The following is a 40513-nucleotide window of genomic DNA, read 5'->3' on the forward strand; positions in this document are numbered from 1 at the left end:
CGGGCATTTATCCAACCAGGCACCTAACCCGACCAAGCCGAAAACCCCATGCCGCCCTCGCGCGCACCGACCGGCGCCGGCGTTCAGCAAACATCTGGCAGCAAACTTGCGATTGTTGCATTCAGGTCTCGCCGGTCGCGGTATCGCAACGCCGGGATTGCAAACAGTTATCTGATCGTGTTTCAAATGTGACAAAACTACCCTAACGTTATCAAAGTGAAATCTGCGCTCCATGTGCATGGAGTGCTGACGGAGGGGAGCTCTACATGACCGCGAGCAAGTCGGCCGACGTTCCACGCCGGTCAAGGACGAAACCAGATACCGGGCGGACCACGTGGGACACCGTCGAGATCGTGGCGACGTCGATTGTGCGCCCGGTCGTCGTTACCGCGGCGGTCTTTGGTGCGGTCTTGGGGGCGATTCCCGCCGCGCATGCCGACTCTGTCAATGACGCGATGGGGCCGGTTCTCAATGGCGTGGGTATCGGTAACAACGGACCGGTGAGCGGCGCCATCGCCCAGATGGGTCAGTCGATCTGTCCGATGCTGGTCAAACCCGGCGGCAGCCTGGCCAGCAGCGCGGCCGAGATCGGCGGGCCCGGTGGCCTGGCCCCGCCGATGGTCGGCTTCCTGGCCAGCATGGCGATCCAGACGCAATGCCCGGGATTCATGACATCGGTCGCCAACGGCAACATGCCGTTCCCGCTCCCGGGCGCCGGCGGCCCGGGACTCCCGCTCGGCCTACCCGGGGCGCCGGGACCGCAGTCCTTGCTGCCGGGCATCAACCCAGTTGGTGGGCAGCCGCTGCCGCTTCCCGGGTTCTAGGGGTCGGTGGTCAGTCGAAAAGCGGCAACGTCGGGGAGGAACGTCTCCTCTCCAGGGCGAGCAGCGTTCGTTTGCGATCCAGGCCGCCGCCATACCCGGTGAGGCTGCCGCTGGTACCGATCACCCGGTGGCACGGGACAATGATGGCGATTGGGTTGTGGCCGTTGGCAAGTCCAACGGCACGGGCCGCCCCCGGGGTGCCGATCTGTTCCGCAATTTCGCCATAAGACCGGGTCTCACCGAACGGGATCGTCAGCAATGCCTGCCACACCCGCCGCTGAAACTCGCTGCCGCGTAGATCGAGCTCCAGGGCGAAATCGGTGAGCTCGCCGGCGAAATACGCGTTGAGTTGGTCGACAGCGTCGCTGAATGCGACGGGATTGCTTGACCAGCCGGCGCGGTTCGGTTCATGGCTTTGGTCGACCATTCGCAGGTTGGTCAGCGTTTGGTCATGGCCGGCCAGGGTCAGCAACCCGATCGGCGAGTCGATGGTCCGGTAGTAGGTCATGCGGTCTCCTTGACTGGCCAATGGTTCACCGAGTGCTCCAGCGTGGTCCATAAATGCTGGGTCGCATATGACCGCCAGGGACGCCATCGTTGGCTCCGCGCGGTCAGCTCGCGGTGATCCGTCGGCAAAGCCAATTGCTCTGCGGCCAAACGCAATCCGAGGTCGCTGGCGGGGAAGGCGTCCGGGTCACCCAGACCACGCATCGCGATGACCTCTGCGGTCCACGGGCCGATTCCGGGTAGCGCCAGCAGTTGACTACGGGCTTGATCCCAGTCGCAGCCGGCGTTCAGCAGCACGCTGCCGTCCGCGAGAGCGGCGATCAGGTTGGCGACGGTTCGCCGTCGACTTGCCGGAACGGCCAACTGGGCCGGATCGATCTCGCTGAGTTGCTCAGTCGACGGAAACGTATGCGTCAGTGCGCCGTTCGCGTCATGAATCGGATGGCCATATGCCGTGACCAGTCTGCCGACATGGGTCCGCGCCGCCTTCGTGGGCACTTGCTGACCCAGCACTACGCGCACTGCGAGTTCGGCCTCGTCGACGGTCCGCGGGATGCGTTGTCCGGGTGCCTTCGCAACCACCGTGGCCAGCGCGACGTCGGAGCCCAGCACATCGATCACCGCATCCGGGTCGGCGTCGAGGTCGAGCAGTCGTCGGCAGCGCGAGATCGCCGAGGTCAGGTCGCGGAAGTCGTCGAGCACCAGGACGCATCGGACGTGGTCGGGCGCCGGTGTCAGGCCGGCGATTCCGTTGCCGAACGGCAGCCGTAATGCGCGCCGATAGGTGCCGTCGCGCACTTCTTCGCATCCGGGTACCACGCTGGCGGCCAGCTGGCCGAACACTCCTGCATGGGCGAACGGCATCCGCACCGGCAGGCGCAGCGTCACCGTGCCCGGCGTGGGCGCTGCGTGAAGTTCACCACGAGTGGTTGCGCGTCGGCGCAATTCCGTTGGGGTGCAGTCGAATACCGATCGCACCGTCTCGTTGAACTGTCGGATGCTGGAAAAGCCTGCGGCGAAGGCGATGTCGCCGAAAGGCAGATCCGTGGTTTCGACGAGTATTCGCGCGGTTTGGGTGCGCTGCGCGAGAGCGAGGGCAAGCGGGCCCGCGCCGGTCTCTTCCTGCAGCAGTCGCTGAAGCTGCCGCGTGGTGTAGCCGAGACGGGCGGCCAGGCCGGTGACGCCCTCGCGGTCAACGGCGCCATCGGCGATCAGGCGCATGGCCCGGGCGACCAGGTCGTCGCGCATGTTCCATTCCGGCGAGCCAGGCGAGGCGTCCGGCCGACAACGTTTGCACGCACGAAAGCCGGCGCGTTGTGCGGCCGCCGCGGTCGGGTAGAAGCAGACGTTGCGGGCGAACGGTGGATGGACTGGACAGCTGGGGCGGCAATAAATCCCGGTGGTACGCACGGCGGTGACGAACCAGCCGTCGAACCGGGTGTCCTTGGATTGGACGGCCCGGTAGCAGCGGTCGAAGTCTTCGTGCACGATTCGACTGTTGCACCCGGGTGCCGACATTTCTAGCGGGAAAGCGACATGGCCGTCGTAAGCAGAACGGCCCCCTGCGCCGCCGGTGCGGGGGGCCTCCCTACTTGTATGCCCTACTTCGGTGGCATCCGGATGCCACCGTCGACTCTGACCACCTCGGCGTTCATGTACGAGTTGGTGAGAAGTTCGACGACCATGGAAGCCAGTTCGTCGGGCTTGCCCAGGCGGTGCGGGAACAGCACCGACTCGCCGAGCTTGGCCTTGAATGCCTCCGAGGCCTCGCCCTCGCCGTAGATCGGGGTGTCGATCAAGCCGGGGGCGACGGTGTTGACACGGATACCCACGGCTGACAGGTCGCGGGCAACCGGCAGAGTCAGGCCCACGATGCCGCCCTTGGACGACGAGTAGGCGGCCTGGCCGATCTGGCCGTCGAAGGCCGCCACGCTGGTCATGTTGACGATCGCGCCGCGCTCACCGGTCTCGGTGAACTCGTTCTTGCCCATCTGGGTGGCCGCGATCCGGATGCAGTCGAAGGTCCCGACGAGGTTGATGTCCAGGACCTTCTTGTAGGCGCCGAGGTCATGCGCCGACGAGAACTCGCCGTCCTTGCCGATGGTGCGCTGGGCCCAGCCGATGCCGGCCGAGTTGACCAGCGCGCGCAGCGGGCCGAGGTCCGCTGCGGTCTTGACCGCGTCGATGATCTGGTCGGTGTTGGTGACGTCGACGGTGACGAAGACACCGCCGATCTCGTTGGCAACTGCTTCGCCCTTGTCGGCCTGCAGGTCGGCTACGACGACCCGGGCACCCTTGGCGGCCAACTGACGGGCAGTCGCCGCACCGATTCCTGACGCGCCGCCGGTGACGACAGCGCTAGCTCCATTAATATCCACGTCGATATCCTAAGCACTACGTAATTGCAGCATTACAGCAACGCATCTCTGTTCAGCGCCGTAGTCGAAATACTCTATAGGAGAATATAATTCAGCGTCCTGGTGCCGCCAGCGGCTCAACTTCCGGCGCATTGCCGCCAAGTGGCCCGGGACGGACGAAGGTGACGCAGTGGCGGTTCCGCAGGGTTCGGCCGGTAAATCGTCCATGACCAGGTGATCCCGTTCGCTGCCATCCGGCGACACCGCCGCAAACGGGCCACCAGGCTCGGCCACCAGATGCTCCGCATGCCGCAAGATGCCGAGTAGCGTCAAATATCGTGCGTTCGGTGGACACTCCCCGTCGCGATCGGCTGCTCGACGTCGGGCTGGAGCTTTTTGCAGCGCGGTGTTGTTGGCCGCGTTGAACTACCTGCCGGTCATGGAAGTTCGGCTCGGCCGCGCCGTGTTCACCCACTGGGTGCCCACTGACGGAGCTAGGCGAGCGTCGCCAATCGGGTGGGTTGATCGTGACCGCGCAGCGTGACGGTTTCGCCCAATGACCAGCGCGCCTGCTCGTCGTCGCTGGACGCGTTGACGGTGTCTGAGGACACCAGCAGCCGGTGCGGCGCACGCTTGGCCAGCTCGCACAGCCGCGCCGCTTCGTTGACCGGTTCGCCGATCACCGTGTACTCGAATCTTTCCTTGGCACCGACATTTCCGGCGACGGCGTTGCCGGCCGCAACCCCGATGCCGGCCTTGATCTCGGGTACCTCGCCGTCGAGACGACGGGCGATGGCGCGGGCCGCGCCGAGCGCCTGCTCTTCGGGTCGGTCGAGATGATTGGGCGCGCCGAACACCGCCAGCACCGCGTCGCCCTCGAATTTGTTGACCAGCCCGTGGTGACGGTCGACCTCCTCGACGATCACTGCGAAAAACCGGTTGAGCAGTTGGACGACTTCAGCGGCTGGCCGGCCGGTAACCAACTGCGTCGAGCCGATGACATCGATGAAAACCACTGCGACATGGCGATCTTCGCCTCCGAGCTGGGGCATGTCACGCTCGGCGGCGGCGGCGACTTCGCGCCCGACGTGACGACCGAACAGGTCGCGCACCCGTTCACGCTCGCGCAGACCGTCGACCATCGCGTTGAATCCGCGCTGCAACTCGCCGAGCTCGGTGCCGTCGAACACCACCAGATCGCCGCGCAGATCGCCGTCTTCGACGCGCTTGAGCGCAGCACGCACCACCCGTACCGGCGTCGCGGTCAGCCAGGCCAGGATCCACATCAGCACAAAGCCGAAAATTATTGTGGCAGTGGCTATCATCGAGATGGCGACCGCCAGCTGGGTCTTGCTCAGATTGTCCAGCAGCACACCGCCCAGCAGCGCGGTGACGATGATGCCGAGCACTGGAACACCGGAACCCAGCAGCCACACCGTCAGCGTCCGGCCCATGATCCCCGGGGCCAACCGCCGCGGCGCCCGGCCTGCCTCCAGCGCCTGAGCGGCCACCGGTCGCAGCGCGAACTCGGTGAACAGGTAGCAGGCGGTCGACACCAGAATTCCGCAGACACTGACGCAGAAGCCGACGATCGGGATGAACATGCTGTCGGCTAACCCGTAGAGCGTCGTCAGCAACGCTGTTCCGATGACCCACAACACCAGCACACCGAGTGCCAGCCAGAACGGCGCGGTAAACGTGGCGTGCTCGTCGGCCGGGGTGGGATCCTGTTCCTCGATCGACCAGCGCAGGACGGCGATGGTCCGGTGCGTGATCAACCACGTACCGAGTCCCAGCGCGATGGCGCAATACGCCGGGATGACGCCGAAAGTGATCCACAGCGGTGCGTCGCCGAAGATGCTCGGAGTCGGGAACGCGACGGTCAACAGCAGCGCCGCGACGCCGATTCCGATCACATTCGCCCCGACGATGAACACCGTCAGGATGAGCTGAATGCGCACCCGTCGACGGGCCTGGCTCTCCGACACCTTCCCGAGTAGCCAGGAGCCGTAGGCCGGGGTATCCGGCAGTCGACCACTCTGCTGAGTCACCCGCTCCAGCACCCGCCCCAGTCGCTGTGCGGTCGATCGCTTAGCCATCATGGTGGCGACAGCCTAATTGCGTTGCCACAGCTTGCGCTTAAGGTGTGTTGCGTGCGCCTCGTCATTGCCCGTTGCACCGTGGATTACGTCGGACGCCTCACCGCTCACCTGCCTTCGGCACGCCGGCTATTGCTGTTCAAGGCCGACGGTTCGGTGAGTGTGCACGCCGATGACCGTGCCTACAAGCCGCTGAACTGGATGAGCCCGCCGTGCTGGTTCTCCGAAGAAAACGCGGGCGACGCGCCGGTGTGGGTGGTGCAGAACAAGGCCGGCGAGCAACTGCGCATCGCGATAGAGGACATCGAGCACGACTCCAGCCATCAGCTCGGGGTCGATCCGGGGCTGGTCAAGGACGGCGTCGAAGCCCACCTGCAGGTGCTACTCGCCGAGCACGTCGAGCTGCTCGGGGCCGGCTACACGTTGGTACGTCGGGAGTACATGACGCCGATCGGGCCGGTCGACTTGTTGTGCCGCGACGAACAGGGCCACTCGGTCGCGGTGGAGATCAAGCGCCGCGGCGAAATCGACGGGGTCGAGCAGCTCACCCGATACCTGGAGCTGCTCAACCGGGACAGCCTGTTGGCGCCCGTGAGCGGGGTTTTCGCGGCACAACAGATCAAGCCGCAGGCGAAAACTTTAGCGACCGATCGCGGAATCCGTTGCTTGACATTGGATTACGACAAGATGCGAGGCATGGATTCCGACGAGTTCCGCTTGTTCTGAGCTGGCTCACTAGACTGCGGGCATGGCCCGACGCCACAGCTCACCGCGTCCGCGGCCGTCGTTTGGGCCGCTGCCCGCTGCGCGTCGGGTGCAGACCGGGCCGGACGGACACGACTACGAGGTGCGGCCGGTCGCCGCTGCCCGCGCCTTGAAAACCTATCGCTGCCCGGGCTGCGATCACGAAATACGCATCCGCACAGCCCATGTGGTGGTGTGGCTGGCCGATTCCGGCGAGGCGGCCGTCGATGACCGACGGCATTGGCATACGCCGTGCTGGGCCAACCGGGCGACGCGCTCGCCCACTAGAAAGTGGTCCTGAAAAACCTAGTCGGCGTCGTCGGCCGGTTCGACCAACTCGATCAGCACACCACCGGCGTCCTTGGGGTGGATGAAGTTGATCCGTGAGTTCGCGGTCCCGCGCCGGGGCGCGTCGTAGAGCAACCGGATCCCCTGGTCGACCAGGCGCTCGCTGAGGGCGTCCAGATCGCTGACCCGGTAGGCCAACTGCTGGATGCCCGGGCCACGCTTGTCGAGGAACTTCGCGATCGCCGACGAGTCGTCGACCGGGGCCATCAATTGAACCTGCGCGCTGCCCACCGCGGCGCCGCGCACCGACAGCATCGCCTCGCGAATGCCCTGGTCGTCGTTGACTTCCTCGTGCAGCACGATCATGCCGAGATGGTCGTGGTACCACGCGATCGCCGCGTCGAGGTCGGGGACCGCGATGCCGACATGGTCGACTGCCGTCACCAGGGCGGTGCTGAGCACTCGACGGGTGTCAACTTGATCGGTGGTCACTACGTAACGGTAACCTGATCGATGAGAATCCGTCTCCCGATCTTGGTGATCGGCCCCCGGACCCCGCTGTGGAGGTAATCATGACGACATCGGTGATCGTTGCTGGCGCACGGACGCCGATTGGCAAGCTGATGGGCTCGCTGAAGGACTTCAGCGCCAGCGATCTGGGCGCCATCGCGATCAAGGGCGCACTGGAGAAGGCCAACGTTGCGGCGTCGCTCGTCGAGTACGTGATTATGGGCCAGGTGCTCACCGCGGGGGCGGGCCAGATGCCGGCGCGGCAGTCGGCCGTCGACGCCGGCATCGGCTGGGACGTGCCGGCGCTGACCATCAACAAGATGTGCCTGTCCGGCATCGACGCCATCGCTCTGGCTGACCAGCTCATTCGGGCCGGCGAGTTCGACGTGGTGGTGGCCGGCGGGCAGGAGTCCATGACCAAGGCGCCGCACCTGCTGATCGACAGCCGCTCGGGGTACAAGTACGGCGACGTCACGGTGCGTGACCACACGGCCTACGACGGCCTGCACGACGTGTTCACCGACCAGCCGATGGGCGCGCTCACCGAGCAGCGCAACGACGTCGACAAATTCACCCGGCTGCAGCAGGACGAGTTCGCGGCGCGCTCGCACCAGAAGGCCGCCGCGGCGTGGAAAGACGGCGTTTTCGCCGACGAGGTGGTGCCGGTGAGCATCCCGCAGCGCAAGGGCGACCCGCTGCAGTTCAGCGAGGACGAGGGCATCCGGGCCAACACCACCGCCGAGTCGCTGGGCGGGCTCAAGCCGGCCTTCCGCACGGACGGCACCATCACCGCCGGGTCGGCGTCGCAGATTTCCGACGGCGCCGCGGCTGTCGTCGTGATGAACAAGGACAAGGCCATCGAGCTGGGCCTGAGCTGGTTGGTCGAGATCGGTGCGCACGGCGTGGTCGCCGGCCCGGACTCGACGCTGCAGTCGCAGCCGGCCAACGCGATCAAGAAGGCGATCGAGCGCGAAGGCATTGCCATCGACCAGCTCGACGTCATCGAGATCAACGAGGCATTCTCGGCGGTGGCGCTGGCCTCGATGCAAGAGCTGGGAGTTAACCCCGAGATCGTCAACGTCAATGGCGGCGCCATCGCGATCGGGCATCCGATCGGCATGTCGGGCGCCCGAATCGCCCTGCATGTGGCGCTCGAATTGGCCCGCCGCGGCTCTGGCTATGGCGTTGCTGCTTTGTGCGGCGCAGGTGGTCAGGGCGACGCGCTGATTCTGCGGGCCAGCTAGTTACCGGCTAGTACGGTTGTTGGCCGGTGTGGCTGGACAAGCGCCCGGAAGTTTGCTGGAGCGATGTCGCAGGCGGTGCGCCAACGATAGGTGTGATGTTGCTCATACGGCCGTCTGAACCGGATGAAACGCGGCTGAGGCCGCCGTGCCAAACTTGACCATGTGAGCCGTCCACGCCCTCCGATCGGGCCTGCGTTGTCCGGCGCGGTCGATCTGTCCGCCCTCAAGCAACCCCCTCCCGCCAGCGGCGACGGCGGCGGGGCTGGGTTGACCTCAGCCGCCGCGGGCGTCGAGGTCAACGAGACCAACTTCGAAGACGAAGTCCTGCTGCGCTCCAACCAGATGCCGGTGGTCGTGCTGTTGTGGTCGCCACGCAGCGAAGTCTGCCTGCAGTTGGCCGACGTCTTATCCGGCCTGGCCGCCGCCGACACCGGGAAGTGGGCGCTGGCCAGCGTCAACGTCGACGTGTCTCCGCGGGTGGCACAGATCTTCGGCGTCGAGGTGGTCCCCACTGTCGTGGCGTTGGCCGCTGGGCAGCCGCTCTCCAGCTTCCAGGGAGCTCAGCCGCCGGAGCAGTTACGCCGCTGGATCGACTCGCTGCTGTCGGCGACCGCCGGAAAGCTTAGCGGTGCGGCCGAATCCGGCGAGCCCGAGGACGTTGATCCCGCGCTCGAGCAGGCGCGTCAGCAACTCGAGGACAACGACCTCGGTGCGGCCCTGGACTCGTATCGGGCGATCCTGGATGACGACCCGAACCATGTCGAGGCCAACGCTGCGGTGCGCCAGATCGGGTTTCTGATGCGAGCCACCGCTCATGGCCCGGAGGCCATTGCGGTCGCCGACGCGGCGCCGACCGACATCGAGGCGGCGTTCGCCGCGGCCGATGTTCAGCTGCTCAGCCAGGACGTGACCGGCGCCTTCGATCGTCTGGTTGTGTTGGTGCGACGGACGTCCGGCGACGAGCGGACGTCGGTGCGCACGCGGCTGATCGAGCTGTTCGACTTGTTCGATCCCGCCGACCCGGACGTCATCGCGGGGCGGCGCAATCTCGCTAACGCGTTGTACTAGCCGGCTACTAAGCCGCGCGAGCAGACGCAAAATCGCCCAAAACGCGCGCTTAAGGCGCGAGTTTGCGTCTGCTCGCGATACTTGGTGATCGCCTACTCGGGTTCCAGCCACAGCGCTGACATCGGCGGCAGCACCAGCACCGCCGAGGCCGGACGGCCGTGCCAGGGGGCGTTGGTCGCGTCGACGCCACCCAGGTTGCCGATCCCGGTTCCGTTGTAGACGGTGGCGTCGGTGTTGAGCACTTCACGCCACCGCCCGGCGCTGGGCAAACCGAGGCGGTAATCGCTGTGCTCGGCGCCGGCGAAGTTGAACACGCACGCCATCACCGAGCCGTCGCTGCCGTAGCGCAGGAAGCTCAACACGTTGTTGGCGGAGTCGTTGGCGTCGATCCAGGAATACCCCTCCGCCTTGATGTCTTGACTCCACAGCGCCGGCGACGTGCGGTAGACCGCGTTGAGATCGTGCACCATTCGCGAGATTCCGCCTGAGAAGCTGTGCTCGTCGAGCTGGAACCAGTCCAGGCCGCGTACCTCGGACCATTCGGCCCGCTGACCGAATTCCTGGCCCATGAACAGCAACTGCTTGCCCGGGTGTGCCCACTGGTAGGCCAGCAGGCTGCGCAGTCCGGCCGCCTTCGCGTGGTCGTCGCCGGGCATCCGCCCCCACAGCGTGCCCTTGCCGTGCACGACCTCGTCGTGGCTGATCGGCAGTACGAAATTCTCGCTGAACGCGTACAGCATCGAGAACGTGATCGCATGGTGGTGGTAAGTACGGTAGATCGGATCGCGGCCGACATAGTCGAGCGTGTCGTGCATCCAGCCCATGTTCCACTTCATCGAGAAGCCCAGGCCGCCAACGGTAGTCGGTCGTGTGACGCCCGGCCAGGACGTTGACTCCTCGGCGATGGTGACGATGCCGGGCGCCGCTTTGTGCGCGGTGGCGTTCATCTCCTGCAGGAACTGCACGGCTTCCAGGTTCTCCCGGCCGCCATGGATGTTCGGCGTCCAACCACCTTCCGGGCGGGAGTAGTCCAGGTAGAGCATCGACGCGACGGCGTCCACCCTCAGGCCGTCGACGTGGTACTGCTCCAACCAGTACAGCGCGTTGGCGACCAGGAAGTTGCGGACCTCGGCGCGGCCGAAGTCGAAGACGTATGTGCCCCAGTCGAGTTGCTCGCCGCGGCGCGGATCGGAGTGTTCGTAGAGCGGTGTGCCGTCGAAGCGGCCCAGTGCCCACGCGTCCTTGGGAAAGTGGGCAGGCACCCAGTCCACGATGACGCCGATGCCGGCCTGGTGCAGCGCGTCGATCAGCCCGCGCAATTCGTCGGGCGTGCCGAATCGCGATGAGGGCGCGTAGTACGAGGTGACCTGATACCCCCAGGAGCCGCCGAACGGATGCTCGGCGACGGGGAGCAACTCCACGTGAGTAAAACCTTGCGCCAGAACATAATCCGTTAATTCCCGGGCGAGGTCGCGATACGACAGGCCGGGACGCCATGAGCCCAGGTGCACCTCGTAGGTGCTCATCGGCTCGAACACCGCGTTGCGCTTGGCGCGGGCCGTCATCCACGTCTCGTCGCCCCAGCGGTAGTCGCTCACGTTCACCCGCGAGGCGGTGTGCGGCGGCACCTCGGTCGCGAATGCCATCGGATCAGCACGGTCGGTGACCGAGCCGTCGGCGCCGTGCACGCGGAACTTGTACAGCCCGTCGCGGGGGAAGTCGGGCCAGAACAACTCCCACACGCCGGACGAGCCGAGCACCCGCATCGGTGCCTCGTTGCCGATCCAGCCGTTGAATTCCGCGATCAGGCTGACGCCCTTGGCGTTGGGGGCCCATACCGCAAACGACACGCCGTCCACGGTGCCGTCGGCGGTGGTGAACGAACGGGGATGGGCGCCTAGGACGTCCCACAGCCGTTCGTGACGGCCCTCGTTGAATAGGTGTAGGTCGACTTCGCCCAGCGTGGGCAGGAAGCGGTAGGCGTCGGCGACAACGTGCGGCGCGCCGTGGTCGTAACGCACCTCGAGGCGGTAGTCGATCAGGTTGACGAACGGCAGCGCGACGGCGAACATGCCGGAGTCAATGTGCTGCAACACGAATCGGTCGTCGCCGACCAGGGCGACCACCTCGGCGGCGTGCGGGCGGAAGGCCCGGATGACGGTGTGGTCGCCGTATTCGTGGGCGCCCAGGATGCCGTGCGGATCGTGGTGCTCACCGGAGATCAACCGGGCCAGGTCACCCGGTTCGGGTGCCAAGCGGGCCTTGGCGATTCGGTCGCCTGACTTCATCGTGGCGTCACCTCCGGCACAGCAGCCTGATTCGTGATTCGGACGGGATGAGCGGCATGTTGATGACGTGCGCGACGGCGTGGCCAGGGTCGATGCGGATGTAATTGGCCGCACCCCATTGGTATTCCGCACCGGTGATCTCGTCGCGCACCCAGAACCGCTCGTGCTGGTCCATACCCAGCGCTTCCATGTCCAACCACAACGTGGCTTGCTCAGGACCGAACGCGTTGAGTGTGACGACCACCAGCACACAGTCGCCGGTGATCGGGTCGAACTTGCTGTAGGCCAGCAACGCATCGTTGTCGACGGCGTGGAACTTAATGTTGCGCAACTGCTGTAGAGCCGGGTGCAGTCGGCGAATGCTGTTGAGTCGCGCGATGAATGGCTCGAGAGACCGCCCGGCCGCCAACGCCCCGGCGAAATCGCGGGGGCGAAGCTCGTATTTCTCGGAGTCCAGGTACTCTTCGCTGCCCTCGGCGACGGCGCGGCCCTCGAACAGCTCGTAGCCGGAGTACACCCCCCAGGTGGGGCTCATGGTCGACGCCAGCACCGCGCGGATCGCGAACATGCCCGGGCCGCCGTGCTGCAGGCTGGCGTGCAGGATGTCGGGGGTGTTGACGAACAGGTTGGGCCGCCGGTAGTCGGCGATTTCGGGGATCTGCTGGGCGAATTCGGTGAGCTCCCATTTGGACGTGCGCCAGGTGAAGTAAGTGTAGGACTGGGTGAACCCCAGCTTGGCCAAACCATATTGGCGGGCCGGCGGGGTGAACGCCTCGGACAGGAACAACACGTCGGGATCGGCCGCCTTGGCCGCAGCGATCAGCCAGGCCCAGAAGTTGGGCGGCTTGGTGTGCGGATTGTCGACCCGAAAGATCGTGACGCCGTGGTCCATCCAGAACCGCACCACGCGCAGCACTTCGGCGTACAAACCGGCGGGGTCGTTGTCGAAGTTGATCGGGTAGATGTCCTGGTACTTCTTCGGCGGGTTCTCGGCGTAGGCGATCGTGCCGTCGGGTAGCTCGGTGAACCATTCGCGGTGATTCTTGGCCCACGGGTGATCGGGCGCGCACTGCAGCGCCAGGTCCAGCGCCACCTCCATGCCCAGGTCCTCGACGGCGGCGACGAACATGTCGAAGTCGGCGATCGTGCCCAGCCGCGGATGAATCGCGTCGTGGCCGCCCTCGTCGCTGCCGATGGCCCACGGCGAGCCGACATCACCGGGCACCGCAGTCGCGGTGTTGTTGCGGCCCTTGCGGTGTACCTTGCCGATCGGGTGGATCGGCGGCAGGTACACCACGTCGAAGCCCATCTGCGCGATCCGCGGCAGGTCGGCCGCTGCGGTGGCGAAGGTGCCGTGCACCGGATTGCCTTTGGCGTCCCAGCCGCCGGTCGAGCGGGGAAACATCTCGTACCACGATCCGAAGCGGGCCAGCGGCCGGTCCACCCACACGCCGTACTGCTCACCGCGGGTGACCAGCTCGCGCAGCGGAAACTGCGTCAGCAGTTCGTCGATCTCGGGGGTCAGCGCCAACGCGGCGCGCGACACCGGGTCGCCAGGAGTTCGCAACGCCTCCGCCGCCTTCAGCAGCGGCTCGCGTCGAGCGCGTGGGACGCCGGTCGCGGCGCGCTCCATCAACTGCGCGCCGATCAGCAGATCGTTGGACAATTCGCTTTCGCCCTGACCGGCGTCCAGCTTGGCCTCGACGGCGTGCCGCCAGGTGTGGATCGGGTCACCCCAGCCGTCGACCCGATACGTCCACAGCCCGACGCGGTCGGGTGTGAACGCCCCGTGGAAGACGTAGGGTTCGACGCCGTCGGGACTCATCGGCATGTGCAACGGCTTGACCCGTACGACATCGGCAGCGGTCTCGGCCACCGCGGGAGCAGGCGTCGCCTTGAGTCGACGTGTTTCGCCGACCTGCGGATAGCGCGGCCCCAGGTAGCGCACCACCAGCGTGGCCGCCACCGCGTCGTGGCCTTCGCGCCACACTGCCGCACGCACCGGAACCACCTCGTCCAGCACGGCTTTAGCCGGATAGGCGCCGCACGAAACGACGGGCGCGACGTCGTCGATCTCGACACGACCGGGCACCGCTACTCCCTCCTGAGCTCGTCGTTGTCGTCCTGGGCGCCGCCACTCTTGACTCGGGAAACTCTGTGCGCCCCATACCCACCGTAGTGGCGAGCCACACCTGAGGTCGGTTCGCGCGGGTGGCTCGGGAGGCGAAACCTGCCCGCGCGTCAGTAAGGTAGTCACGCGTGAGAGCCCTTCGCCGGTTCACGGTCCGTGCCCATCTTCCACAGCGCCTGGCGGCGCTGGAGCAGCTGTCGATCAACCTGCGATGGTCCTGGGACAAGCCCACCCAGGATCTCTTCGACACGATCGACCCGGCGCTGTGGACGCAGTGTGGGCGGGATCCGGTGGCCTTGCTGGGGGCGGTCAGCGCGGCCCGGCTCGACGAGCTGGCACTCGACAGCGGCTTTTTGGACCGGCTCGACCACTTGGCCGCCGAACTCAACGACTATCTCAGCCGCCCGCAGTGGTACCAGCAGCAACAAGGGGCCGGCGTCCCCGAGAAAGCTCTGCCCAACGGCATCGCGTACTTCTCGATGGAGTTCGGCGTCGCCGAGGTGCTGCCGAACTACTCGGGCGGATTGGGAATCCTGGCCGGTGACCATCTCAAGGCTGCCTCGGACCTCGGCCTGCCGCTGATCGCGGTCGGGTTGTACTACCGCTCCGGCTACTTCCGGCAGTCGCTGACCGCCGACGGCTGGCAGCACGAGGACTATCCCTCGCTCGACCCGGCGGGACTGCCGCTGCGTCTGCTCACCGACAGCTCGGGCGCACCGGCGCTGGTCGAGCTGGCACTGCCGCAGCCCGGCTCGCTGCGGGCGCGGATCTGGGTCGCCCAGGTCGGTCGGGTGCCGCTGCTGCTGCTGGATTCCGACATCCCCGAGAACGAGCACGAGATGCGCGGGGTCACCGACCGTCTCTACGGCGGTGACCAGGAACACCGCATGCAGCAGGAGATCCTGGCCGGGATCGGCGGTGTGCGGGCGATCCGTGCCTACACCGCGATCGAAGGCCTGCCCGCGCCGGAGGTGTTCCACATGAACGAGGGCCATGCCGGCTTCCTCGGCGCCGAGCGGATCCGCGAACTCGTCGACGCCGGTTTGGATTTCGACACCGCGCTGACCGTGGTGCGGTCCAGCACGGTGTTCACCACCCACACTCCGGTGCCCGCCGGCATCGACCGGTTCCCGGTCGAGATGGTGCAGCGGTACTTCGCCGGCAGTCCGACCGACGGCGCGGGCGTCGCCGCCGGGTCGGTGCTGTTGCCCGGCGTGCCGGTCGGCAGGATCCTGGCGCTGGGCGCCGAAGACGATCCGGAGAAGTTCAACATGGCCCACATGGGCCTGCGACTCGCTCAGCGCGCCAACGGTGTTTCGCTGCTGCACGGTGAGGTCAGCCGGGAGATGTTCAACGACCTGTGGGCCGGCTTCGACACCGACGAGGTGCCGATCGGGTCGATCACCAACGGCGTGCACGCCCGCACCTGGGCGGCGCCGCAATGGCTGCAGCTGGGCCAGGAACTGGCCGGCTCGGACGAGTTCAGCGACCCCGGTGTCTGGCTGCGGGTCAACGACGTCGACGGTGCTCACCTGTGGTGGATCCGCTCGCAACTGCGCGCCCTGCTGGTCGAAGACGTCCGGGCCCGGCTGCACCGTTCGTGGCTGGTTCGCGGTGCGCCGGAGGCTGAATTGGGTTGGATTTCAACCGCATTCGACCCGAATGTGTTGACCATCGGGTTCGCCCGTCGGGTGCCGACCTACAAGCGTCTGACGTTGATGCTGCGCGACTCGCAGCGACTGGAGCGGTTGCTGCTCGACAAGGACAAACCGATCCAGTTGATCGTCGCCGGCAAGTCGCATCCCGCCGACGACGGCGGTAAGGCACTGATTCAGCAGGTGGTCCAGTTCGCCGACCGGCACGAGGTGCGGCACCGCATCGCGTTCCTGCCCGACTACGACATGTCGATGGCCCGGCTGCTGTATTGGGGCTGCGACGTCTGGCTGAACAACCCGCTGCGCCCGCTCGAGGCGTGCGGCACGTCGGGGATGAAGAGCGCGCTCAACGGCGGACTCAACCTGTCGATTCTCGACGGGTGGTGGGACGAGTGGCACGACGGCGAAAACGGCTGGGCCATCCCGTCGGCCTCCGGCGTCGCCGACGAGGAACGCCGCGACGACCTGGAAGCGGCCGCGCTGTATGACCTGGTGGAGAAGTCCGTCGCGCCGAAGTTCTACGAGCGCGACGAGCACGGGGTGCCGCGGCGGTGGATCGAGATGGTCCGCCACACGCTGCAGACGCTGGGCCCGAAAGTGTTGGCCTCCCGGATGGTTCGCGATTACACCGAGGGTTACTACCTGCCGGCGGCCGAGTCGCTGCGTCGGACGGTCGCCCTCGACGGCGACGGCCAGGCCGCATTCGATCCGGCCCGCGAGCTGGCGGCCTATCGGCGTCGCGCGTTCGAGGAGTGGCCGCGCATCCGGATCACCGACGTCGACAGCACAGGGCTACCGGACACGCCGATCCTCGGGTCGAAGCTGACGCTCACCGCGACCGTCCAACTGGCGGGCCTGCGACCCGAGGAGGTCACCGTGCAGGCCGTCGTCGGCCGGGTGGAGATCGGTGACGTGCTGGTGGACCCCGTCACCGTCGACATGCCCTACACCGGAACGGCTTCCGGCGGCGACCAGGTGTTCGCGACGACGATGCCGCTGCCGGTCGCGGGGTCGGTCGGCTACACCGTGCGGGTGCTGCCACACCATCCGATGCTGGCCTCCGACGCCGAGCTGGGTTTGGTCACGCTTGCTTAGTCAGCCGTGTCAGCGCCGCGCGCACCGCGGCCGCATCGGTGGTCGCCCAGAACGGCGGCAGCGAGGCCCGCAGGTAGCCGCCGTAGCGGGCGGTGGCCATCCGGGAGTCCAGCACCGCCACCACCCCGCGGTCGTCGACGCCGCGCAGCAGCCGGCCCGCGCCCTGGGCCAGCAGCAGCGCGGCGTGACTGGCCGCGACGGCCATGAAGCCGTTGCCGCCGGCGGCTGCCACCGCGCGTTGCCGGGCGGACAGCAGCGGATCGTCGGGTCGCGGAAACGGGATGCGGTCGATGATCACCAGCGACAGCGACGGCCCGGGCACGTCGACGCCCTGCCACAGTGACAAGGTGCCGAACAGCGACGTCGCCGGGTCGGCGGTGAACTGCTCGACCAGCGTGGTGGTGGTGTCGTCGCCTTGACACAGCACCGGTGTGGACAGCCGCTGCGACATCGCGTCGGCGGCCGCGCGGGCCGCCCGCATCGACGAGAACAGCCCGAGCGTCCGTCCGCCCGCCGCGGTGATGAGCTCGGCGATCTCGGTCAGCTGTTCGGCCGTGCCGGCGCCGTCGCGGCCGGGCGGCGGAAGCTGGGCCGCGACGTAGAGGATCCCGGCTTTGGCGTGCTGGAACGGCGAGCCGACATCGAGCCCGCGCCAAGGGGTTTCGCTGTCGGCCAGCCCCCACGCTTTGGCCATCGCATCGAAGGAACCGCCGACGGTCAGCGTGGCCGAGGTCAGCACCGCGGTCGCGTCGGCGAACAGCCGGGTGCGCAGCAGCCCGGCCACCGACAGCGGCGCGACCCGCAGAAACGTTCGCGTCGACCCGCGGTTGTCCTCGTGGTCGAGCCACACCACGTCGGTGCGATCGGCGATGGCGGGCCCGAAGGACGACAGGATTCGCGCTGCGGTGTCGGCGATTTCGGCGAGGCTGGCGACCGCTTCGGAGCGGGCCGCGGCGGCCTTGGGATCGGTGGGCGAGGTGTCGATGGTCGACCGCGCCGCGGTGGCCGCATCGCGCAGCGCGGTGAGCTGGGTGGCGAGCTCGTCGTCGAGGTGGTCCATGCGACCGGCCGACGCATTCTGGATGAGCGTGATGAAGCTGCCCGACATGCGTTCCCAGCGTGCCACGAGCTCCGGTTCGACCAGCTGGGCGATACGCCGTGACGCGATGCCCAACGCGGTGGCGGTCAGTTCGCCGGTGGCCACCGCGGTCACCCGGTCTACCAGGTCGTGGGCCTCGTCGACCACCAGCAGCCGATGTTCGGGCAGCACGGCCGAGTCGGCGACGGCGTTGATGGCCAGCAGTGCGTGGTTGGTGACGACGACATCGGCGCCCCCGGCCTTGGCCTTCGCCTTCTCGGAGTAGCAATCGGTGCCGAACGGACAGCGGGCCATCCCGAGGCATTCCCGGGCGGACACGCTGACCTGCCCCCACGACCGTTCGGCGACACCGGGTTTCAGGTCGTCGCGGTCACCGGTGTCGGTATCCGAAGCCCACTCGGTGAGTCGCTGCACCTCGCGCCCCAACGTGCCGGCCGCCTGCGGCCGAAACAGCTCCTGCGGTTCATCGGGCGCATCGGCGGCCGAGCCGTTGTGAATCTTGTTGAGGCACAAGTAGTTCTGCCGACCCTTCAGCAACGCGAAGCGCGGCTTGCGCGGCAGCGCATCGGCGAGAGCGTCGACGAGCCGGGGGAGGTCGCGGTTGACCAGTTGGCGTTGCAGGGCAATGGTTGCCGTCGACACCACCACCGGCGAGTTGTCGGCCACCGCGCGCTGGATCGCCGGAACCAGGTAGGCCAACGATTTTCCGGTGCCGGTGCCCGCCTGCACGGCCAGGTGCTCGCCGGACTCGAAGGCATCCGCGACCGCGTTGGCCATGTCGAGCTGGCCGCTACGTTGCGTGCCGCCGAGCGCGGTCACTGCCGTGGCCAGCAGCTGCGACACCGGTACATCGTCGGACGTGGCTACTCCTGGGTGTCGGCCGGCGGACGTCGGGCCGGGATCTGGGTGGTGGGGATGGCCGGGTCGCCGTGCGACAACATCAGACCCTCCCACGGCAAGCTTCGCAAGCCCGATGCCACCAGGTCGCGCGCCACGCCCAGATCCGTCTCGGCGACCACGCTGCCGTTGCGGACCAGCGGGATGGTCAGCACCCGGGCCGTCTCGGCCACAGCCGGCCGGTGGCCCGCCGGATAGACGATCTCCTCGGTGATCGTGCCGGTCGAGCGGGCCAGTCGCACCGCCTCCTTGCGTCCACCATGGGATTCCTTGCGGACGCTGCGCTTCTCGACGGGTACGCCGTCGACTTCGACGAGCTTGTAGACCATGTTCGCGGTGGGCGCGCCCGATCCGGTGACCAGCGACGTGCCGATCCCGTAGCTGTCGACCGGCTCGGCGCGCAGACCGGCGACGGCGAACTCGTCGAGGTCACCGGAGACCACGATGCGGGTCCGGGTGGCCCCGAGCCGATCGAGTTGTTCGCGGACCTGGCGGGCCAGCACGCCGAGGTCGCCGGAGTCGATGCGCACCGCACCGAGGTCGGTGCCCGCGGCCGCGATGGCGTTCGCCACGCCCGTCGTCACGTCGTAGGTGTCGACCAGCAGTGTGGTGCCAGTGCCCAGGGCGGCGACCTGAGCGGCGAACGCGGCCGGCTCGTCGGGCCCGTTCGCACCGTCGTAGAGCAGCGTGAAGGCATGCGCGCTGGTGCCTTCGGTCGGCACACCGTAGCGGCGGTGGGCCTCCAGGTTGGACGTTGCGGCGAACCCCGCGAGGTAGGCGGCGCGCGACGCGGCGACGGCGGCCCGCTCGTGGGTGCGCCGGGTGCCCATGTCCATCAACGGCCGCCCGTCGGCGGCACCGACCATCCGCGCGGCGGCCGAGGCGACAGCGGTGTCGTGGTTGAAGATCGACAATGCCAGCGTCTCGAGAATCACGCACTCGGCGAAGCTGCCGCGCACCGAAAGCACCGGCGAGCCGGGGAAATACAGCTCACCCTCGGCATAGCCGTCGACGTCGCCGGCGAACCGAAAGTCGCGCAGATACGCCAGCGCGTCCGGGTCGAGGAATTCGGCCAGCGATTCGCACGCGACATCGTCGAACCTGAAGTCGTACAAGGCTTCCAGGAACCGGCCGGTTCCGGCCACCACGCCGTAGCGGCGCCCGTCGGGCAGCTTGCGAGCGAACAATTCGAACACCGACCGGCGGTCCGCGGTGCCGTCGCGCAGCGCCGCCGACAGCATGGTCAGCTCGTATCTGTCGGTCAGCAGCCCGGTGTCAACCGAGTCGTTCATGTCGCAACGGTATCGGTTATGCGAGGGTGACTCGGTATCCTGTTGACCATGGTTGCGTCAGCCCCGACTAAGCCGGGAACCACCGGGCAGCGGGAAGCGGACACGGTCGAAGCCACCTCCGCGCCCTGGGTGACCATCGTCTGGGACGACCCAGTCAATTTGATGAACTACGTGACCTACGTGTTCCAGAAGCTGTTCGGCTACAGCGAGCCGCACGCCACCAAGCTGATGCTGCAGGTGCACAACGAAGGCAAGGCGGTGGTGTCGGCGGGCAGCCGGGAGTCCATGGAAGTCGATGTCAGCAAGCTGCACGCGGCCGGATTGTGGGCCACCATGCAGCAGGACCACTGAGTGCGTAAGTGGAAGCGGGTAGAAACCGCCGACGGCGCCCGATATCGGTCAGCGCTGGATGCGCATGAGGCGGCGCTGCTGAAGAACCTGGTCGCCTCGATGATCGGGCTGCTCGACGAACGCGAATCCTCGTCGCCGCACGACGAACTCGAACAGATCACCGGCATGAAGACCGGCAACTCCGAGCCGCCGGACAACGCGACCCTGCAGCGGCTGCTGCCCGATTTCGCCAAGCCGGCTGACCAGGCGGCCGCGCCGGACGAAGCCACCGACCGGCTGAACGCGGCCCTGCGCAGCCTGCATGAGCCGTCCATCATCGACGCCAAACGGGTTGCAGCCCAACAACTCCTGGACACACTGCCAGATCACGGCGGCAAGATCGAGCTGACCGAAGAGGCCGCCCATGGCTGGGCCGCGTCGGTCAACGACCTGCGGCTGGCGCTGGGCACCATGCTCGACGTCAAAGCAGGCGGCCCCGATCGGCTGCCTGACGATCATCCGCTGGCCGCGCATCTTGACGTCTACCAGTGGCTGACCGTCTTGCAGGAATACCTGGTGGTGGCGCTGATGGGATCGCGATGACCGCGATCACCGACGTCGCGGGCATCCTGGTCGGCCAGCATCACCGGCTGGACTCCGACGCGACCATGGGCGGGGGGTGGGCGAGCGGCGTCACCGTCGTCCTGGCGCCCCCGGGCACCGTCGGCGCCGTCGACGTGCGCGGCGGCGCGCCCGGCACCCGGGAAACCGATCTGCTGGATCCGGCCAACAGCGTGCGCTACGTCGACGCGGTGTTGCTCGCCGGCGGCAGCGCGTTCGGCTTGGCGGCCGCCGACGGGGTGATGCGCTGGTTGGAGGAGCGCAACCGCGGGGTGGCTTTGACGGGTGGGGTGGTGCCGATCGTCCCCGGCGCGGTGATCTTCGATCTGGAGGTCGGCGCGTGGAGTAACCGGCCCACCCCCGACTTCGGCTATGACGCCTGCCGGTCAGCTGGCGTCGAGGTCGCCATCGGCACGGTCGGCGCCGGGGTGGGTGCGTGCGCGGGCGTGCTGAAGGGCGGCGTCGGGACCGCGTCGACGACGCTGCCGTCCGGAGTGACCGTCGGCGCGCTGGTGGTGGTGAACTCCGCGGGCAACGTCGTCGATCAGGCCACCGGGTTGCCGTGGCTGAGCTATCTGGTCGACGAGTTCGGATTGACCCAGCCACCCGATGAGCAACGCGCCGAGCTGGCCAGCCTCGAATCGCCGTTGAGCGCGCTGAACACCACGATCGCAGTGGTGGCGACCGACGCCGCGGTGAGCTCGGCGACCTGCCGGCAGATCGCGAGCGCTGCTCACGATGGGCTGGCCCGTAGCATCCGGCCCGCGCACACCCCGATCGATGGCGACACGGTGTTCGCGCTCGCCACCGGTGCCATTGAGGTGGCGCCGCCGGCCGATCTGCCCGCCGCTTTCTCGCCGGAGACACCCCTGGCCACCGAGATCGGCAACGCGGCGGCCGATTGTCTGGCCCGCGCGGTGTTGGTCGCCGTGATCGCCGCCGTGTCGGTGGCCGGCATACCGACCTACCGGGACCTGCTGCCCGGGGCATTCCTGCGAGGCGCTGATGACCGGTAGTTGGGACAAAGCCGAAGATGCCGTGCAAGGGCAGCCATGAGCGTGGGCACGCCGGCTGAAAAACCGAAGAAGCGGTCCGCGTTCGTCGTCGGTGGGGCCACCATCCTCAGCTTCGTGGCGCTGCTCTACGTCGTCGAGGCCTTCGACCAGTTCAACGGGCACCGGCTGGACGACAACGGCATCCGCCCGCTGGAGGCCGACGGTTTGTGGGGCATCCTGTTCGCTCCGCTATTGCATGCGAACTGGGCACACCTGGCCGCCAACACCGGGCCGGCCCTGGTGCTGGGTTTCCTGGTCGCCCTGGCCGGGTTGTCGCGATTCCTGTGGGTGACCGCGATCGTGTGGATCGCCGGCGGTTTCGGCACCTGGCTGATCGGGAACCTGGGGTCGTCCTGCGGCGAAACCGATCACATCGGCGCCTCCGGCCTGATCTTCGGCTGGCTGACCTTCCTGCTGGTGTTCGGCTTCTTCACCCGTTCGGGTTGGCAGATCGTGATCGGGCTGCTGGTGCTGGTTGTCTACGGTGGCGTGCTGTGGGGCGCGGTGCCGGTGCTCAATGTCTGCGGGGGCGTGTCGTGGCAGGGGCATCTCTGCGGTGGCATCGCCGGAGTGCTCGCCGCCTACCTGCTGTCCAGCTCGGAACGCGAAGCCAGGGTGCGGCGGCGCGCGGCACCACGGCAATAATCGAGTTGACATGCATGACGCACTGGCACCGATCGGGGTGTTCGACTCCGGCGTGGGCGGGTTGACCGTGGCGCGCTCGATCATCGACCAACTGCCCGACGAGGAGATCATCTACGTCGGCGACACCGGCAACGGTCCCTACGGCCCGCTGACCATTTCCGAGATTCGCGCGCATGCCCTGGCCATCGGCGACGACCTCGTCGGCCGCGGGGTGAAGGCGCTGGTCATCGCCTGCAATTCGGCGTCCTCGGCCTGCCTGCATGACGCGCGGGAACGCTACGACGTGCCTGTCGTCGAGGTGATCCTGCCCGCGGTACGACGGGCCGTCGCCACCACCCGCAACGGTCGCATCGGCGTGATCGGAACCCAGGCCACGGTCGAGTCCGGCGCCTACCAGGACGCCTTCGCCGCCGCCCGCGACACCGAGATCACCGCGGTGGCCTGCCCGCGTTTCGTCGACTTCGTCGAGCGCGGCATCACCAGCGGCCGTCAGGTGCTGGGCCTGGCCGAGGGGTATCTCGAGCCGCTGCAAAGCGCCGACGTCGACACCCTGGTGCTGGGCTGCACGCACTATCCGCTGCTGTCCGGGCTGATCCAGCTGGCAATGGGTGATGCGGTGACGCTGGTGTCCAGCGCGGAGGAGACGGCAAAAGAACTTCTGCGCGTGCTGACGCAACGCGACCTACTGCATCCCCACCCGGACCGTCCCGATGCCGTTTCGCCGCTGCGCGCGTTCGAGGCCACCGGCGATCCGGAGGCGTTTCTCGCGCTCGCGGCGCGGTTTCTGGGGCCAGCGATCACCGGAGTCGAACCGGTTCATCGGCACATCGCCGCGCCCGGTTGAGCTTTCTCAATAGAAAGCGGGATGTTTTCAACATCATGACGGCGGGCATGGCACAGTGGTCACCGTGCGAATTACCGTGCTGGGCTGCTCCGGGAGCGTCGTTGGCCCGGATTCGCCGGCATCGGGTTATCTGCTGAGGGCACCGGACACCCCGCCGCTGGTCATCGACTTCGGTGGAGGCGTACTCGGAGCGCTGCAGCGGCATGCCGATCCGGGGTCGGTCCAGGTGCTGCTGTCGCACCTGCATGCCGATCACTGCCTCGATATGCCCGGGTTGTTCGTGTGGCGCCGCTACCACCCGTCGCCGCCGGTCGGTAAGGCCCTGATGTACGGGCCGAGCGACACCTGGTCGCGGCTGGGCGCCGCGTCGTCGCCGTACGGCGGCGAGATCGACGACTGCTCCGACATTTTCGACGTGCACCACTGGGTCAACGGTGAAGCCGTCACGATCGGCGCGCTCAGCGTCACGCCCCGGCTGGTGTGCCACCCGACCGAGTCCTATGGCATGCGCGTCATCAACGGCGACGGCGCCACGTTCGTCTACAGCGGTGACACCGGTTACTGCGACGCCGTCATCGAATTGGCCCGCGGCGCCGATGTGTTCCTGTGCGAGGCGTCCTGGACGCACTCGCCCGACCGTCCGCCGAACCTGCACCTGTCCGGCACCGAGGCCGGGCGGATCGCCGCCGCGGCCGGGGTCGGGGAGTTGTTGCTGACGCACATCCCGCCGTGGACCGCGCGCGAGGACGTGATCAGCGAAGCCAAAGCCGAATTCGACGGCCCCGTGCACGCGGTGGTGTGCGGCGAGACATTTGACGTCGGGCGCTCCTGACTCCGGGCTGGGGCTGAATTGCCCGGCTCCTCCTCATCGCGCTCCGCGCTCTGCATCGTCGCCGGGCTGGGGCTGAATTGCCCGGCTCCTCCTCATCGCGCTCCGCGCTCTGCATCGTCGCCGGGCTAAAGTGGCGGCGTGTCAAAACGAGAAGACGGCCGCCTCGACGACGAACTCCGGCCGGTCGTCATCACCCGCGGATTCACCGCCCACCCGGCAGGTTCGGTGGTGATCGAATTCGGTCAGACCAAAGTCCTGTGCACGGCCAGCGTCACCGAGGGCGTGCCCCGCTGGCGTAAAGGCTCCGGACTGGGCTGGCTCACTGCCGAGTACGCGATGCTGCCGTCGGCCACCCACACCCGCAGCGACCGGGAATCGGTGAAGGGCCGGCCGTCCGGCCGCACCCAGGAGATCAGCCGACTAGTCGGTAGGTCGCTGCGGGCCTGCATTGACCTAGCGGCGTTGGGGGAGAACACCATTGCCATCGACTGCGACGTGCTACAGGCCGACGGCGGAACTCGTACCGCGGCGATCACCGGGGCTTACGTCGCGTTGGCCGATGCGGTGACCTACCTTTCGGCGGCGGGCAAGCTGTCCGATCCTCGGCCCTTGTCCTGTGCGATCGCCGCGATCAGCGTCGGCGTTGTCGACGGCCGGGTGCGGGTCGACCTGCCCTACGAGGAGGACTCCCGCGCCGAGGTGGACATGAACGTCGTCGCCACCGACACCGGGACGCTGGTCGAGGTGCAGGGCACCGGCGAGGGTGCCACCTTCCCGCGGTCGACGCTGGACAAATTGCTCGATGTCGCGGAAGGGGCGTGCGAGAAGCTGTTCGTCGCGCAGCGCGAGGCGCTGGCCCTGCCGTACCCGGGTGTGCTGCCCGAGGGCCACACGCCGCAGAAGGCCTTCGGCAGCTGACCGCCTGCATTTGCCCGGGAAAAGTCATCGGGCCTTGGACCCATTTCTCCGACTGCCCCGGGCTCACTGCGGCCCGCCTGAATTACGATGGCGGGCTGATGGCTGGGATTTGTCGATGACCCGGGTCCTGGTCGCGAGCCGCAACGCCAAAAAGCTGGCGGAGTTGCGCCGGGTATTGGACGCGGCCGCGCTGTCGGGACTGACGCTGGTGTCACTCAATGACGTTGCCGCGTTTGACGAGGCGCCGGAAACCGGTGCAACGTTTGAAGATAACGCTCTAGCCAAGGCCCGGGACGGATTCGCGGCGACCGGGTTACCGACGGTCGCCGACGACTCCGGTTTGGAGGTGGCCGCGCTGAACGGCATGCCGGGCGTGCTGTCGGCGCGGTGGGCGGGCAGACACGGTGACGACGCCGGCAACACCGCTCTGCTGCTGGCGCAATTGCGTGACGTGCCCGACGAGCGTCGCGGCGCGACGTTTGTCTCGGCCTGCGCGCTGGTGTCCGGTTCCGACGAGGTCGTCGTCCGCGGCGAGTGGCATGGGGCGATCATCCGGGAATCGCGCGGTGACGCGGGTTTCGGCTACGACCCGGTGTTCGTCCCGGACGGCGACGACCGCACTGCCGCGCAACTGACTTCGGCAGAAAAAGATGCGGCATCGCACCGCGGCCGCGCGCTCAAACTGTTGCTGCCCGCGCTGCGAACCCTATAAGTTGAACTGAGCCTTGATGTTTCGGGTCTGAAAGTGCTCGACGATAACGCCGACCAGAGGGATGGTTCCGGCCAGCAGCACCCCGATTGTCTTCGCGATCGGCCAGCGGACCTTGACGGCGAGGTTGAAGGCTGCCAAAACGTACGCGAAGTACACCCAGCCGTGCACGATGCCAATCCAGGTCGGTGGATTCGGCACCTTGATGATGTAGTGGACGACGATCTCGTAGCACAGCGCAATCAGCCAGATACCCGTCGTCCATGCCATCACGCGGTAGGCGAGCAGCGGGGTGCGGATGTTCTGGGCTGCTGTGGTCATGCGGTCGTCCTGTCCTGCTTCTGATGGTTTTCGTTGTCCGCCTTGGCAAGTTCGGCCAGATAGGCGTTGTACTCGCAAAGTTCGGGGTCGTCGGGGCCGTGTTGCGCGGCTTTGGGTCGCTCGGGCAGCAGCCCTTGCGGTATTTCGTTGACGGCCTCAGTGTTTCGGGGTTCCGGCGGTGCCTCCTCGTAGCGGACGAATTTGCGGTAGGCGTAGACACAGAATCCGGCGAACGCCGGCCACTGCAAGGCGTATCCGAGATTCTGGAACGTGCCCGACGTCGATTCGAACCGGGTCCACTGCCACCAGCCCAACGCCAGGCAGCCGCCCGCCGCGAGGACCACCAGCGCGATCAGCGCGGGTCTCCGACGACGTGTAGTGGACATCCCTAGAAGGTACTCTGCGCCTTTCACCAGGAGGCCGGGGACGGTTTCGCCCAAGCGCCGAGGCGGTACGCTCGTGAAGCTTGCGGGCGTGGCGAAATGGCAGACGCGCCGGCTTTAGGTGCCGGTGCTCGAAAGAGCGTGGGGGTTCAAGTCCCCCCGCCCGCACCACAACCGACGTTCACCCCCCCCTAACATGAGCGGGTGAACGCATTCTTCACCACCGACGGCGACTGTTGTGTGTCCGGAACCATGACCCGTGGGCCGTGGGGCCTGACGATGCGGCCGACGCATCAAACTCGTCGACGTCGCGATGATGCAACGGGGCCGCGTTAGCGGCCGCGCGGGGAACGGCGCGCTCAACCGGTACATCGAGAAAGCCCAGGCAGCGCTGGTCACTGCGGGCTGCGTCGCTGTCCTGTATCTAGCTGCCTTCTACACGGCCCGCGTCCACCCGTTGCGTCGCGAACAATCTCTGGAATACCGGGCCCACCCGCGCCACCAGAAACCCATCTGTCCGGACCGGTGAAACTTCAAGCCGCATCTCCGCGACTGGCACCATTGACGGTATGAACGCCGCGATCGTGGTGCTGCTGATCTTGTTGGCTACCGGTGTCGTAGTCGGTCCGCTTGTGCGTCTGAGAGCGTGGCTGAAGAACTCGCCGCCGGAGCCAGGGTTTCCACCGCCACCGTCGGACGACGACCTGCAATAGCGTCGCTCAGCAACCCACCTCGATGCTGAACGGTTCGGTCACCGAGACGCGTGGATCGTCGAGTTGAGTGCCCGTGGCGTTGCCGGTGATCGTGTAAATGTCCTTGACCACCCGGATCTTCGCGTCACCGGCGCCGGCGTTGGAGACACCGGAGAAGCCGGCGAAGTTGTCGAAATGCACCGACTCGACCTTCGGCTTGTCCGGGTCCAACCGAAGCAGCACCCGCACATTCGCCGGCGCTACGCTGATGTTGGCCGTCAGCAACCAGTTGACCTGACTGCAGGTGACGGCGTGGGACGTGCGGGAGTTGTTGTCGACCGTGATGTGCGCGGTCTTCTGCGTCGCGTTGTCGTCCTGCGCGAAGCAACCCGCACACGACGTCGCTAGCAGTGCAGCGCTCACCGCTGCGGTGATACGCCGTTGCCCCACTGGGCACCTCCCCACGCACGCAGATCTAGCTCGCATACTTTTTCTATCAGCCTGCGTGCGTCCGGGGGAGTGAACGTGCACCAAGGATCAACCCAGCGAGATTCGGCCCATGAGCAAGTCGATGATCGGCTTGCCGGCGGCGAATGTTCCGGTGTTCGACGAGTTGACGTGTCCGTAGTCGACCAGCAGCGTCACGCCGTTGATCCCGGCAGCCGCATCGCTGTTGAGAAACGCCATCACATTGCCCATCTGCTCGGGCGTGTGCGTCGCTGTGCCGGTGGCCTCCCGGTAGTCCTGCGCGAACGACAGCCACAGGTCGGCATTGGCGCGGGCTAGGGGAGTGTCGGTCGGACCCGGGCAGATTGCGTTGATCCGAATTCCCTTGGCCAGGAACGGGAATGCGTGTGTGGCGACATAGGCGTTGATCGCCTGTTTGCTGGTGCCGTAGTGGCCGAAGTTGTCCGCCTCGTGGGCCTTGACCCAGGCATCGGCCGAGGCGAAGTCCGGCGTGGCCAAGAATTCCTGCAGGCGCGGCAAGTCGGTTTCCCAGCCGATGCCCGCGACCGAGGAGATGAAGCAGATCGCCGAACCGCGGCCCAGCTGGCCGTGGTCGATCAGCCTGTCGATCAGGTGCCGATGGCCGATGAAGTTGATCTTCATCAGGTCCGGCCCGTCGGCAATGCCGGCGGCGGAGAACACCGCGTCGACGGGTCCGCCGATCTGGTCGAGCGCGCTGTCGATCGACGCCGGGTCACGCAGGTCGACCTGGATACCGCGGCCGAGTCCAGCCTCCACCGGGGCGTAGTCCAGGTTGATCACCTCGGCTCCGAGATCACCCACGATCTTGGCCGCCGCGGCACCCATGCCCGTGGCGCCTCCGACCACGAGTGCCTTTTTGCCGTCGTAGCGGAACTGTTCGATAGCAGACATTTCGATCCTTTCGTGGGGTGCCGACCGTAGGCGTGATTGGTCGACGAAGGCCAAGGCGGCGCTTTCCGGTGCGAAACTGCGGTCCGGGTGCTGACAGGCGGTAAGCCGTCAACGCGTAAGCAGAGTCAGCGGCACAGACTCCGACACGACGCACCCCGCAAGTATGCGGGGGCGAACGCGTCGACCGGTGGGTATCTGAAATTTTGGTTGTCAGATTTGGGTGGAACTGTCACGTTCTACGTCGCCGCGCACCAGGGGCTCCTTCGTGGCTCAGCGTGGAATGTCGCTGTCGCTACCCCGGCCGCGGTTCGCCGCGATGACGTCGTCGGTCAGGTTGGCGGCCAGCCAGGCGCGCAACTCCTTGCGGACCTGTCTACGGCTCCGGGGCGATTGACGACGGGTAAAGGCGAACTCTGCGGTGGAACAGATAGTTGGCCCATCAAACACCATTGTCAACCGACTGCGTTCCGGTAAGGCTTCCCATAGTAATGTCCGACTTGGCGCTCCGCTCGCGTCCCCTCAACGAAAGCGCAACAAAGATGACTGACACTGTAAAGGTCCGCTTCGAGCCGAAGATGATGATCGACGGCACGTTGGTCGACGGCCAGGCCGGTACCTTCACCAACCTCAACCCGGCCACCGAGGAATCGCTTGGCGAGGTGGCCGACGCCTCGAAATCGGACATGCACCGGGCGATCGACGCCGCCCGCCGTGCGTTCGACGAGACCGACTGGTCGACCAACAAGGAGCTGCGCAAGCGGTGCCTGCTGCAACTGCACGAGGCGATCGAATTCGAGATCGACGAACTGCGCGAGGAGCTCATCCTCGAAGTCGGCTCGCCGCGGGCCATCACCTTCGGCCCACAGCTGGACGCCCCGCTGGCCGACGGGCTGAAATACCCGGCCCGGCTGATCGACGAGTACGCCTGGGAGACCGACCTCGGCGACCGGGTGATCAGTCTCACCGGCGCGAACACCTCCATCAAGGTCTGGCGGGAGCCGGTCGGTGTGGTGGGTGCGATTGTGCCGTGGAACTTCCCGTTCGAGGTGACGATCAACAAGCTTGGTCAGGCGCTGGGCACCGGCAACACCGTGGTGCTCAAGCCGGCACCCAACACCCCGTTCAACGCGACCCGGCTGGGCCGGCTGATCGCCGAGCAGACCGACATCCCGGCCGGTGTCGTCAACGTCGTCACCGCGTCGGATCACTCTGTGGGCGAGGAACTTACGCTCTCGCCCAAGGTGGACCTGATCTCGTTCACCGGGTCGACGGTGGTCGGCAAGCGGATCATGGAAAAGGGTGCGGCCACCATGAAGCGGCTGTTCCTCGAACTCGGCGGCAAGTCGGCGACGATCGTCCTGGAGGACGCGGACTTCGGGTTGGCGTGTGCGATCGGCATCGCCCCGTGCATGCACGCGGGGCAGGGGTGCGCCAACCCGACCCGGATGCTGTTGCCGCGGTCTCGCTACGACGAGGGTGTGGCGATCCTCAAGAGCATCTACGAGAACGTCACCTGCGGCGACCCGCAGGATCCGGGCACCCTGTGCGGGCCGGTGATCTCGCAGCGACAGTTCGACCGGGTGACGGGCTACATCAAAAAGGGTGTCGAAGAAGGCGCCACCGCGCTGGTCGGCGGGCCGGGCGCGGAGACCGGCTTCGACAAGGGATACTTCGTCCGGCCAACGCTTTTCACCGACGTCGACAACAAGATGACGATCGCCCAGGAGGAGATCTTCGGCCCGGTGTTGTCGGTCATTCCGTTCGACGACGAAGAAGACGCGATCCGGATCGCCAACGACAGTCCGTACGGCTTGGCCGGCAACGTGATGTCGGGTTCGCTGGAGCATTCGCTGGCGGTCGCCCGCCGCATCAAGGCCGGCTTCATCGGCGTCAACGGCGGCGCGCCCTACGGTGCCGACGTCCCGTTCGGGGGATACAAGGACAGCGGCGTCGGCCGCCAGAACGGCGTGGCCGGTTTCGACCAGTACACCGAGGTCAAATCCGTGGGGTATCCCGCAGGGTAACGACGCCCCGCTCAATAGCGCATTGGTGCCCGGCGCTCGGCTACCTTGATCCCGTGACGAAGGCGCGTCAGACAAGCAGCGCCCGCAGGTTGTCGATTCACTCTGCGACCGGTCTGGTGGGTGCCCACCTGCTGGCGGTCGCCGATGCCGCGGCGGCGGCGATCGCGATACCGCTGCACGGCCAAACGGTCAGCGGGGCGCACGCCTACTTCGGCGCAAAGAACATGATCGCGGCGACGATCCTGGTCGTGCTGGGCCTGTCGCCGTCGCGGTGGGCGGGTCACTGATCGCCGCGCCGGTGCTGCGGTGGTTTGTCGTTGCCCAGCAACCCAATCCGGATCAACGACGAGCAGCAGCCCGACTCGTGCGGCGCCAGTCGCTGATCTTGGCGGCGACGTGGGCTGCCAGCGGCGTGATTTTCGTTGCCATCAACGTCGATGGCGGCCTGACGCTTGCGGTGGGGGTTCGCGTTCGCCACCGCCACCGACCGCGGTGACGACATGGTTCTGACCATGTTGGCTCGTGGCTGCCAGGCGGTCCGGGACTGCGGGACGTTGGAACTCATCGGTCAGTGAGCTGCTCCGGCGTGAGCGTGCATGCAATGACGCGTTCGTCGGCGTGTCGGCGTACAAACGCGCACGCTCGCGCGGGGGCCGTGGTACGCGAATCAACGAATGCCTGCCAGCTCGCGGACGAAAATACGTTACGGTTTGCGCCGCGCCGCCTTCACCAGGTTCGAGCCGATGATCAGTCGTTGAATCTCGCTAGTGCCCTCGTAGAGTCGCAGCAAGCGCACGTCGCGGTAGATACGCTCGACCGGCACGTCGCGCATGTAGCCGCTGCCGCCGTGAATCTGCACGGCGAGATCGGCGACTTTGCCGGCCATTTCGGTGCAGAACACCTTGGCCGCCGAGGGGGCGATCCGTCGGTCCTCGTCGTCGAGCCACAATCGGGCAGCATCCCGAACGAGGGCGCGGCCGGCCATCACTCCGGTCTGCTGATCGGCGAGCATCGCCTGCACGAGCTGGAAACTGCCGATCGGGTTGCCGCCCTGGGTGGCGGTGGCCGCATACGCGACGGACTCATCCAGCGCCCGCTGTGCGGCGCCCACGGCCAGTGCCGCGATGTGAATTCGACCGCGTGCGAGCGCGGTCATCGCCGCCCGGTAGCCGATGTCCTCGCTGCCGCCGACCAGCGCACCGTCCGGCACCCGGACATCGGTGAAGCGAACGTCGGCGGTCCAGGCGCCCTCCTGCCCCATCTTGGCGTCCTTGGGGCCAACCTCGACCCCAGGGCTGCCGGCCGGCACCAGGAATACCGCGATGCCGGGCCCGTCGTCGTCGGCCGGGCGGGTCCGCGCGAAGACCACGAACAGGTCCGCGACTGGGGCGTTGGTGATGTACTGCTTCTCGCCGTTGATCACCCATTCGCCGTTGTCGCGAATTGCCTTGGTGCGCAGCCCCGCCGGGTTCGATCCTGCGCCCGGTTCGGTCAGTGCGAACGAGGCGACCTTTCCAGTTGCCAGTTCCTCCAGCCAAGTGGCCTTCTGCTGGTCGGTGCCGAACCCGACCAGGACCTGGCCGGCGATGCCGTTGTTGGTGCCGAACATCGACCGCAGCGCCAGCGAGGTGTAGCCGAGTTCCATCGCCAGCTCGATGTCCTGGGTGATGTCGAGGCCGAGCCCACCCCACTCCTGGGGGATCGCGTAGCCGAACAGTCCCATGTCCTTGGCCTGGCTCCGGAGATCGTCTGGCACCCGATCGGTCGCGAGAATTTCCTGCTCGCGGGGCACCACTGCGGAACGTACGAATTGGCGGGTCTGCGCCAGAATCTCCTGGAAATCGTCGTCGTCGACGGCAGCGGTGGGCATGGATCAACGCTCCTTCTGTGGGCTGTGAGAGCGGTCGACGGCGGTGGGTGCGGGACCCCGCCGGCAGTCGCGTCCGCGCGATCATATATGAAATATGATGTTCGAGATGCTCCATGTTCGGGGCGCAGACAAGAGGACGGTGATCGTGTGTCGTTGTTGACCGGTAAGACCGCAGTCGTCACGGGTGGTGCCCAGGGCCTGGGCTTGGCCATCGCGCAACTCTTCGTGGACGAGGGCGCGCGGGTGGTGCTCGGCGACGTGAACCTCCAGGCTTCGCAGGAGGCGGCCGCCAAGTTGGGCGGCGACAGCGTTGCCTTGGCGGTGCGCTGCGATGTGACGTCCGGCGATGACGTCGACACACTCATCGGTGCTGCGGTGGACGGATTCGGCGCGCTGGACATCATGATCAACAACGCCGGCATCACCCGCGACGCGACGATGCGGAAGATGACCGAAGAGCAGTTCGACCAGGTGATCGCCGTACATCTGAAGGGAACCTGGAACGGGCTGCGTAAAGCCGCTGCGATCATGCGGGAGAACAAAAGCGGCGCGATCGTGAATATGTCGTCGATCTCCGGAAAGGTCGGCATGGTCGGCCAGACCAACTATTCGGCGGCCAAGGCCGGCATCGTGGGAATGACCAAGGCGGCGTCCAAGGAGCTGGCGCACCTGGGTGTGCGGGTCAACGCCATCCAGCCAGGACTCATCCGCTCGGCGATGACCGAGGCCATGCCGCAACGGATTTGGGACGAGAAGCTGGCCGAGATACCGATGGGACGGGCCGGCGAGCCCGAGGAGGTGGCCAAGGTGGCCCTATTCCTCGCGAGCGACCTTTCGTCGTACATGACCGGCACCGTCCTCGAGGTGACCGGCGGGAGGCACCTGTGAGCGCTTGCGAGGCGGTGATCTGCGAGCCGGTCCGGACCCCGATCGGGCGCTACGGCGGCATGTTCACGTCGCTGAGTGCCGTCGAGTTGGGCGTCGCCGCGCTCACCGGGCTTCTCGATCGAACCGGCGTCCCGCCCGAGGCGGTGCAGGATGTCATTCTGGGGCACTGCTATCCGAGCAGCGAGGCCCCGGCGATCGGGCGCGTCGTCGGCCTCGATTCGGGTCTGCCGGTGACGGTGCCGGGCATGCAGGTCGACCGTCGCTGCGGATCGGGTCTACAGGCGGTCATCCAGGCGTGCCTGCACATCCAATCCGGCGACAACGATCTGGTGGTGGCCGGTGGGGCGGAAAGCATGACCAACGTCGCTTTCTATTCCACCGACATGCGGTGGGGTGGTGCCCGTGGTGGTGTCCAGGTACACGACGCCCTTGCTCGCGGCCGGACCACCGCCGGTGGCCGCCACCACCCGGTGCCCGGCGGGATGCTGGAGACCGCAGAGAATCTGCGCCGCCAATACCACATTTCCCGTCAGGAGCAGGACGAACTCGCGGTGACATCACATCAGCGCGCGGTGGCTGCGCAGAAGGACGGCATTCTGGCCGAGGAGATCATCCCGGTCACCGTGCGCAACCGTCGCGGCGAGGATGTGATCGACACCGACGAACATCCTCGCGCCGACACCACGGTGGAATCGCTGAGTAAGCTCAAACCTGTTCTGCTCAAAAGTGATCCAGATTCGACGGTGACGGCCGGCAACGCCAGCGGGCAGAACGACGCCGCGTCCATGTGTCTGGTCACGACGCCGCAGCGAGCCGCGGAACTCGGCCTCACCCCGCTGGTCCGGTTGGTGTCGTGGGCCACCGCGGGCGTGGCGCCCAACGTGATGGGAATCGGCCCGGTGCCGGCCACCCGGGCCGCACTGGATAAAGCGGGCCTGACATTGAGCGACATCGACCTGATCGAACTCAACGAGGCCTTTGCCGCGCAGGCGCTGGCGGTCATGCGGGAGTGGGACTTTGGCGCCGCCGACCTCGAGCGGACCAACGTGCACGGGTCCGGAATCTCATTGGGCCACCCGGTCGGTGCGACCGGCGGCAGGATGCTCGCGACGCTGGCCCGCGAACTCAACCGGCGTGGTGCCCGCTACGGGTTGGAAACCATGTGCATCGGCGGCGGCCAGGGTCTCGCGGCAATTTTCGAACGGGTCGAGTCTTGACGACCCCGTTGGCCGATCTCACCGTCGTCGAGGTGTCCAGCTTCGTCGCGGCGCCGCTGTGCGGAATGACGTTGAGCCAGCTGGGCGCCGAGGTGATCCGGATCGATCCCATAGGCGGCGCATCGGATACCAACCGATGGCCGGTCACCGCGGACGGCACGTCCATCTACTGGACCGGCCTGAACAAGGGAAAGCGTTCGGCCACCATTGATTTGCGCTGCGCTGACGGCCAGGAGCTGATTCAGCGACTGATCGTCGAGGGTGACGGCATCGTAGTGACCAACGCCGCGGGGTTGTCCTGGCTGTCCTACGAGACGCTGGTCGCCCAGCGTGCCGACCTGATCCACGTTCAGGTGCTCGGCCGCCACGACGGTTCCACGGGTGTGGATTACACGGTCAACGCGGCGACCGGATTTCCGTTGGTGACCGGCCCGGTGGACCACGCGGGACCGATCAACCATGTGCTGCCGGCCTGGGATGTCTGCTGTGGCCTCTACGCCGCGCTCGCGGTGGTCGCCGCGCTCCGCCGCCGCGACCAGTCCGGCGCCGGCGCGCAGATCAGCCTTCCGCTGGAAGACGTCGCCCTGGCCACTGCGGGCAACCTGGGGCTGCTCACCGAACCTCAGATCAACGGCACGGAACGCGAGCGTCTGGGCAACGCGATCTACGGCCAGTACGGTCAGGACTTCACCTCCTCCGATGGCGCCGCGTTCATGGTGGTGACGCTGACCAAACGACACTTTCAGGATCTCGTCGAGGTCACCGCTTGCGGGGCCGTGGTTTCCGCGCTGGCCGAGTCACTGGGCGCGGACTTTACCGACGAGGGAACGCGCTACCGCTACCGCGGCGTGCTCAATGGTCTGTTCGCGACGTGGTTCGGCGATCACACGGCCGACGAGATCACGCAGGCGCTGTCGGCGACCAGCGTGCTGTTCGAGCGTTATCGCACCTTCGCGGAGACCGCCGCGGATGGGCGAGTGACCGCGAATCCATTGTTCTCCCGCCTGAACCAAGAGGGGCTCGGCGACTACCTGGCGCCAGGACTGCCCACCGCCTTCGACGGCAGCCACTTCGCCGCCGAGCCGGCACCGCGACTCGGCGGCGACACCGCCGACGTGCTCACCGCGGCACTGGGGTTGAGCCCCGCCGACATCAGTCGCCTGACCGACGCGAAAACGATCGCCCACTGACGAGGAGAAAGGCCCCTCATGACCAAACTCGCCCAGACTGCCGGGCTGACCGATGTGCAGAACGAGATCATCTCCACCGTGCGTCAATTCGTCGAAAAGGAAGTCATCCCGAATGCGCCAGAGCTGGAGCGCACCGACACCTATCCGCAAGCGATCGTCGACCAGATGCGCGAGATGGGCCTGTTCGGCTTGATGATCCCGCAGGAATACGGCGGACTGGGTGAGTCGTTGCTCACCTACGCCCTGTGCATCGAAGAATTGGGCCGCGGTTGGATGAGCATCTCCGGAGTGCTCAACACCCATTTCATCGTCGCCTACATGCTGCGCCAGCACGGCACCGACGAACAGAAGCAACGCTTCCTGCCGCGGATGGCGACCGGCGAGATACGCGGATCGTTCTCGATGTCCGAGCCCGAGTTGGGATCTGACGTCGCGGCGATCCGCACCCGCGCCGCCCGGGGCGCCGACGGCGACTACACCATCAACGGCCAGAAGATGTGGCTGACCAACGGCGCCAGTTCCAGCTTGGTCGCGGTGCTGGTTCGCACCGACGAGGGCGCTGAAGCGCCGCATCGCAACCTGACGGCCTTTCTCGTCGAAAAGCCCACCGGCTTCGGCGAAGTGAAACCCGGACTGTTGATCCCGGGCAAGATCGACAAGCTCGGCTACAAGGGGATCGACACCACCGAGCTCATCTTCGACGGATACGTCGCACGCGCCGACGACATCTTGGGCGGCGTGCCGGGCCGAGGCTTCTACCAGATGATGGATGGTATCGAAGTCGGACGGGTCAACGTGTCGGCGCGGGCGGTCGGGGTGGCGATTCGTGCGTTCGAGCTCGCCGCTCGCTATGCCCAACAGCGTCACACCTTCGGTAAGCCGATCGCCGAGCACCAGGCCATTGCCTTCCAAATCGCAGAAATGGCAACTAAAGTGGAGGCGGCGCATCTGATGATGGTCAACGCGGCCCGGCTCAAGGACTCCGGCGAACGCAACGACGTCGCGGCGGGGATGGCGAAATACCTTGCCAGCGAATTCTGCTCGGAAGTCACCCAGCAGAGCTTCCGTATCCACGGCGGGTACGGCTACTCCAAGGACTACGAAATCGAGCGGCTGATGCGTGACGCGCCGTTCCTGCTCATCGGCGAGGGCACCAGCGAGATCCAGAAGTCCATCATCAGCAAGCGACTGCTTGCCGAGTATCGGATTTGACAGTGAGCGTCCCGGATTTCGCCGCGCGACCCCAGCTCTCGGAAGACGTTGCGCGCTATGTCCGTAAGCGGATCTTTGACGGCACCTATTCGGCGGGTGAGTACGTCCGGTTGGACCAATTAGCCGCTGAGCTCGGGATCAGCGTCACCCCGGTGCGCGAAGCCCTGTTCGAGCTGCGGTCCGAGGGGCTGTTGGCGCAGCAGCCGCGCCGCGGCTTCGTGGTGCTGCCGGTGACCGAGCGTGATCTGGCCGACGTGGCCAACCTGCAGGCCCACGTCGGTGGCGAGCTTGCCGCGCGAGCCGCCGAGAGTATCGATGACGGTCAACTACGCCGGCTCACCGACATTCAATCTCAGCTCGAAGAGGCCTATGCCGGCAACGACATTGAGCGAACGGTGCGTCTCAACCACGAGTTCCACCGGGCGATCAACGTGGCGGCACAGTCGCCGAAGCTCGCCCAGATGATGTCGCAGATCACCCGCTACGCACCCGAATCCGTGTTTCCCACCATCGCCGGCTGGCCCGACCAGTCGATCAAAGACCACCGCCGGGTGGTGGCGGCGTTGGCCAACCGTGACAGCGAGTCTGCCCGCAGGGCGATGTCGGAGCATTTGGCCGCGGGGGCCGCTCCGCTGATCGACCACCTCGCCGAGCACGGAGTCGTCGAGTCGGGTGAGTGACTCCGAGATCGACGATGCGCCGGTAACGCACGCAGCCGCCGCACGTCGAGCTTGCCAGTCAGCCCGCGGGGAACGGTGTCGTCATCGTCGACCAGTAGCCACGCCGTCGGAATCTTGACCGAACTGAGCAGCGTCCGGGTCGTTTCCGGCAATCGGTCGACGGTCATGGCGCCGGTGTCGCACAGCACCGCGGCGCCGATGCCTTACCGAAGGATCCGTCCTTCCCTGGCGATATGGATACCTCTCCAGTAGGCAATACAATTGCTTCGCTGTTCAACTTAGCAAGGAAAGCGGCGCTCGGGAACACGAGCCTGGGTGCCTCAGTTGCGCGGATTCTTGGTCCGCCCAGTGGATGTCGACTTACGCTGCCGGGCCGGCGTTGAATTCTGCTGCCGGCCGGTCGACTTCGAGCGTTGTTCGATCAGACGACCGGCGTTGTCGAGAATGCAGTCGAGGCCGTATTCGAAGTTGTTGTCGTCGGGGGCGCCGATGTGATGTCCTGTGGAAGTCATCTGGGCCAGCAACGGGGTGGCCTCGGAAGCGATGACCAGCGCATCTTGGATCGTACGGCCGCCGTCGTCGGTCGCCTGGTTTTTCTCCTGAAGCCGATGCAGCACGACCGACCCGCGGACATGAACCGACACCGCGGAGTAGGTGTCGAAAGCTTCTTCCGCCGAGAGCCCCGCCTCGACCAGTCCGGCGATCGCTTTCTCGATCTCCTGAACGCCCACCCGGGCGGCCCTGGGGCTCAGTGCCGACCGGATAAGGATCAGGTCGCACAGAATTGGGTTGCCCATGAACGTTTTACGCATCGAACGGGCGTGATTGCGCAGCGTTGTGCGCCAGTCGACGGCTTCCACATACGGCGTTGCGAACACGTACTTGCGTAGTGCGCGATCGGTCATCGCGTTGAGCAGGTCGTCTTTTTTGCGGAAGTACCAGTAGATGCTCGTCACCCCGACACCGAGATGCTTACCGAGCAGTGGCATGCTCAGGTTGTCGATCGACACCTGCTCCGCGAGTTCGAACGCCCCGCTGATGATGTCGTCGGGATTGATGGATCCCCGTTCGCGGCGCTGCCGCTTTTCGGCGGTTGCCTGCTTGGCCACTGGGGCACCTCCATCACGTTCTACGCTGAGTGCGGCTGATGCGCGGCTATGCAACCGGGTCATCGTTCTAAATAACTACTGTAATACCTATCGTAGGCTTTCTGATACGCAGCGCAGCAGGCCACCAGCGCTCGCTCGCCTGTCTCAGGACGGTGTGCGAGGCGAAAGGGCCGGTGCCCGACTTGCTCAAGAAGGTGTGGCGTCATGAGCAGGTGCCCAAGACACTGCCCGCGTTCGACGTGTCAGCGCCGGTGTGCGGTTCGGCGGTCGCCGCCGGTACGGCTCACGATGATGCAGCTTTAGAGATTGCGTTGCGCCTCAGCGCATTAGCCGACCCGGTGCGCGTCAAGCTGGTGTCATTGTTGTTCAGTAGCAACGCGGATGAAGAGTTTAGTTGCGACCTAGCGTCGGCGGTGGGACTGGCCGAATCGACGCTCAGCCATCACCTCTCGCAGTTGCGCCGAGCAGGTTGTGGTCGAGTCGGAGCGGCGCGGCATGAATGTCTACCACCGCGCCCGTCGCGAATCGCTCCTTGCGCTGTGCTCGGTGCTCGACCCGAACTGCTGCTGACTCCACTCGACGTCGGCGTAGGCCGAAGCGTGAACCGTCAGAGCCAACCAGTGCGCGCTGCCGCAACCGGTTCAGCGGGGGCCGGGGCCAATTCGCCGTTGCGGACACCGTCGAGCATTCGTTTCACCACGGCGACGATGTCCGGACCGGCCGCAGCCAGCCCGGCCTTGTCTGCTTCGCTGACCTCATCCGGTTCGATACCGGCGCGGGCCAGCACCGCGGCCGGGTCGGCGAGCGCTCCGGCCAACCAGGACACCGGATCAGCCGACAACTCGGGAACGAAGTGTCGACGTCCAGGTTCCCAACCGTTGAAGCGGGGATGGTGGTGCGCTCGGTCGAGGGTCCCCGGCGGGCTCTGAGTGGATCCGAACAGATCTACTCGCCACACTGGGCGGGTGAAGGAGATCGGCACGCCTCCGTAGATCGATCCTTGCGGCTCGGCCCGATCGACCAGCCGCAGTTCCAATCTGACTCCGCGCTCCGGGGTCTCCTGGCCTTCGTCCGGTGTTGGGTCGACGAAGAACATGTCTGCGACCACGACACCGAGGGTTTCGAATCCGAATGCTGCAAACATTGCGTGCCCTCCCTCGCTCTGTATGAGGGTAGACGCGATTGTCGGCAGGCCCGCAGGCTCGTATGCGCCCGATCCTCGGCACCTGGCCGCGCCAATCTGGGAGTGAACGCATTGGGTGCTGGGATACGGGCCGTCACGCGCGGCGCTGCGCCTGCTGGCGCGGCGCCGTGATGTCTTCACCGACCCGTTCCGCCTCGATGTCGGCCGCGATCCCAACAAACATCTGCCGGTCCGGTATGCACTGCGCTGATTCTCGGGCCCGGTCAGGGTACGTCTTCGTCGTCTTGCTCTGCCCGCAGCAGTTTTTCGGGGTGGTGGTAGGTGTTTGTGCGGGGTTGTCCGTGGTCGAGA

General features: G+C 66.5%; 39 protein-coding genes, 1 tRNA gene and 2 pseudogenes. 25 read left to right on the forward strand and 17 right to left on the reverse strand.

The window, feature by feature from the left end; all coding sequences use genetic code 11:
- The first annotated feature begins 266 nt into the window (after nt 1–266).
- Nucleotides 267–824, forward strand: coding sequence for a hypothetical protein (locus tag ABDV69_RS12180; RefSeq protein WP_343574623.1), 558 nt, complete (start codon nt 267–269; stop codon nt 822–824).
- A 10-nt stretch (nt 825–834) separates the two neighbouring features.
- Here ABDV69_RS12180 and ABDV69_RS12185 read toward each other — a convergent pair whose 3' ends face one another.
- From ABDV69_RS12185 to ABDV69_RS12200, 4 genes are all read right to left on the reverse strand, one after another.
- A complete protein-coding gene (locus ABDV69_RS12185; protein WP_343574624.1) occupies nt 835–1332 on the reverse strand; it encodes a methylated-DNA--[protein]-cysteine S-methyltransferase in 498 nt (165 codons plus the stop codon).
- Nucleotides 1329–2819, reverse strand: a complete 1491-nt coding sequence (locus ABDV69_RS12190; protein WP_343574626.1) for a DNA-3-methyladenine glycosylase 2 family protein — start codon at nt 2817–2819, stop codon at nt 1329–1331. Before ABDV69_RS12190 ends, ABDV69_RS12185 begins: the two co-directional genes overlap by 4 nt.
- 113 nt (nt 2820–2932) lie before the next feature.
- Nucleotides 2933–3709, reverse strand: coding sequence for an SDR family NAD(P)-dependent oxidoreductase (locus tag ABDV69_RS12195; RefSeq protein WP_343574628.1), 777 nt, complete (start codon nt 3707–3709; stop codon nt 2933–2935).
- A gap of 473 nt (nt 3710–4182) precedes the next feature.
- The gene (locus ABDV69_RS12200) at nt 4183–5790 is read right to left on the reverse strand and encodes an adenylate/guanylate cyclase domain-containing protein (protein ID WP_343574630.1); all 1608 of its coding nucleotides are present in this window, start codon (nt 5788–5790) and stop codon (nt 4183–4185) included.
- Nucleotides 5791–5841: 51 nt separating this feature from the next.
- On the opposite strand from ABDV69_RS12200, the gene nucS reads away from it, so the two are divergent.
- Complete coding sequence (gene nucS / locus ABDV69_RS12205; RefSeq protein WP_343574632.1) at nt 5842–6513, forward strand: endonuclease NucS; 672 nt, start codon at nt 5842–5844, stop codon at nt 6511–6513.
- Between the two features lie 22 nt (nt 6514–6535).
- Entirely contained in the window at nt 6536–6832 is a 297-nt protein-coding gene (locus tag ABDV69_RS12210; protein ID WP_343574633.1) for a hypothetical protein, read from the forward strand.
- 5 nt (nt 6833–6837) lie between these two features.
- On the opposite strand, the gene mce is transcribed toward ABDV69_RS12210, so the two are convergent.
- Nucleotides 6838–7311, reverse strand: coding sequence for a methylmalonyl-CoA epimerase (gene mce / locus ABDV69_RS12215; protein WP_343574635.1), 474 nt, complete (start codon nt 7309–7311; stop codon nt 6838–6840).
- 80 nt (nt 7312–7391) lie between these two features.
- Between mce and ABDV69_RS12220 the strand changes: the two genes are divergently transcribed.
- Nucleotides 7392–8573 (forward strand): acetyl-CoA C-acetyltransferase, encoded by a 1182-nt coding sequence (locus ABDV69_RS12220; RefSeq protein WP_343574637.1) that lies wholly within the window; start codon nt 7392–7394, stop codon nt 8571–8573.
- Nucleotides 8574–8735: 162 nt separating this feature from the next.
- Nucleotides 8736–9641, forward strand: coding sequence for a tetratricopeptide repeat protein (locus tag ABDV69_RS12225; RefSeq protein WP_343574639.1), 906 nt, complete (start codon nt 8736–8738; stop codon nt 9639–9641).
- Nucleotides 9642–9733: 92 nt separating this feature from the next.
- Here ABDV69_RS12225 and glgB read toward each other — a convergent pair whose 3' ends face one another.
- Nucleotides 9734–11929, reverse strand: coding sequence for a 1,4-alpha-glucan branching protein GlgB (gene glgB / locus ABDV69_RS12230; protein ID WP_343574641.1), 2196 nt, complete (start codon nt 11927–11929; stop codon nt 9734–9736).
- A 7-nt stretch (nt 11930–11936) separates the two neighbouring features.
- Nucleotides 11937–14021 (reverse strand): alpha-1,4-glucan--maltose-1-phosphate maltosyltransferase, encoded by a 2085-nt coding sequence (locus ABDV69_RS12235; protein WP_343574642.1) that lies wholly within the window; start codon nt 14019–14021, stop codon nt 11937–11939.
- Nucleotides 14022–14188: 167 nt separating this feature from the next.
- On the opposite strand from ABDV69_RS12235, the gene glgP reads away from it, so the two are divergent.
- Nucleotides 14189–16810 carry an alpha-glucan family phosphorylase gene (glgP, locus tag ABDV69_RS12240; protein ID WP_343574644.1) on the forward strand — a complete coding sequence of 874 codons (2622 nt, stop codon included), beginning with the start codon at nt 14189–14191 and terminating at the stop codon, nt 16808–16810.
- On the opposite strand, the gene ABDV69_RS12245 is transcribed toward glgP, so the two are convergent.
- Both ABDV69_RS12245 and ABDV69_RS12250 read right to left on the reverse strand, forming a co-directional pair.
- Nucleotides 16797–18752 (reverse strand): ATP-dependent DNA helicase, encoded by a 1956-nt coding sequence (locus ABDV69_RS12245; RefSeq protein ID WP_343574646.1) that lies wholly within the window; start codon nt 18750–18752, stop codon nt 16797–16799. The genes glgP and ABDV69_RS12245 overlap by 14 nt on opposite strands.
- Nucleotides 18753–18772: 20 nt before the next feature.
- Nucleotides 18773–20098: a nicotinate phosphoribosyltransferase gene (locus ABDV69_RS12250; protein ID WP_343574647.1), complete on the reverse strand. Its 1326-nt coding sequence runs from the start codon at nt 20096–20098 to the stop codon at nt 18773–18775.
- A gap of 48 nt (nt 20099–20146) precedes the next feature.
- Between ABDV69_RS12250 and clpS the strand changes: the two genes are divergently transcribed.
- The 8 genes from clpS to rdgB all read left to right on the forward strand — a co-directional run bounded on the left by clpS (nt 20147) and on the right by rdgB (nt 26055).
- Nucleotides 20147–20449: an ATP-dependent Clp protease adapter ClpS gene (clpS, locus tag ABDV69_RS12255; RefSeq protein WP_343574648.1), complete on the forward strand. Its 303-nt coding sequence runs from the start codon at nt 20147–20149 to the stop codon at nt 20447–20449.
- Nucleotides 20450–21031 (forward strand): DUF2017 domain-containing protein, encoded by a 582-nt coding sequence (locus tag ABDV69_RS12260; protein WP_343574649.1) that lies wholly within the window; start codon nt 20450–20452, stop codon nt 21029–21031. It begins immediately after the preceding gene.
- The gene (locus ABDV69_RS12265; RefSeq protein WP_343574651.1) at nt 21028–22065 is read left to right on the forward strand and encodes a P1 family peptidase; all 1038 of its coding nucleotides are present in this window, start codon (nt 21028–21030) and stop codon (nt 22063–22065) included. Before ABDV69_RS12260 ends, ABDV69_RS12265 begins: the two co-directional genes overlap by 4 nt.
- A gap of 36 nt (nt 22066–22101) precedes the next feature.
- On the forward strand, nt 22102–22749 hold the full coding sequence (locus tag ABDV69_RS12270) for a rhomboid family intramembrane serine protease (RefSeq protein WP_343574653.1): 648 nt from the start codon (nt 22102–22104) through the stop codon (nt 22747–22749).
- Nucleotides 22750–22759: 10 nt separating this feature from the next.
- Nucleotides 22760–23593, forward strand: coding sequence for a glutamate racemase (gene murI / locus ABDV69_RS12275; RefSeq protein ID WP_343574655.1), 834 nt, complete (start codon nt 22760–22762; stop codon nt 23591–23593).
- A 64-nt stretch (nt 23594–23657) separates the two neighbouring features.
- Nucleotides 23658–24425 carry a cyclic nucleotide-degrading phosphodiesterase gene (locus ABDV69_RS12280; RefSeq protein ID WP_343574656.1) on the forward strand — a complete coding sequence of 256 codons (768 nt, stop codon included), beginning with the start codon at nt 23658–23660 and terminating at the stop codon, nt 24423–24425.
- 138 nt (nt 24426–24563) lie between these two features.
- The gene (gene rph / locus ABDV69_RS12285) at nt 24564–25343 is read left to right on the forward strand and encodes a ribonuclease PH (RefSeq protein WP_343574657.1); all 780 of its coding nucleotides are present in this window, start codon (nt 24564–24566) and stop codon (nt 25341–25343) included.
- Between the two features lie 115 nt (nt 25344–25458).
- On the forward strand, nt 25459–26055 hold the full coding sequence (gene rdgB, locus ABDV69_RS12290) for an RdgB/HAM1 family non-canonical purine NTP pyrophosphatase (protein WP_343574659.1): 597 nt from the start codon (nt 25459–25461) through the stop codon (nt 26053–26055).
- Here rdgB and ABDV69_RS12295 read toward each other — a convergent pair.
- Nucleotides 26050–26373 carry a DUF3817 domain-containing protein gene (locus tag ABDV69_RS12295; RefSeq protein WP_343574661.1) on the reverse strand — a complete coding sequence of 108 codons (324 nt, stop codon included), beginning with the start codon at nt 26371–26373 and terminating at the stop codon, nt 26050–26052. The two genes, rdgB and ABDV69_RS12295, sit on opposite strands and share 6 nt — an antisense overlap.
- Nucleotides 26370–26759 carry a hypothetical protein gene (locus tag ABDV69_RS12300; protein ID WP_343574662.1) on the reverse strand — a complete coding sequence of 130 codons (390 nt, stop codon included), beginning with the start codon at nt 26757–26759 and terminating at the stop codon, nt 26370–26372. The genes ABDV69_RS12295 and ABDV69_RS12300 overlap by 4 nt, the downstream gene beginning before the upstream one ends.
- Before the next feature lie 82 nt (nt 26760–26841).
- On the opposite strand from ABDV69_RS12300, the gene ABDV69_RS12305 reads away from it, so the two are divergent.
- Together ABDV69_RS12305 and ABDV69_RS12310 are read left to right on the forward strand one after the other, a co-directional pair.
- Nucleotides 26842–26927: transfer RNA gene (locus ABDV69_RS12305), tRNA-Leu, on the forward strand.
- Nucleotides 26928–27325: 398 nt separating this feature from the next.
- Nucleotides 27326–27469, forward strand: a complete 144-nt coding sequence (locus tag ABDV69_RS12310) for a hypothetical protein (protein ID WP_343574663.1) — start codon at nt 27326–27328, stop codon at nt 27467–27469.
- A gap of 6 nt (nt 27470–27475) precedes the next feature.
- Here the strand turns inward: ABDV69_RS12310 and ABDV69_RS12315 are convergent, their stop codons facing one another.
- Nucleotides 27476–27871, reverse strand: a complete 396-nt coding sequence (locus ABDV69_RS12315; protein ID WP_343574664.1) for a lipoprotein LpqH — start codon at nt 27869–27871, stop codon at nt 27476–27478.
- Nucleotides 27872–27985: 114 nt separating this feature from the next.
- Nucleotides 27986–28828 carry an SDR family oxidoreductase gene (locus tag ABDV69_RS12320; RefSeq protein ID WP_343574665.1) on the reverse strand — a complete coding sequence of 281 codons (843 nt, stop codon included), beginning with the start codon at nt 28826–28828 and terminating at the stop codon, nt 27986–27988.
- Between the two features lie 539 nt (nt 28829–29367).
- Between ABDV69_RS12320 and ABDV69_RS12325 the strand changes: the two genes are divergently transcribed.
- The 3 genes and pseudogenes from ABDV69_RS12325 to ABDV69_RS12335 all read left to right on the forward strand — a co-directional run.
- Nucleotides 29368–30852, forward strand: a complete 1485-nt coding sequence (locus tag ABDV69_RS12325; RefSeq protein ID WP_343574666.1) for an aldehyde dehydrogenase family protein — start codon at nt 29368–29370, stop codon at nt 30850–30852.
- A gap of 53 nt (nt 30853–30905) precedes the next feature.
- Nucleotides 30906–31139, forward strand: coding sequence for a hypothetical protein (locus ABDV69_RS12330; RefSeq protein ID WP_343574667.1), 234 nt, complete (start codon nt 30906–30908; stop codon nt 31137–31139).
- Nucleotides 31140–31313: 174 nt separating this feature from the next.
- Nucleotides 31314–31427 (forward strand): annotated as a pseudogene (locus ABDV69_RS12335) (aminoglycoside phosphotransferase); the annotation flags it as partial.
- 128 nt (nt 31428–31555) lie between these two features.
- On the opposite strand, the gene ABDV69_RS12340 reads toward ABDV69_RS12335, so the two are convergent.
- Entirely contained in the window at nt 31556–32722 is a 1167-nt protein-coding gene (locus ABDV69_RS12340) for an acyl-CoA dehydrogenase family protein (protein ID WP_343574669.1), read from the reverse strand.
- Between the two features lie 147 nt (nt 32723–32869).
- Here ABDV69_RS12340 and fabG point away from each other — a divergent pair, with 147 nt between their 5' ends.
- The 5 genes from fabG to ABDV69_RS12365 are packed head-to-tail and all read left to right on the forward strand — an operon-like array spanning nt 32870 to nt 37909.
- On the forward strand, nt 32870–33610 hold the full coding sequence (gene fabG / locus ABDV69_RS12345) for a 3-oxoacyl-ACP reductase FabG (protein ID WP_343574671.1): 741 nt from the start codon (nt 32870–32872) through the stop codon (nt 33608–33610).
- Nucleotides 33607–34827 carry an acetyl-CoA C-acetyltransferase gene (locus tag ABDV69_RS12350; RefSeq protein ID WP_343574673.1) on the forward strand — a complete coding sequence of 407 codons (1221 nt, stop codon included), beginning with the start codon at nt 33607–33609 and terminating at the stop codon, nt 34825–34827. The genes fabG and ABDV69_RS12350 overlap by 4 nt, the downstream gene beginning before the upstream one ends.
- Nucleotides 34824–36017, forward strand: a complete 1194-nt coding sequence (locus ABDV69_RS12355; RefSeq protein WP_343574675.1) for a CoA transferase — start codon at nt 34824–34826, stop codon at nt 36015–36017. Before ABDV69_RS12350 ends, ABDV69_RS12355 begins: the two co-directional genes overlap by 4 nt.
- A gap of 18 nt (nt 36018–36035) precedes the next feature.
- Complete coding sequence (locus ABDV69_RS12360) at nt 36036–37229, forward strand: acyl-CoA dehydrogenase family protein (RefSeq protein ID WP_343574677.1); 1194 nt, start codon at nt 36036–36038, stop codon at nt 37227–37229.
- A 2-nt stretch (nt 37230–37231) separates the two neighbouring features.
- Nucleotides 37232–37909 (forward strand): GntR family transcriptional regulator, encoded by a 678-nt coding sequence (locus ABDV69_RS12365; RefSeq protein ID WP_343574680.1) that lies wholly within the window; start codon nt 37232–37234, stop codon nt 37907–37909.
- Nucleotides 37910–38229: 320 nt separating this feature from the next.
- On the opposite strand, the gene ABDV69_RS12370 is transcribed toward ABDV69_RS12365, so the two are convergent.
- Nucleotides 38230–39018, reverse strand: a complete 789-nt coding sequence (locus ABDV69_RS12370; protein ID WP_343574682.1) for a TetR/AcrR family transcriptional regulator C-terminal domain-containing protein — start codon at nt 39016–39018, stop codon at nt 38230–38232.
- Between the two features lie 212 nt (nt 39019–39230).
- Between ABDV69_RS12370 and ABDV69_RS12375 the strand changes: the two are divergent.
- Nucleotides 39231–39588: pseudogene (locus tag ABDV69_RS12375) on the forward strand (Rv2640c family ArsR-like transcriptional regulator).
- Nucleotides 39589–39625: 37 nt separating this feature from the next.
- On the opposite strand, the gene ABDV69_RS12380 reads toward ABDV69_RS12375, so the two are convergent.
- Together ABDV69_RS12380 and ABDV69_RS12385 are read right to left on the reverse strand one after the other, a co-directional pair.
- Nucleotides 39626–40162 (reverse strand): hypothetical protein, encoded by a 537-nt coding sequence (locus ABDV69_RS12380; protein WP_343574683.1) that lies wholly within the window; start codon nt 40160–40162, stop codon nt 39626–39628.
- A gap of 133 nt (nt 40163–40295) precedes the next feature.
- The coding region (locus ABDV69_RS12385) for a hypothetical protein (RefSeq protein ID WP_343574684.1) at nt 40296–40513 on the reverse strand (218 nt) is incomplete at its 5' end.

It is taken from the genome of Mycobacterium sp. (genome assembly GCF_039583785.1).
In the GTDB taxonomy this organism is placed as follows: Bacteria; Actinomycetota; Actinomycetes; order Mycobacteriales; family Mycobacteriaceae; genus Mycobacterium.

What these genes read in the sequence shown, in the direction of transcription:
- ABDV69_RS12180 (WP_343574623.1), top strand. Translation starts at nt 267, where the DNA reads ATGACCGCGAGCAAGTCGGCCGACGTTCCACGCCGGTCAAGGACGAAA.
- ABDV69_RS12185 (WP_343574624.1), bottom strand. Translation starts at nt 1,332, where the DNA reads ATGACCTACTACCGGACCATCGACTCGCCGATCGGGTTGCTGACCCTG.
- ABDV69_RS12200 (WP_343574630.1), bottom strand. Translation starts at nt 5,790, where the DNA reads ATGATGGCTAAGCGATCGACCGCACAGCGACTGGGGCGGGTGCTGGAG.
- ABDV69_RS12210 (WP_343574633.1), top strand. Translation starts at nt 6,536, where the DNA reads ATGGCCCGACGCCACAGCTCACCGCGTCCGCGGCCGTCGTTTGGGCCG.
- ABDV69_RS12220 (WP_343574637.1), top strand. Translation starts at nt 7,392, where the DNA reads ATGACGACATCGGTGATCGTTGCTGGCGCACGGACGCCGATTGGCAAG.
- glgB (WP_343574641.1), bottom strand. Translation starts at nt 11,929, where the DNA reads ATGAAGTCAGGCGACCGAATCGCCAAGGCCCGCTTGGCACCCGAACCG.
- ABDV69_RS12250 (WP_343574647.1), bottom strand. Translation starts at nt 20,098, where the DNA reads ATGAACGACTCGGTTGACACCGGGCTGCTGACCGACAGATACGAGCTG.
- clpS (WP_343574648.1), top strand. Translation starts at nt 20,147, where the DNA reads ATGGTTGCGTCAGCCCCGACTAAGCCGGGAACCACCGGGCAGCGGGAA.
- ABDV69_RS12265 (WP_343574651.1), top strand. Translation starts at nt 21,028, where the DNA reads ATGACCGCGATCACCGACGTCGCGGGCATCCTGGTCGGCCAGCATCAC.
- ABDV69_RS12270 (WP_343574653.1), top strand. Translation starts at nt 22,102, where the DNA reads ATGAGCGTGGGCACGCCGGCTGAAAAACCGAAGAAGCGGTCCGCGTTC.
- murI (WP_343574655.1), top strand. Translation starts at nt 22,760, where the DNA reads ATGCATGACGCACTGGCACCGATCGGGGTGTTCGACTCCGGCGTGGGC.
- rdgB (WP_343574659.1), top strand. Translation starts at nt 25,459, where the DNA reads ATGACCCGGGTCCTGGTCGCGAGCCGCAACGCCAAAAAGCTGGCGGAG.
- ABDV69_RS12295 (WP_343574661.1), bottom strand. Translation starts at nt 26,373, where the DNA reads ATGACCACAGCAGCCCAGAACATCCGCACCCCGCTGCTCGCCTACCGC.
- ABDV69_RS12300 (WP_343574662.1), bottom strand. Translation starts at nt 26,759, where the DNA reads ATGTCCACTACACGTCGTCGGAGACCCGCGCTGATCGCGCTGGTGGTC.
- ABDV69_RS12310 (WP_343574663.1), top strand. Translation starts at nt 27,326, where the DNA reads ATGAACGCCGCGATCGTGGTGCTGCTGATCTTGTTGGCTACCGGTGTC.
- ABDV69_RS12320 (WP_343574665.1), bottom strand. Translation starts at nt 28,828, where the DNA reads ATGTCTGCTATCGAACAGTTCCGCTACGACGGCAAAAAGGCACTCGTG.
- ABDV69_RS12325 (WP_343574666.1), top strand. Translation starts at nt 29,368, where the DNA reads ATGACTGACACTGTAAAGGTCCGCTTCGAGCCGAAGATGATGATCGAC.
- ABDV69_RS12340 (WP_343574669.1), bottom strand. Translation starts at nt 32,722, where the DNA reads ATGCCCACCGCTGCCGTCGACGACGACGATTTCCAGGAGATTCTGGCG.
- ABDV69_RS12360 (WP_343574677.1), top strand. Translation starts at nt 36,036, where the DNA reads ATGACCAAACTCGCCCAGACTGCCGGGCTGACCGATGTGCAGAACGAG.
- ABDV69_RS12380 (WP_343574683.1), bottom strand. Translation starts at nt 40,162, where the DNA reads ATGTTTGCAGCATTCGGATTCGAAACCCTCGGTGTCGTGGTCGCAGAC.